Annotated in this window: 33 protein-coding genes and 1 pseudogene; 13 read left to right on the top strand and 21 right to left on the bottom strand. The window is 68.3% G+C overall.

All coding sequences use genetic code 11. The features are described from left to right. The 3 genes from INR38_RS26200 to INR38_RS26190 form a co-directional block, all read right to left on the bottom strand. Positions 1–1,129 (bottom strand): FAD-dependent oxidoreductase (locus INR38_RS26200; RefSeq protein ID WP_207444366.1); only part of this gene is annotated, 1,129 nt, incomplete at its 3' end. Continuing rightward, the gene (locus tag INR38_RS26195) at positions 1,126–2,178 is read right to left on the bottom strand and encodes a xylose isomerase (protein ID WP_207444365.1); all 1,053 of its coding nucleotides are present in this window, start codon (positions 2,176–2,178) and stop codon (positions 1,126–1,128) included. The genes INR38_RS26200 and INR38_RS26195, both read right to left, overlap by 4 nt. A 10-nt stretch (positions 2,179–2,188) precedes the next feature. Further along, a complete protein-coding gene (locus tag INR38_RS26190) occupies positions 2,189–3,217 on the bottom strand; it encodes an aromatic ring-hydroxylating dioxygenase subunit alpha (RefSeq protein WP_207444364.1) in 1,029 nt (342 codons plus the stop codon). Between the two features lie 116 nt (positions 3,218–3,333). Between INR38_RS26190 and INR38_RS26185 the strand changes: the two genes are divergently transcribed. Continuing rightward, positions 3,334–4,104, top strand: a complete 771-nt coding sequence (locus tag INR38_RS26185) for a TetR/AcrR family transcriptional regulator (protein WP_123692353.1) — start codon at positions 3,334–3,336, stop codon at positions 4,102–4,104. Here INR38_RS26185 and INR38_RS26180 read toward each other — a convergent pair. Beyond that, positions 4,095–5,174, bottom strand: a complete 1,080-nt coding sequence (locus INR38_RS26180) for a porin (RefSeq protein ID WP_207444363.1) — start codon at positions 5,172–5,174, stop codon at positions 4,095–4,097. The genes INR38_RS26185 and INR38_RS26180 overlap by 10 nt on opposite strands. A 375-nt stretch (positions 5,175–5,549) precedes the next feature. On the opposite strand from INR38_RS26180, the gene INR38_RS26175 reads away from it, so the two are divergent. Then, positions 5,550–6,851 (top strand): MFS transporter, encoded by a 1,302-nt coding sequence (locus INR38_RS26175; RefSeq protein ID WP_207444368.1) that lies wholly within the window; start codon positions 5,550–5,552, stop codon positions 6,849–6,851. Positions 6,852–6,870: 19 nt separating this feature from the next. Here INR38_RS26175 and gorA read toward each other — a convergent pair whose 3' ends face one another. Both gorA and INR38_RS26165 read right to left on the bottom strand, forming a co-directional pair. After that, complete coding sequence (gene gorA / locus INR38_RS26170) at positions 6,871–8,220, bottom strand: glutathione-disulfide reductase (protein WP_034391427.1); 1,350 nt, start codon at positions 8,218–8,220, stop codon at positions 6,871–6,873. A gap of 112 nt (positions 8,221–8,332) precedes the next feature. Then, on the bottom strand, positions 8,333–9,919 hold the full coding sequence (locus tag INR38_RS26165) for an alkaline phosphatase D family protein (RefSeq protein WP_207444362.1): 1,587 nt from the start codon (positions 9,917–9,919) through the stop codon (positions 8,333–8,335). 155 nt (positions 9,920–10,074) lie between these two features. Here INR38_RS26165 and INR38_RS26160 point away from each other — a divergent pair, with 155 nt between their 5' ends. Beyond that, positions 10,075–11,319 (top strand): helix-turn-helix domain-containing protein, encoded by a 1,245-nt coding sequence (locus INR38_RS26160; RefSeq protein ID WP_207444361.1) that lies wholly within the window; start codon positions 10,075–10,077, stop codon positions 11,317–11,319. Positions 11,320–11,351: 32 nt separating this feature from the next. Beyond that, positions 11,352–12,008 (top strand): glutaminyl-peptide cyclotransferase, encoded by a 657-nt coding sequence (locus tag INR38_RS26155; RefSeq protein WP_013803483.1) that lies wholly within the window; start codon positions 11,352–11,354, stop codon positions 12,006–12,008. Positions 12,009–12,011: 3 nt separating this feature from the next. Here the strand turns inward: INR38_RS26155 and INR38_RS26150 are convergent, their stop codons facing one another. Beyond that, positions 12,012–13,100, bottom strand: a complete 1,089-nt coding sequence (locus INR38_RS26150) for a tartrate dehydrogenase (protein ID WP_099734277.1) — start codon at positions 13,098–13,100, stop codon at positions 12,012–12,014. A 130-nt stretch (positions 13,101–13,230) separates the two neighbouring features. Here INR38_RS26150 and INR38_RS26145 point away from each other — a divergent pair, with 130 nt between their 5' ends. Then, positions 13,231–14,145, top strand: a complete 915-nt coding sequence (locus tag INR38_RS26145; RefSeq protein WP_170962064.1) for a LysR substrate-binding domain-containing protein — start codon at positions 13,231–13,233, stop codon at positions 14,143–14,145. A 25-nt stretch (positions 14,146–14,170) separates the two neighbouring features. On the opposite strand, the gene INR38_RS26140 is transcribed toward INR38_RS26145, so the two are convergent. From INR38_RS26140 to INR38_RS26130, 3 genes are all read right to left on the bottom strand, one after another. Next, entirely contained in the window at positions 14,171–14,617 is a 447-nt protein-coding gene (locus INR38_RS26140) for a GatB/YqeY domain-containing protein (protein WP_012204282.1), read from the bottom strand. A gap of 122 nt (positions 14,618–14,739) precedes the next feature. Further along, positions 14,740–14,952, bottom strand: a complete 213-nt coding sequence (gene rpsU, locus INR38_RS26135) for a 30S ribosomal protein S21 (protein ID WP_012204283.1) — start codon at positions 14,950–14,952, stop codon at positions 14,740–14,742. Positions 14,953–15,116: 164 nt separating this feature from the next. Beyond that, positions 15,117–16,337 (bottom strand): NAD(P)/FAD-dependent oxidoreductase, encoded by a 1,221-nt coding sequence (locus INR38_RS26130; protein ID WP_207444360.1) that lies wholly within the window; start codon positions 16,335–16,337, stop codon positions 15,117–15,119. A gap of 185 nt (positions 16,338–16,522) precedes the next feature. Between INR38_RS26130 and INR38_RS26125 the strand changes: the two genes are divergently transcribed. Beyond that, positions 16,523–17,026: an acyl-CoA thioesterase gene (locus INR38_RS26125; protein WP_013803479.1), complete on the top strand. Its 504-nt coding sequence runs from the start codon at positions 16,523–16,525 to the stop codon at positions 17,024–17,026. Here INR38_RS26125 and INR38_RS26120 read toward each other — a convergent pair. The 5 genes from INR38_RS26120 to INR38_RS26100 form a co-directional block, all read right to left on the bottom strand. Further along, on the bottom strand, positions 17,013–20,054 hold the full coding sequence (locus INR38_RS26120; protein ID WP_242699198.1) for a transporter substrate-binding domain-containing protein: 3,042 nt from the start codon (positions 20,052–20,054) through the stop codon (positions 17,013–17,015). The genes INR38_RS26125 and INR38_RS26120 overlap by 14 nt on opposite strands. A 149-nt stretch (positions 20,055–20,203) precedes the next feature. Beyond that, the gene (gene cobA, locus INR38_RS26115) at positions 20,204–21,016 is read right to left on the bottom strand and encodes a uroporphyrinogen-III C-methyltransferase (RefSeq protein ID WP_063326788.1); all 813 of its coding nucleotides are present in this window, start codon (positions 21,014–21,016) and stop codon (positions 20,204–20,206) included. Positions 21,017–21,043: 27 nt separating this feature from the next. Further along, entirely contained in the window at positions 21,044–21,958 is a 915-nt protein-coding gene (ybiB, locus tag INR38_RS26110; protein ID WP_180317687.1) for a DNA-binding protein YbiB, read from the bottom strand. Between the two features lie 98 nt (positions 21,959–22,056). Then, a complete protein-coding gene (locus INR38_RS26105; protein WP_207444359.1) occupies positions 22,057–24,894 on the bottom strand; it encodes a nitrate reductase in 2,838 nt (945 codons plus the stop codon). Between the two features lie 44 nt (positions 24,895–24,938). Next, on the bottom strand, positions 24,939–26,210 hold the full coding sequence (locus INR38_RS26100; protein WP_207444358.1) for an FAD-dependent oxidoreductase: 1,272 nt from the start codon (positions 26,208–26,210) through the stop codon (positions 24,939–24,941). A gap of 413 nt (positions 26,211–26,623) precedes the next feature. On the opposite strand from INR38_RS26100, the gene INR38_RS26095 reads away from it, so the two are divergent. The 3 genes from INR38_RS26095 to INR38_RS26085 all read left to right on the top strand — a co-directional run bounded on the left by INR38_RS26095 (position 26,624) and on the right by INR38_RS26085 (position 29,846). Continuing rightward, positions 26,624–28,339, top strand: a complete 1,716-nt coding sequence (locus INR38_RS26095; protein WP_207444357.1) for a PAS domain-containing methyl-accepting chemotaxis protein — start codon at positions 26,624–26,626, stop codon at positions 28,337–28,339. A gap of 130 nt (positions 28,340–28,469) precedes the next feature. Then, positions 28,470–29,123 (top strand): DUF937 domain-containing protein, encoded by a 654-nt coding sequence (locus tag INR38_RS26090; protein WP_012204293.1) that lies wholly within the window; start codon positions 28,470–28,472, stop codon positions 29,121–29,123. Between the two features lie 282 nt (positions 29,124–29,405). Next, positions 29,406–29,846 carry a CBS domain-containing protein gene (locus INR38_RS26085; RefSeq protein ID WP_012204294.1) on the top strand — a complete coding sequence of 147 codons (441 nt, stop codon included), beginning with the start codon at positions 29,406–29,408 and terminating at the stop codon, positions 29,844–29,846. A gap of 60 nt (positions 29,847–29,906) precedes the next feature. On the opposite strand, the gene INR38_RS26080 is transcribed toward INR38_RS26085, so the two are convergent. The 4 genes from INR38_RS26080 to INR38_RS26065 all read right to left on the bottom strand — a co-directional run bounded on the left by INR38_RS26080 (position 29,907) and on the right by INR38_RS26065 (position 34,541). After that, positions 29,907–30,713 carry an ABC transporter ATP-binding protein gene (locus tag INR38_RS26080; RefSeq protein WP_013803472.1) on the bottom strand — a complete coding sequence of 269 codons (807 nt, stop codon included), beginning with the start codon at positions 30,711–30,713 and terminating at the stop codon, positions 29,907–29,909. After that, positions 30,710–31,645: a nitrate ABC transporter permease gene (gene ntrB, locus INR38_RS26075; RefSeq protein WP_013803471.1), complete on the bottom strand. Its 936-nt coding sequence runs from the start codon at positions 31,643–31,645 to the stop codon at positions 30,710–30,712. The genes INR38_RS26080 and ntrB overlap by 4 nt, the downstream gene beginning before the upstream one ends. 40 nt (positions 31,646–31,685) lie before the next feature. Next, positions 31,686–32,966, bottom strand: coding sequence for a CmpA/NrtA family ABC transporter substrate-binding protein (locus INR38_RS26070; protein WP_012204297.1), 1,281 nt, complete (start codon positions 32,964–32,966; stop codon positions 31,686–31,688). Between the two features lie 309 nt (positions 32,967–33,275). Beyond that, positions 33,276–34,541 carry a nitrate regulatory protein gene (locus INR38_RS26065; RefSeq protein ID WP_198821661.1) on the bottom strand — a complete coding sequence of 422 codons (1,266 nt, stop codon included), beginning with the start codon at positions 34,539–34,541 and terminating at the stop codon, positions 33,276–33,278. Positions 34,542–34,872: 331 nt separating this feature from the next. Here INR38_RS26065 and INR38_RS26060 point away from each other — a divergent pair, with 331 nt between their 5' ends. Together INR38_RS26060 and tsaD are read left to right on the top strand one after the other, a co-directional pair. Continuing rightward, the gene (locus INR38_RS26060) at positions 34,873–36,570 is read left to right on the top strand and encodes an EAL domain-containing protein (protein ID WP_207444356.1); all 1,698 of its coding nucleotides are present in this window, start codon (positions 34,873–34,875) and stop codon (positions 36,568–36,570) included. A gap of 90 nt (positions 36,571–36,660) precedes the next feature. After that, positions 36,661–37,701 (top strand): tRNA (adenosine(37)-N6)-threonylcarbamoyltransferase complex transferase subunit TsaD, encoded by a 1,041-nt coding sequence (tsaD, locus tag INR38_RS26055; protein WP_071954769.1) that lies wholly within the window; start codon positions 36,661–36,663, stop codon positions 37,699–37,701. 179 nt (positions 37,702–37,880) lie between these two features. Here tsaD and INR38_RS26050 read toward each other — a convergent pair whose 3' ends face one another. Next, positions 37,881–38,261, bottom strand: a complete 381-nt coding sequence (locus tag INR38_RS26050) for an Hsp20/alpha crystallin family protein (RefSeq protein ID WP_012204301.1) — start codon at positions 38,259–38,261, stop codon at positions 37,881–37,883. A 98-nt stretch (positions 38,262–38,359) separates the two neighbouring features. Between INR38_RS26050 and INR38_RS26045 the strand changes: the two genes are divergently transcribed. Beyond that, positions 38,360–39,670: a branched-chain amino acid ABC transporter substrate-binding protein gene (locus tag INR38_RS26045; protein ID WP_207444355.1), complete on the top strand. Its 1,311-nt coding sequence runs from the start codon at positions 38,360–38,362 to the stop codon at positions 39,668–39,670. A gap of 27 nt (positions 39,671–39,697) precedes the next feature. Here INR38_RS26045 and mltB read toward each other — a convergent pair whose 3' ends face one another. Further along, positions 39,698–40,876, bottom strand: a complete 1,179-nt coding sequence (gene mltB, locus INR38_RS26040) for a lytic murein transglycosylase B (protein WP_192368856.1) — start codon at positions 40,874–40,876, stop codon at positions 39,698–39,700. Positions 40,877–40,931: 55 nt separating this feature from the next. On the opposite strand from mltB, the pseudogene INR38_RS26035 reads away from it, so the two are divergent. Next, positions 40,932–41,124 (top strand): annotated as a pseudogene (locus INR38_RS26035) (hypothetical protein); the annotation flags it as partial.

Genomic DNA, 41,124 nt, shown 5'->3' with positions numbered 1-41,124 from the left:
TGCATTCGGCGGCGCACAGCTGGCCACCGCGCAGGTGCAGGACGGCGAACCTGCCGCTGGCCGGGTCGCCGCGCAGCACGGTCTGGTCGCCATGGCCGGGCAGGCCGGCGATCTGCAGCTTGGTGTCGTACTGATCGGACCAGAACCAGGGCGCTTCATGGGCGGGCAGTGCGCGGCCCGTGATGGCGCAGGCTGCGCGCCGGGCCTGTTCGAGCGCGCTGGGCACGCTTTCGAGCCGGTGCAGCCCGGGGTAGCCGGCCAGGGGGCGGCGCGTGGCATCGCCTATGGCGTAGATGCCGGCCATGGCGGTACGGCCTTCGCCGTCCACGGCAATCCCGCCCGCGCAGTCCAGGCCGAGGGACTGCGCCAGCTCCACGCTGGGCGCTGCGCCCACGCCGATGAGCACGGCATCGCACTCCAGGCGGGAGCCATCGGCCATCCTCAGGCCCGTGATGCCGGTGGGGCTGTCGCCCTGGATGGCGGTGACCGAGGCGTTGAAATGCACCTCCACGCCCTGGCCTGCATGCAGGCCGTGCAGATGTGCGGCCATCTGGGGCGAGGCGCTGCGCGACAGCAGCCTGCCTTCGCGCTCGATGACCCGGACCTGCACCCCCAGCTTGCGGGCCGTGGACGCGACTTCGAGACCCACATAGCCGCCGCCGATGATGGCCAGGCAGCGGGCGGTCTGCAGGTGGCCCCGCAGCGCCTGCGCGTCTTCCATGGTGCGCAGGTAGGTCACGCCGGGCCGCTCACCCCCGGGCAGGGCCAGCCAGCGCGGTGCGGCGCCTGTGGCAATGACCAGGTGGTCGTAGTGCAGTGCCGACCCGTCGTTCAGCGCTACCTGCCGCGAGCCCGGCTCTATGGCCATGGCGCGCACGCCCAGGCGCAGGGCAATGGCCTGGTCGGCATAGGCGCTGGCGGGCCGCAGCAGCAGATCGTCCGGGTCCATGGCCTGCTGCAGCCAGGCCTTGGACAGCGGCGGGCGCTGGTAGGGCGGCAGGTCTTCGCCGCCGACCAGGGTGATGGGACCCGGGTGGCCGTACTGGCGCAGCAGGGCGGCCAGGGTGCCGCCGGCATGCCCGGCGCCGATGATGACGGCGTGGCCTTGGGGGTGTTGTGCGGGGGTCATGATGCACCTTTGCACGAGGCCTGGACTGCGGGGCGGGCGCAGATCTCGTTCCAGGCTTGCCGCATGAAGCGTGCGGCCGCCACGTTCTGCGCCAGCAGGTCATAGCGTGCGCCCAGGCCGTAGTCGGGCAGGTTGATGAATTCGGTGGTGAGGTGGCGCAGCGGGCTGTGCGGGTGCGCGTGGTGGTAGGCCAGCACCTTGCGGATGGCCTCTTTGGAGGGCTCCAGCAGATAGGCGTGCCAGGGCGAATGCCATTCGCCGGGGCCGGGCCGCAGCATGGGGTACTGGATGCCCCGGCCCGTGCTGCCGTCCTCGTTGCGGTGCCACAGGTTCAGGGGTTGGTTGGGGCCGGCTGCGCGCAGCTGGGCCCAGCGCACGATGCCCATGTCCAGCCATTGTTCGCACAGCGAGCCGGGCTCGAAGGGGTCCAGCACCAGTTCGCCGCTCTCCACCAGTTCGCGCACGCCCGACAGTTCCTGCTCGGCCGGGTTGCCGATCTTGAAGTTCACATGGCTGTAGTCCAGCGTGAAGTGGAAGGGCACGCCATGCGCCTGCACGCGCCGGGCCACCTCGCGTACGCGCAGGAAATCCTCGGTCCACATGTTGACGTGCAGCTCGAAGCTGGGCTCCACGCCCAGAGACATGGCGTCGTCGTAGACGCGCAGGTAGTGCTCGGTGATCTCGGCATCGTCCAGCACATGGCCGTCGCGGTGGTGCTTGAAGGTCATGATGTTGTGGCAGCGCGCGCCTATGGCCTGGCAGATGCGCAGGTTGTGGGCCAGCAGGGCCTCGTCCTCGCCCAGGCGGTAGAACCAGCTGGCCGTGTGCACGGGCAGGTTGAACTCGGCGATGGCGGCCTCGTACTCGGCCATTTGCGTGCGCAGAGGCAGGCGGTCGAAGCAGTCGAAGGCGCCGGTTTCACTGACCAGGCGGAACTGCTCGCGTATGGGCAGCTCCTGAAGGCCGATGGGCTGGTGGCGCGAGGAGCGCTGCACGCCACGGCCGTTGCAGCCGATCGGCGGGAGGGTCGGGTGGGTATCGTCGTGCATGGCCCGCTCCTCAGCCGCCCGTGGGTGCGCCCTCGATCATGCGGTCCACCATGCGGCGCATGCGCCGGGGGGCCGCATCGATGGCGATCTTGATGGTCTTGCGCGTGGCAAAGCGCTTTTCGTTGCGCTCTATGGCTTCGAGGATGGCCTTGTCCTCGGCGAAGGCGACCCGGAAGTCGGCGGAGAGGGCCGCATTGGTGTCGGCATCGGCCGTGAAGTTCTTGACGTGCAGCCAGTGGTCGATGGAGGTGTTCCGGTCCACGGGCGTCATGAAGTGGCAGGCATAGATCTGCATGCAGTTGTCGCGCCGGCCCTCGGGGGCGCCCGTGCCCGTGGCGGCACTGCCGAAGTCGATGATGGCGATGCTGGGCGCGTGGTAGTGGTAGTAGTGCCAGCGGTCCACGTTGCCGCTGAAATTGCCGTACTTGGCGAACAGCGGAATGGCCGGCGCATCGATGATCCAGCGCCAGGTGACGATGCGGCCGTCCAGCTCCTCGTGGTGCACGGGGATGTCCTCGCTGGCCGCGTTGCCCAGCGTGCTCAGGTGCACGAAGCTCACATGGGCCGGGTCGCAGAGGTTGTCGGCCAGGTTCAGGTAGTTGGCCTGGATGCGCAGCGCATCGCCTTCGACGGCACTCCACGCCGGGTCGTGGTACTGGGGCAGGTCGAACACCGGCACGCTGTCGGCGCGCGAGGGATCGCCCATCCAGATCCAGACCAGGCCCATGTTCTCCTTGACCGGATAGGTGGTCACCACGGCTTTGCCCGGGATCATGTCCTGGCCCGGCACGCGCGTGCAGCGGCCGCTGCAGTCGAAGGTCAGGCCGTGGTAGCCGCATTCGATGGCATCGCCCTTGAGCTTGCCCATGGACAGCGGCAGCAGGCGGTGGGGGCAGGCGTCCTCCATGGCCACGACGGCGCCGGCCTCGGTGCGGTAGAGCACCACGTCGCGTTCGACGATGCGGTGCGCCGACAGCTGGCGGCCCACGTTGCGCGACCAGGTCAGCGGGTACCAGGTATCGAGTACATAGGTTTCCATGGGGACTCTCCTTGTTGAGTGTTCATTCAATTTTGTTTGAGTGAACACTCAATTTCAATATGGCGTTTTTCCCTAGAATGGCCGACGCAACGCCCCCTTCACCTGACGCCGTGCCCATGACCACTGATCCCGAGGAAGTTCCCGCCACCCCGAAGCGCAAGGCTGCGCCCGCCAGGAAAGCCGCTGCGAAGTCGGCCCCTTCCAAGGCCCCTGCCAAGGCGTCTGCGGGGCGCAAGCGGACTGCCAAGACCGGCAAGACGACCAAGGAGGCCATCTTGCTGGCGGCTGAGATCGAGTTCGCCAGAAGTGGCTACGACGGCGCCAGCGTGCAGCGCATCGGCAAGCAGGCCAAGTGCTACGAGAGCCTTCTCTACTACCACTACGGCAGCAAGGACAAGCTGTTCGCCGCCGTGCTGGAGAACGCCTACCGCAAGCTGGTGGAGGCCGAGGCGAAGCTGGTGGTGGACTTCGACGATCCGCGCGCTGCGCTGGAGGCCGTGGTGCGCTTCATGTGGCGCTACTACCAGGAGCACCCGGAGCTGATCTTCCTGCTCAACACCGAAAACCTGCTCAAGGGCAAGCATCTGAAGAAGGCCTCGGGCATACGCGACTTCTTTCCCAACGCCATCACGCTGCTGCGCAAGGCCGTGGAATCGGGAATGGCCCAGGGCCTGTTCCGTCCCGATGTGCACATCGACGATCTCTACATCACGGTCATGGGACTGGGCTACTTCTACCTCTCCAACCGCCACACGCTGAGCGCCTTCTTCGACAAGGAGCTGCTGCAGCAGGCCGAGCTGCAGCGCTGGGGCGACCACATGGTGGAGACGGTGTTGCGCGTGGTGCAGCAGCCACCGGCCCAGCCCCAGCCCCGGACTCAGAAATAGTGGCGCAGGCCCAGCCCCCAGGTCTGGCCGCTGCCGGCGCCCATGCCCGTGATGCGGTCGTGCAGGCTGTTGAGGTAGATGTCCGTGCGCTTGGACAGGGGGTAGTCATAGCCCACGGCCCAGGTGTTGCGCCTGGCGTCTTCGGCGCCCGAGGTGCGCGCATGGCCATATGAGGCCAGCACGGCGCCCGGGCCTGCGGGAATGGACAGGCCGAACTGGCCGCTGTTCCTGCGGCGGTCTGCGCCGGCCACGGTGTCGGCCAGCCGCTGGTACTGGGCGAACAGCTTGACCATGCCCAGATCGTAGGAGCCGCCCAGCAGCCAGGCGCTCTGGCGGTCAAAGCCGGTGGCGGTAGCGGTGGTGGCGGCATTGGGATAGGCCACGCTCTGGTAGGCGAGGGCGGCGGCGAATGCGCCGCCCGCATAGCTGAGGCTGGCGCCGTACTTGTCCGCATCGCGGCGCTGGGATGCGGGCGTGCCGGCCGGCGGCTCGAACGAATACTGCAGCCGTGCCGTGAATCCGCCCCAGGACGGGCTGTTGTAGAGCAGGCTGTCGCTCCAGCCCGAGTCGCCCCGCAGCGGCGCGGCGGCCGTGCCGTTGGGCCCGAAGCTGTGCAGCACCGCGGGTGAGAACGAAAAGGACCCTGCATACGGGTTGAAGGCGATGGTGGCCAGCCAGTAGGGGGTGGTGTTGCGCCCCAGTTGCAGCGTGCCCCAGCCGCTGCTCAGGCCCACATAGGCGCTGCGCGCAAAGAAGGCGTCATTGGCAAAACGCCCTTCGGCGCCGCTGTCCGCGCGGTAGAAGGCCTCCAGTGCAAACACGGCCTTCAATCCAGAACCCAGGTCCTCCGTTCCGCGCAAGGCCCAGAAATTCGTCTGCATGCCGCCTGGCGTGAGCACGCCCGTGCCCTTGTCCGCGCCCAGCGGGCGCGAGAACCCCGCGAAGGCATCGATCTGACCCTGCAGCGTGACCTGCGCGCCCGCCGGCAGCGGTGCGATGGCATGGAGCAGGGCAAGTGCCGGGGCGGCCAGGGCAATGGCTTGTCCTGTCCTTGAATGCAGTCTGGGCATGGGGTGTCTCCTTGGTTCTGATCACGGATGTCATTCCGCGGATTCGGGGTTTTGAAGCGTATGCACTTGAATTGAGTCGGGTTCACTACAAAGGAGCACCAAGGCATTGCGTGAGTTGACGCCCCTTGTTTCTCTTGCGTACAGGGATTTTTGTGCGACTTGATCGATGATTGCTATCGGGAAACTACTTGATTTGTTTTTGACTATCGTGCGTAGCATTGAGCGTAGGCACTTGAAATTTCCACTGCAGACAGATGTTTCCGCCGGATCCGGCTGCAGTGCGCCAACGCGGCGACGCAGGGCCATGAACGGTGGCAATGGTCAACACAGCAAGGAGCTGAAATGTCAGTTCACAGCAATGCAGGCATTGGCGGTATGCAGGGGCAGGGGGTCCATTTGCGGGAGCAGGAGAAGGAGCAGCGGCAGCTGTACGGGCGCGTGACGTGGCGGCTCGTGCCCTTCTTCTGCCTGTGCTACCTGGCCGCCTATCTGGACCGCATCAACGTGGGGCTGGCCAAGCTGCAGATGCAGCAGGACCTGGGCTTCAGCGAGACGGTCTACGGCCTGGGTGCGGGCCTGTTCTTCGTGGGCTACATCCTCTTCGAGGTGCCCAGCAACCTGGTGCTGGCGCGCATGGGCGCGCGGCTGTGGATCGCTCGGATCATGATCACCTGGGGCCTGATCTCGGGCGCGACCATGTTCGTGAGCACGCCCATGCAGTTCTATGTGCTGCGCTTTCTGCTGGGTGTGGCCGAGGCGGGGTTCTTTCCCGGCGTCATGCTGTACCTGACCTACTGGTATCCCACGCGCATGCGCAGCAAGATCATGGCGCTGTTCCTGATCGGCCTGCCGCTGGCCAGCCTGGTCGGGGCGCCGCTGTCGGGCTGGATCATGACGGCCTTTGCCGGCGTGCGTGGCCATGCGGGCTGGCAGTGGCTGTTCTTCCTGGAGGCGATTCCCTCGGTGGTGCTGGGCCTGCTGGTCTTCGTCTACCTGCCCAACAGCATCGAGTCGGCCCAATGGCTGTCGCCGCGCGACAAGGGCGTGCTGCGCGCCAACCTCGACAGCGACAGGCTGGCCGAGTCCCACCATTCGCTGTGGGCGGCGCTGTCCAGCGGCCGGGTCTGGCTGCTGGGCATGATCGACCTGAGCCTGATGATGTCCACCTATGCCATCAGCTTCTGGCTGCCCACCATCATCCGCGAGGCCGGGGTCAGGAGCACGGCCGAGATCGGCCTGCTCACGGCCGTTCCCAATGCCTTTGCCATCGCTGCGCTGCTGCTCAACGGCATCAGCTCCGACCGGCGCCGCGAGCGGCGCTGGCACATCGTGCTGCCGGCACTGGCGGGCGCGGCCGCCATGGCGCTGAGCACGCTGTACACCGGCCATGTGTTCGCCACCGTGCTGCTGTTCTCTCTGGCGACGGCGGGCATCATGGCAGCCTTTCCCGTGTTCTGGTGCCTGCCCGCCACGTTCCTGACGGGGCCGGCGGCGGCCGCAGGCATTGCGCTGATCGCCTCCATTGCCAACCTGGGAGGCTTTGCGGCCACCTATTTGCTGGGCTGGCTCAAGGATCTCACGCACTCGTCGAGCGCAGGCCTGCTGCTGTTCGCCGCCTGCCTGGTGGCCGGCAGCCTCTTGACGCTGGCCCTGCCCAAGGCCGTGGTCAACCGCTGAGGTCAGGCTGTGCGCCTGTTCAGCGCATGGTCACGAACTCCTCGGCCGCCGTGGGGTGGATGGCCACGGTGTCGTCGAAGTCGCGCTTGGTGGCGCCCATCTTGAGCGCCACGGCAAAGCCCTGCAGCATCTCGTCCATCCCCAGGCCGATGCCGTGTATGCCCACGATGCGTTCCTCTGGGCCCACGCAGACCAGCTTCATGCGCGCGGGCTGGCGGTGGCGCGTGACGGCCGTGTACATGGCGGTGAAGGCCGATTGGTAGACCTTGACCTGATCGTCGCCAAAGCGCTCGCGTGCCTGCGGCTCGGTCAGGCCCACGGTGCCGATGGGGGGGTGGCTGAAGACCACGGTGGGCACGTTGTCGTAGTCCAGGTGCTCGCCCGTCTTGCCGTTGAACAGGCGCTCGGACAGGCGCCGGCCGGCGGCCACGGCCACGGGCGTGAGTTCGATGCGGCCCGTGATGTCGCCCACGGCGTGGATGCCGGGCACATTGGTGTCCTGGAACTTGTCCACCGCGATGTGGCCGCTGTCCTGCAGCGCCACGCCCGCGGCCTCCAGGTTCAGGCCCGAGGTGTCGGGCCTGCGGCCCACGGCCCAGACCACGCAGTCCACGGTGTGGCTGCTGCCGTCCTGCAGTTGCAGGTCCAGGCTGCCGTCTGCGTTGCGGACCACGGCCTTCGGGGTGGCCTGGCGGTGCACGGCGGGGCCTTCGGCCTCCATGATCTCCATCAGGGTCTGGCTCAGCAGCGGATCGAACCCGCGCAGTGCCGAGTTCTGGCGCAGGAACAGATGGGTCTGCGAGCCCAGCGCGTGCAGCACGCCGGCAATCTCCACGGCGATATAGCCGGCACCCACCACGGCCGTGCGCGCAGGCAGGGCCTTGAGGGCGAAGAAGCCGTCGGAGTCGATGCCCAGCTCGGCGCCCGGAATGTCGGGCCGTGCCGGGCGCGTGCCCGTGGCGATGAGGATGTGATCGGCACTGAGCCGCTGGCCGCCCACCTCCACGGTGCGCGCATCCACGAAGCGGCCAAAGCCCTGGATCAGCTCGACCTTGTTGCGCGCCAGGCCGCTTTCATACGAGGCATGGATGCGGTCGATGTAGGCGCTGCGGCTGTCCAGCAGGCGCTGCCAGTCCAGGCGGTCGACGGTGGCATCCCAGCCGTAGTCGGGGCCGTAGCGGTGCATGGCCTCGCCGATCTGGGCCGCATGCCACATGACCTTCTTGGGCACGCAGCCCACGTTGACGCAGGTGCCGCCGATCTCGCCGGCTTCGATCAGCGCGCAGTGGCGCCCGTGCATGGCGGCGCGGTTGGCCGATGCAATGCCGCCGCTGCCGCCGCCGATGACGATGTAGTCGTAGTGCTTCATGGAGATTCCGTGCTGTGTCTGAGCGGCCCGAATGCCGCAGCCGGCCATCTTGCCCTGTTCGCCGGCCAGGGGCCTGCGGCGGGGGCAATGTCGTGATCTCCAGGCGGCAGGCTCAGCTGCGCTGCGGCTCCAGCGTCTTCGTGTACAGCGCCTTGCCGTCCAGGTCCTTGAGCACCACGGTCAGCGCCTGGCTGCGGTGGTCTATGTCGAGCTGGCCGAAGAACTGGAAGCCTTCGCTGGGCGCGGAGTTGGCATGGCCCGCGCTTTTCTGGAAAACGACTTCGCCGCCAAAGGTCCTGTCCATCTCGTTGGGTCCGAAGCCGCCCGCATTCAGCGGGCCGGAGACGAATTCCCAGAACGGGTCGAAGTCCTGGAAGCTGGCGCGCTCGGGGCTGAAATGGTGGGCCGCCGTGTAGTGCACGTCGGCCGTGAGCCAGACCACGTTGTGGATGCCCGCATCCTTGATGCCCTTGAGCAGGCGCGCCATCTCCAGCTCGCGGCCCCGGGGTACGCCATGCTCGCCATTGGCCACGGCCTCCCACTGGGCGCGGCCCTCGGCATCCTTGCCGTCGGGCACGAAGAGGCTGATGGGCATGTCGCTGGCGATCAGCTTCCAGGTGGCGCGGCTGCGCTTGAGGCCGTCCAGCAGCCACTGCACCTGGGGGCGGCCCAGCATGTCGGTGTCCGGGCCTTCGGCCGCCTGCAGGTTGTGGCTGTTGGGGCCGCGGTGGCTGCGCATGTCGATCACGAAGATGTCGGCCAGCGGGCCCTGGGGCAGGCGGCGGTACAGGCGCTGGTGCATGGCCGCGCCGAAGGGACGCATGGGCGCGTATTCCATGAAGGCGCGCTGGCCGCGCGCCGCCAGCAGCTGCACGTTCTTTTCGGTGTAGCGCGCGTCGTTGGCCACGCTCTTGCTGTCCGAGTAGTTGTTGGTGACCTCGTGGTCGTCCCACTGCCAGATCTGGGCGACCTCGCTGCCCAGGGCGCGCACGTTGGCGTCCATGAGGTTGTAGCGGTGGCGGCCCCGGAATTCGTCCAGCGTCTCGGCCACCTTGGCGACCTCGGGCGTGACCAGGTTCTTCCACAGCGTGCCGTCGCGCAGCTTCATCTGCGCGGCAATGGGGCCGTCGGCATAGATGGTGTCGCCGCTGTGCAGGAACACGTCGGGGTCGGTCCTGCGCATGGCCTCGTAGATGCGCATGCCGCCAAAGGCCTCGTTGATGCCGAAGCCCTGGCCTGCGGTGTCTCCGCTCCACACCAGGCGCAGTGGCCGCGTGGCGGGCATGCCCGCCGCCAGCGGCGTGCGAAAGTGCCCCTGCACGGCGGGCGAGCGTACATTGGCGCTGGCAAAGTCCTCCAGCACCACGCGGTAGAAGATGTCCTGGCCCGCAGGCAGGCCCTGCAGGTCGATGCGGCCCGTGCCGTCGCTGCTGTCCATCAGCAGATCCGGCCCGCGCACGCGCGTGGGGTTGGCAAAGCCGGAGGTGGTGGACCATTCGATCCACATGCGCGCATCGCGGCTGGCGCGCGCCCAGACGATGGCGCGGTCAGCCAGCACATCGCCGCTTTGCAGTCCCGAGGGCAGCAGCGGCCGCGCCGCGTCGCGCGTGATGGCGGCGGGGGCCACCTGGGCCTGGAGGATGGAGGGCAGCAGCGAGCCGCCAGCGGCGGACAGCAGAAGATGGCGGCGGAGCATCATGGCGGGGGAGTGGGTGTGGAAAAGCGTTTGGCAGAGCGTTTGGCAGGGGGCTTGGCGACCCAGCCTAGCGCCCACCGATGACCGGGCCGTGACCGTGCGTTGGCCCGGGATGAATTGCAGGCACAGCCGTGCCGCACACGATGGATGGGATGGGCATGGATTCTCTGATCACGGCGGCGGCCCGTGCGCTCGCGGTTGGCGACCCCCTTGGCGCGCTGAACCGGGTGGCGCTGCGCGACGATGCGCCCGCGCTGGCACTGCGTGGCATCGCCATGGCGCAACTGGGCGATCTGGTGCGGGCCAGGGCCTTGCTGCGCAGCGCTGCGCGCGCCTTCGGCGCCCATGAGGCCGTGGCCCGGGCCCGCTGCGTAGTGGCCGAGGCCGAGATTGCACTGGCCCTGCGCGAGCTGGCATGGCCGGCCCGCAGGTTGGTTGCGGCGCGGGCAGTGCTGCAGGCGCATGGCGATCCCGTGAACGCCGCGCATGCAGGCTATCTGGAAATACGCCGTTGCCTGCTGCTGGGCCGGCTGGGCGAGGCCGAGGGTCTGCTGGGCGGACTGCGGCCCGCGCTGCTGCCTGCCGCCTTGCAGGCATTCCATGCCCTGGCCCTGGCGGGTATCGCCATGCGCCGATTGGACATCCGTGCGGCGCACAGTGCGCTGGCCGATGCCGCGCAGGCGGCCGGCGCCGCCGGCATTGCAGCACTGGCCGCCGAGGTGGGGCAGGCCGCCCAGGCCCTGCACGCGCCTGCTGCAGTGCTGCTGGAGCGGGAGCCGGCCGGACCGCAGGCTCAGAAGCTGCTGTCGCTGGATGAGGCCGGGACCCTGCTGACTTCGGGCGCGCTGGTGGTGGATGCCTGCCGCCATGCGGTGCGCGCCGGACCGGCGGCGGTCTCGCTGGCGGGGCGCCCGGTGCTGTTTGCGCTGGCGCGCGCGCTGGGCGAGGCCTGGCCCGGCGATGTCTCACGCGAGGCGCTGGTGGCGCAGGTATTTCGCGCCCGTCAGGCCGATGATTCGTACCGTGCGCGTCTGCGTGTCGAGATCGGCCGCCTGCGCCGCCTGCTGCGGCCGCTGGCCGAAGTTCACGCCACGCCCCTGGGATTTGTGCTGGCGCCCCGGCAGGCCCGGGTGGCCGTGCTGGCACGGCCCGTGGAAGGTGCGCCGGGCGTGCTGTGCGGGCCGGTGCTGGCGCTGCTCTCCGATGGCGAGGCCTGGGCCAGTTCAGCGCTGGCCCTGGCACTGGGCGCGAGCCAGCGCAGCGTCCAGAGGACCCTGGAGGCGCTGGAGCGCGACGCGCTGGCGCAGCCCGTGGGCCGGGGGCGCGCCCGCCGCTGGGTGGCCCGGCCTGCGCCGGGATTCACGACGACTTTGTTACTCCCCGCTGTGCTGCCGGCTGGCTAGCATGGGCCGACCAACGCAACCAGGAGTTCCGCATGAAGACAGAAGCTGCAGAAATCATCCGCGAGTACGGTCCCTTTCCCGGCATCGATTGCGTGCACGGGGTGTCCTACGACGGCAGCCAGGTCTGGTTCGCCACCGGCACCCAATTGCAGGCGCTGGACCCCGACAGCGGCCGGATCGTGCGCAGCATCCCTGTGCCGGGCGATGCCGGCACGGCCTTCGATGGCCGGCATCTGTTCCAGATCGCCAATGACCGTATCCAGAAGATCGACCTGTCCACCGGCCATGTGCTGGCCACCATTCCTGCACCCGGGGGCGGTGGTGATGCCGGCGATTCGGGAATGGCCTGGGCCGAGGGCTCGCTGTGGGTGGGGCAGTACCACGGCCGCAAGATCCATCAGATCGATCCCGACACTGGGGCGGTGCTGCGCACCCTGGAGTCCAACCGCTTCGTCACCGGCGTCACCTGGGTGGACGGCCAGTTGTGGCACGGCACCTGGGAAGAGGGCCAGAGCGATCTGCGGCGCCTGGACCCGGACAGCGGTGCCGTGCTGCAGCGGCTGGAGATGCCGGCCGGCACCGGCGTGTCGGGGCTGGAATCCGACGGCGGCGACCGCTTCTTCTGCGGCGGCGGAGAAAGCGGCCGCATCAGGGCCGTGCGCCGGCCCCGGCAGACGCAGCAGCCCTGAGGCCTACCTGCCCGCGATCTGTGCCGCGATGGCCTGGCCCACTTCGGTGGTGCTGGCCGTGCCGCCCAGGTCGGGCGTGCGGGGGCCGTTCTTGATGACTTCCTCGATGGCCGAGACGATGGCGTCGTGCGCCGCGCGGCCTGCGCCCTGGCCGTGGGTCAGGAAGTCCAGCATCAGCGCTGCCGACCAGACCATGGCGATGGGGTTGGCGATGTTCTTGCCGTAGATGTCGGGCGCCGAGCCGTGCACGGGCTCGAACAGGCTGGGGAAGCTGCGGTCGGGGTTGAGGTTGGCCGAGGGGGCCAGGCCGATGGTGCCCGTGGTGGCCGGGCCCAGGTCGCTCAGGATGTCGCCGAACAGGTTGGTGGCGGCCACCACGTCGAAGCGGCCCGGCTGCAGCACGAAGCGCGCGGTCAGGATGTCGATGTGCTGCTTGTCCAGCGTGACGTCCGGGTAGGCCTTGGCCACGTCCTCGGCGCGCTGGTCCCACCAGGGCATGCTGATGGCGATGCCGTTGCTCTTGGTGGCCAGGGTGACGTGCTTGCGCTCGCGGCTTTGGGCCAGGTCGAAGGCGTACTTGAGCAGGCGCTCGGCACCCTTGCGCGAGTAGACCGATTCCTGGATCACGATCTCGCGGTCCGTGCCCTCGTACATGATGCCGCCCAGCGAGGTGTATTCGCCTTCGGTGTTCTCGCGCACCACGTAGTAGTCGATGTCGCCGGGCTTGCGGCCGGCCAGCGGGCAGGGCACGCCTTCGAACAGGCGCACGGGGCGCAGGTTGATGTACTGGTCGAACTCGCGGCGGAACTTGAGCAGCGAGCCCCACAGCGAGACATGGTCGGGCACGGTGGCGGGCCAGCCCACGGCGCCGAAGAAGATGGCGTCCATGCCGCAGAGCTGCGCCTTCCAGTCGTCGGGCATCATTTTTCCGTGGGCCAGGTAGTAGTCGCAGTGGGCCCAGTCGAAATGGTGGAATTCGAGCTTGATCGCAAAGCGGCTGGCGGCGGCCTCCAGCGTGCGCAGGCCTTCGGGCATGACTTCCTTGCCAATGCCGTCACCGGCGATGACGGCGATCTTGAATGTGTCTTGCATGGTGTCTGTCCTTGGATCGAATGGATGGATATGAAGCGGCGCCGCTGACAGCCTGGCCGCATGCATGGCATTGTTGGCTGCGCCAGGGCTAAATACAATCGGCCAACTGTGGTTCCATTGTTTACAGATCGTGAATAAACAACCGGCTCCCGAAGACCTGCGTGTCTTCACCGTGGTGGCCCGCAAATCCGGCTTTGCCGCTGCGGCCGAGGAATTGGGTGCATCGCCCGCCTATGTGAGCAAGCGCATCCGCCTGCTGGAGCAGGAGTTGGGCGTGAAGCTGCTGCACCGCACCACGCGCCGCGTGGCCGTGACCGAGGAGGGCGAGCGCGTATTCCACTGGGCGCAGCGCATCCTCGACGACATGGACCAGCTGATGCAGGAGGTGGCCATCACGCGCAGCGAGCCGCGCGGCCTGCTGCGCGTGAGCAGCAGCTTCGGCTTCGGGCGGCATGTGATCGCGCCGGCGCTGTCCCGGCTGGTGGAGCGCCATCCGGGGCTGCAGGTGCGGCTGGATGTGTTCGACCGGCTGGTGGATGTGGCGGGGGAGGGCTTCGATCTGGATGTGCGCGTGGGCGACGAGATCGCGCCCCACCTGATTGCACGGCGGCTGGCCGACAACCACCGCGTGCTGTGCGCGGCGCCTGCCTACCTGGCGCGCCGTGGCACGCCGCGCACGCCGGCCGAGCTGTCGGCCCACGACTGCCTGGCCATCAAGGAGCGCGACCAGGCCTTTGGCGTGTGGCGGCTGCGCGCGGGCGCCGCCGAGCAATCGGTGAAGGTCACGGGGCCGCTGTCGGCCAACAACGGCGAGATGGTGGTGCAGTGGGCCGTGGACGGGCGCGGCATTGCGCTGCGCTCGCTATGGGATGTGGGCGCCCATCTGCAGGCCGGGCGCCTGGTGCAGCTGCTGCCCGAATGGCGGCAGGAGGCCAATGTCTGGGCGGTCTATCCGACGCGGCTGCAGCTGTCGGCCAAGGTGCGGGTGTGTGTCGAATTCCTGCAGGAGCACTTTCAGCAGGAATGGGCGGCAGCAGCGTCCTGAAAAGGGCGCGGCTGCCGCAGCAGGCTCAACCTGCCAGGGCGGCCTTGACGGCAGCTGACACCTGGCCCATGTCGGCCTTGCCAGCCAGTTGCGCCTTGACCGCGCCCATGACCTTGCCCATGTCGCCGGGGCCGGAGGCACCCAGCTCGGCCACGATGGCCTTCACGGCGGTGGCCACTTCCTCGGCCGACATGCGTGCGGGCAGGTAGGCGGTCAGCACGGCCATTTCGGCCTTTTCCTTGTCGGCCAGGTCCTGGCGGCCCGCGCCCTCGAAGGCGGCGATGCTGTCCTTGCGCTGCTTGATCAGCTTGTCCACGATGGCGATGACGGCGGCGTCGTCGAGCTCGACGCGCTCATCGACTTCCTTTTGCTTCATCGCGGCCAGCAGCAGGCGGATGGTGCCCAGGCGTTCGCTGTCCTTGGCGCGCATGGCGGTCTTCATGTCTTCGGTGATCTGGGCCTTGAGGCTCATGGCATTTCTCCTGAGGTAGTGGCGTCGGAAAACAAAAACCAAAAAACAAAAACAAAAAACCCGCGCCTGGCGTCCCGAGCGCGGGTTTTGCGGCTGACGAGAGCCGGCTGGTCAAGGGCTGATCAGTACAGCTTCTTGGGCAGCTGCATGCTGCGAACGCGCTTGTAGTGACGCTTGACGGCGGCAGCCTTCTTGCGCTTGCGTTCGGATGTGGGCTTCTCGTAGAACTCGCGAGCGCGCAGGTCGGTCAGCAGGCCGAGCTTTTCGATGGTGCGCTTGAAGCGGCGCAGGGCAACTTCATAGGGCTCGTTTTCTTTTACGCGGATGGTGGTCATTAGCTAGATTTCCAGATATCTGTGCTGACAGCGGGTTCTCGGGAAGATCGGGCCTGAGAGCCATGTTCAGCGGTTGGTCCCCGTCAATAGTTAACTAGTATTGGCCGACGGGCAATTGCCAGCAAAGCGGGCGATTATACGCGAGACGAAAGCGATCTGACAAATCACGCACAAGGCAAGGCCTGCGCGCAGGCATACCCGCTGGCCCAGGCCCATTGGAAGTTGTATCCGCCCAGCCAGCCGGTGATGTCCACCACTTCGCCGATGCAGTACAGGCCGGGCTGGGTCTTGCATTCCATGGTCTGTTGCGAAAGCGCACGCGTGTCCACCCCGCCCAGCGTCACTTCGGCCTTCTTGTAGCCTTCGGTGCCGGTGGGCACGATCTCCCAGCGCGACAGGCGCTCGGCCAGCTGGTTCAGGGCCTTGTCCGAGGCTTCGGCAATGGGGCGCTGCCAGGCCGCGTCCTGCTGCACCCAGGCATCGGCCAGGCGCGAGGGCAGCCACTGCGCCAGTTCGTTGGCGATGAGCTTGCGCGAGCGCGACTTGGCTTTGAGCAATTCGTCCTGCAGGTCCACCTCGGGGGCGAGGTTGATGCACAGGGGCGTGCCGGGCTTCCAGTAGCTCGAGATCTGCAGCACGGCGGGGCCGGACAGGCCGCGGTGCGTGAACAGCAGGTCTTCCATGAAGGCCATGCGCTCTTTCTTGCTGCCGGTGCTGATCTCCACGGGCAGGGCCAGACCCGCGAGCTGGGCGTAGGGGGCCCAGGCGTCGCCATCGAAGGTCAGCGGCACCAGGCCCGGCGTGCGTTCGACCAGGGGCAGGTCGAACTGCTGGGCCAGGCGGTAGCCGAAGTCGGTGGCGCCGATCTTGGGAATGGACAGCCCGCCCGTGGCGATGACCAGGCTGGGCGCCTGCACGGCGCCACGGCTGGTCTGCAGGCGGTACTGGCCATCCGCATGAACGACGGAATCGACCTTGCAGGGCTGCCAGCGCTGCACGCCGCCGGCCTGGCATTCGGCCAGCAGCATGGCGATGATGTCCTCGGCCGAGCGGTCGGCGAACAGCTGGCCCTTGTGCTTTTCATGGTGGGCAATGCCGTGCCTGTCCATCAGCGCGATGAAGTCGGCCGGCGTGTAGCGCGACAGGGCCGAGCGGCAGAACTGCGGGTTGCCGCCCACGAAGTGCTTGTGCGGCGCACGCACGTCCAGATCGCGGTTGGTGAAGTTGCAACGGCCGCCGCCCGAGATGCGGATCTTCTCGGCCACCTTCTCCGCGTGGTCCAGGAGCAGCACCGACAGGCCCCGCTGTCCGGCCTGGGCCGCACAGAACAGACCGGCCGCGCCGGCGCCGATGACGATGGCGTCGAAAGAGAGGGAAGAGGTCACAAAAACGTCACTCGGGGGGCAAAAGGGCGCCCATTCTCGCGCACTTGTGCCAGCCCTTCGCGTGCCCTGTGAAACTGGCGTGTCCTGAAGCCAGGGACACCGAGGAAGGGCCGCCCCGCACCGAGGGTGTCGTCCCCCTCTGGGGGAAGGCGCGCAGCGACTCAGGGGGGACCTAAAATCCAGCGATGAATTTCCCATCGCACCAGCTGAGCATGACCGTGCTCATGTCGCCCGACATGGCGAACTTTTCGGGCAACGTCCATGGCGGCGCCGTTCTCAAGCAGCTCGACCAGGTGGCCTATGCCTGCGCCAGCCGCTACGCGGGCCGCTATGTGGTCACGCTGAGCGTGGACCAGGTGATGTTCCTGCAGCCCATCCACGTGGGCGAGCTGGTGACCTTCCTGGCCAGCGTCAACCACACGGGCAAGTCGTCGATGGAAATCGGCATCAAGGTGGTGGCCGAGGACATCCGCACCCAGGTGGTGCGCCATGTCAACAGCTGCTTTTTCACCATGGTGGCGGTGGACGAGAACAAGCAGCCTGCGCCCGTGCCCACGCTGGTGCCGGCCACCGACGAGGAAAAGCGCCGCTGGCAGGCCGCGCTGATCCGCAAGGACCTGCGCCGCGAGCTGGCCCAGCGCTTCGAGCAAAGCCGCGTGACGGCCAGCAGCTCGGTCAAGCCGGGCTGAGCGTGGAGGGTGCGGCCGGTGGCCGATGCCAGGTGCCGGGCGCGCTGCCCTGCAACTCGTCCCGCACCTGCTCGATGACGCGCCTGAGGTCTTCCATGGAGGCCGGCTTGGACAGCACCTCGTCGGCACCGGCCTGCAGGTAGCGCAGCGCTTCGGAGGCCTCGGGACTGGCGGTCAGCGCAATCACGCGGCAGCGGCGCAGCTGGTTTTCGGCTTCCCGCCGACGCAGGCGCCGGATGAACTCGAAGCCGTCCATGATCGGCATGCGGCCGTCGGTGATGATGAGATCAAAGGACTCGACCAGGCAACGCGCCCAGGCCTCCTGCCCATCGCCGGCCAGCGAGATGCCGTGGCCCAGCGCGGTGAGCTGGCTCTTGAGCAGCTCGCGATTGAACATATAGTCTTCCACGGCCAGGATTCTGAGTTCAGGCTCGGCCGGGACTTCGGGCAGGGGCCCGGTGCCTGTATCGGCCTTTGCACGCAGCTCCAGGGGTGCGGGCATGATCCGGGGCAATACCTCTTCGGCCGACGGCCTGTCGTCCGGCTCCACCAGCGGCAGGCTCAACCTGACCGTGAAGCGTGAGCCCCGGCCCGGCACGCTCTCCAGGGTGATGGTCCCCCCAATGTGCTCCAGCAGGCGGCGCGTGATGCTCAGGCCCAGGCCGCTGCCGAAGGCCTGGTCCTGATGGGCTCCCGGCACCTGCGAAAAGGGCTTGAACAGCCGGGCCTGGTCCTGCGGGGCAATGCCGATGCCGGTGTCCTCCACCTCCATCTGCAGCAGCAGGCGGTCATGGCGGCGGGTGCCTTGCGCGCGCAGGGTGACGCTGCCGCGTTCGGTGAATTTGATGGCATTGCTCAGCAGGTTGAACAGCACCTGCTTGAGGTGCAGCGGGTCGGCCGTCACGCTGTGGTCCACGCCCTTGCCAACCTGGGTGCGCAGCGACAGCCGCTTGCCGTGCGCCAGGCCCTGCAGCAGCGGGGCCATGTCTTCGATCAGCGGCCGCAGCGCCACGGGCTGGGGCGTGGAGTCGATGTGGCCCGACTCGATGCGGTGCAGGTCCAGCACATTGCCCAGCAGCAGCAGCATGCCCTGGGAGGCCTTGTGGGCCGCGGCCAGCGTATCGCGGTGGGGCAGGCCGAGTTTTTCGCGGTCCTGCGCCAGCTCCAGCAGGCCGATGATGGCGCTCAGCGGCGTGCGTATCTCGTGGCTGGTGGTGGACAGGAACAGGCTTTTGGCCCGGTTGGCGGCCTCGGCGCGCCGCTCGGCACGGCGCGTCCTGCGCATCTGGCGGCTCAGGTAAAAGCCCCAGACCAGGGAGGTGGCCGTGGCCAGCGCCAGCGCTGCCAGCAGCAGCAGCAGGCGCTGGCGGTGCTCGCGCCAAAAGCGCGTGCCGCTGCCGCTATCGCGCGGCGCCCACAGGCGCACGATTTCGGCCATTTCTTCGGGTGAGATGGACAGCTGGGCCTTCTCCAGAATGCTCAGAAGCTCGGGCTCGGCGGCATGCACGGCCAGGCTCACGGGGCGGGTGTAGTCCTCCAGGATGCCGGTGAGCTGCAGCTGGTTGCCCAATTGCTGGGCGTTGGCATAGCGCGCTGCGTAGTCGTTGCCGACGAAGGCATCGCTGTCATCGGCCGCCACGCTGGCCAGGGCCTGGGCCAGGTCGGGATACAGCTGCAGCCGTATGCGCGGATGCTCGCGGCGCACCGTGTCCTCCAGGAAGAAGCCAGCCACCATGGCCACGCGCTTGCCCTCCAGTCCCTGCAGGTGGTGTATGCCCTTGTCACGCTGTGTGCCCGCGTTCGCCTCGGGCCGGGCCAGCACCACCACCGCGCTGCGCAGGTAGGGCGGCAGCAGCTTGATATCGGGCGATGCAATCGGCGGCGAGGTGTAGACGGGGGTGAGCAGGGCCTTGCCCGAGCCCAGAATGGCCTCGAGTTCGGTGTAGTTGCGTGCGGTCACGTAGTCGAACTGCAGGCCGGCGCGGTGGCTGATCAGGTCCAGGTAGTCGGGTCCTATGCCCTCGGCCTGGCGGTCGGCATTCAGCTTTCCCAGCGATCCCAGCGAGCTGTTGAGCACCACGGGAATGCGGGGATGGGCATCCAGCCACTGCTTTTCCGAGGGTGTCAGGGCCACGCGGTCGCTTCCCAGCAGCGGACGGCGGCTGCCGCTCCAGCTGTGCAGAATGTCGTCGCCATGCTGCAAGGTGATGGCGGGCAGTGCCTGGTCCAGATAGGCCTTCAGCTGCGTATCGTCATGCCGCACCAGCATGCCGAAGCCCCGGCTCTCTATGGGGGCAAAGCCCTGCACGCGCAGGTTGAGCAGGTAGTTGGCTTGGATCAGGTAGTGCACCGTGACCGTGTCGCCGACGAAGCCGTCGATCTCGCCCAGGCTCAGCGCCTCCAGCGCGCGGCGGGGTGTTTCATAGGTCAGCAGCTCGCTGAGAGGATAGGCGGCCGCAACCTGGGAGCGCAGCAGCTGGTCGGGCGTCATGGCCAGCCGCGCGCCCCGGCGCTCCGCGTCGAAGGGCGCATGCGAGAGCGACACCAGCACGGGCTGGCTGGGCAGGTAGGGCACGCTCAGGGCCAGGTCGGCGCGTTCGGCCTCCAGCTCGGTGCCCTCGCAGGCCAGGTCGATCTCGCCGCGCCGCAGCGCATCGAGCACGGCCACGCGCGATCCATAGGTCTTGAAGCGCACCGGCGCGGGAAACAGCAGGCCCAGGTGGTCGGCCGTGATGCCCTGGAAGCGCTCGCCATCGATCATTTCCAGGGGAGGATGGTCGGGCAGGGAAATGCCCACGGTCAGCGGCCCGCGCGCCTGCAGCCACTGGCGGTGCGCGGGTGTGAGCCAGGGCTTTGCAGCGGCCGTGACGCGCGTGGCCAGCACCATTTCGGCGCCTCCAGCCAAGCCGGGCATGAGCAGGGCCATGCCCAGCGCGCAGCCGGCCAGCAGCGGCGACCACGTGCGCCGCCATGCGGACAGCCGTATCTGCGCAGCTGTGGAAGTGAAAGTAAGGCCTGGTGTTTTCATGGAATCCCCCGATGGCGCTACCGCCGCCTGGCGGAGCTGACGGTCTGCCAAAACGGTCTAAACGCCGTTTCGGCAGCCAACAGGGGATTTTTAATGAAAACTAATGACTTTTATGAATCAATAGATTTTTGATTGCAGCAATCTCGCACTCAGGCGGCTGCAACCGCAGCGGTGAGCTGCGTCTGAGGTTCGGCCATTGCCCGTACGCCATGGACCACATCGCCAACGACGATGACGCTGGGGCTGCCCAGGCCCGTGTCGGCAATGCACTCCACCAGCGCGCCCAGCGTGGTCAGCGCGTGGCGCTGCTGTGGCAGGCTGGCATGCTGGATCACGGCCACGGGCGTGGCTGCGGGCAGGCCATTGAGCAGCTCGGCGCGGATGTGCTCCACGCTGCTCACGCCCATGTAGATCACCAGGGTGAGCCGCGCATCGCGCGCGGTGGCGGCCAGCTGGCGCCAGTCGGTGCCGCTGTCGCCGGGCTTGGCGTGGCCCGTGATGAAGACCACGCCGTGCGCGCGGTCGCGGTGCGTGAGCGGGGCGCCCAGGCTGGTGAGCCCGGCCAGGCCAGCGGTGATGCCGTTGATGACCTGGACCTCGATGCCGGCCTCGCGCAGGTGCTCCACCTCTTCGCCGCCGCGCCCGAAGATGAAGGGGTCGCCGCCCTTCAGGCGCACCACGGTCTCGCCCTCCTGCACGGCGCTCAGCATGAGCTTTTCGATGAAGGCCTGGGGCGTGCTCTTGCAGCCGCCGCGCTTGCCCACGTAGACGATGCGCGCCGTGGGCGCGGCATGAGCCACGATGGCGTCGCTGACCAGGTCATCGACCAGCAGCACGGTGGCGGCCTGTATGGCCTTGAGGGCCTTGATGGTCAGCAGCTCCGGGTCGCCGGGGCCGGCGCCGACCAGGGTGCAGGTGCCGCGCCGGGCGGTGTTCGCGGGGGTGTGGGACGGGGTCGTCATGGCGGGGCTCCGTTTTTTCTGGGGTATTCAGCGAATCTGATCGGCAAGGTGGACGATGTGTTCCACCTGGCGTGTGAGCGCGGGCGGCACGGGCAGCCGGCCCGCGAGCACGTCTTCGGTGTAGCGCGCCGTGGTGTCCACGTCGATCTCGGCGGGCAGGCCCGGCACGTCGGAGGCGGTGCCGCTTTGCTGCTCGGCCAGCAGCTGGTGGGCGCCTGCCACAAAGCCGTCGTAGCGCGGCAGCCGGCGCGGGTCGGCCGCGACCTCGCCTTCCAGCCCGCGCGAGAGCAGGACATTCATGCCCAATGTCCCGAAGGTGCCGTGCAGCATGGGCAGGTACTCGGGATGGGTGTAGGCCGTCACCAGCAGGCAGGGGCCGTCGCAGGGTGCCAGCAGCTTGACCACGCTGTGGCCCGGGTTGCGCAGGCCGATGACCTCGCGCACGGACAGCAGGCGCGCCAGGGCCGGGTGCAGATGCTCGGTATGGATATGGGCCACCTGGCCGCCGGCCAGGGCCTGGGGAGATGGCAGCGGCGCAATGCCCAGGGCCTGCAGCACATCGCTGGCCAGGATGCGGCGCGCCTCGGTGCGCATGCCGTGCAGCAGCACGGGCAGGCCTTCGCGCGCCAGCAGCAGGGCCAGCAGGGGCGTGAGCACGGGCAGGCGGCGCGCGCCGTTGTAGCTGGGCAGCACGATCACGGGGCGGCCATGGGCCGAGGCGGGAAAACGGGCGACGCGCGCATGCACGGCGTCCAGGAAGCCGCTCATCTCCTCGACGGTCTCGCCCTTGATGCGCATGGCGATGCAAAAGGCCCCGATCTCCAGGTCGCTGACGCCGCCGTCCAGCACCTGGCCGAACAGGTCGGCCGCCTGCGGGCGCTCCAGCGCCTTGGCTCCGCGTGCGCCGCGGCCTATTTCCTTGATGTATTGGCTGATGCCCATGGCGTTGCAATCGTGGGTGGAATCCTGTGGGGGCATATTTTCCCGCAGGTTTCATTACTTTTCGCTATATATGCAAACCCGTTGTTCAATCGCCTCTTTCATGCGGTCTCCTGGCTCTTCGCCAGGGGGATGTGGCGCACCAGGCGCTTGAGCTCGGGCAGGCAGGAGCCGCAATTGGTGCCGCAGCGCAACTGGCCCTGCAGCGCGGCCAGGCGAGCGTCGTCGCTGCCCTCGCAGCGCGCAAGCGCGCCTGCGATGGCGGTCTCGTCCACATCGAAGCAGGTACAGACCTGGCGCGCACGCGGCTGGATGGCCAGCGGCGCCGAGCCCGAGGGCATGAGCAGCAGGCGGCCATAGTCCTGTGCCGGCATCTGGTCCTGCAGCAGGGTGGACAGCCAGCTGCCCGCGCGCGTGTCGCCCGCCAGCAGCAGGGCCTCGACCGTGGTGGACAGGCTGTGGCGGTCCAGCCGCAGCGCGCGGCTGTGCTGGCGGCGGCGGTCGCTGTAGCGCAGGGTGTCGGCGGCATCCAGGCCCAGCAGGGATTCGATCCGTGCGAGGACGGCCTCGCCCGGCGCCTCATGCGCGGCGGCGCGCAGCAGCACGCCGTGCCGGGCCCGGGAGGCGTCCTGCAGCGGGACGGCATTGCCGAAGGGCACGCAGCTGGCAAAGCCGAAGTGCGGCATGAGGGCGGACAACTGCTCGCGCACGGCCAGCACCCGGTCCTCGGGCAGCCAGGCCATGGCCAGCAGGGTCCAGGGCAGTTCGGCCTTTTGCAGCTTCACGGCCGTGTGCTTGAGTTCGGGCTGCTTGGAGCCGGGGCACAAGGCCGGTGTGGTCAGGGCATTGACGCCGCCCATTGAAGTGCCGCCCAGGTACTCGCCGCCCCAGTGCATGGCCATGAAGAGCTGGGAGGGCGTCAGCGTGTCATCGGGCTGCACCGGCACCAGCAGGGCGCCGCGCCGGCTGCTCATCTGCACCAGGTCGCCCGCGCGCAGGCCGCGCTCGGCCATGTCCCGCGGGTGCATTTGCAGGCAGGGCTCGGCCGCATGGCCGAACAAACGGCCCAGCTGGCCCGTGCGGCTCATGCCGTGCCACTGGTCGCGCAGCCGGCCCGTGGTCAGGCTGAAGGGATAGTGCGCATCGGGCGGCTCGGCCAGCGGCTGCCAGGGCAGCAGGGCAAAGCGTGCGCGGCCATCGGGCGTGGGAAAGCGGCCGTCTTCGTAGAGCCGTGCGCGGCCTTGGGCTGCGCCTTCGGGCAGCGGCCATTGCTGGGGGCCTTGCGCGTCCAGCAGATCCCAGGACAGGCCGGTGATGTCCAGGTCACGCCCGCGCGTGCTCTCGCGGTGCTCGTTCCAGATGGCCTGGGCGCCGGCAGCGGCGTCTTCGGTGTCGTAGGGGAAGAGGCTGGGCCGGCCTGGGCGCAGTCGTGCCTCCATGCGCTGCGCGCAGTCCACGGCAATGCGCCAGTCATGGCGCGCGGCACCGGGTGCGGCCACGGCGGGGCGCACGCGCGAGATGCGCCTTTCGCTGTTGGTCACCGTGCCGATCTTCTCGCCCCAGGTGGTGGCGGGCAGCAGCAGGTCGGCGTAGGCGCAGGTGGCGGTGGTGGCAAAGGCCTCCTGCACGATGACGAATTCGGCCCGCTGCAGCGCGCGCCGCACCAGGGCCTGGTCGGGCATGCTTTGCGCAGGGTTGGTGCAGGCTATCCACAGCGCGCGGATCTCGCCCTCGGCGGCGGCCTCGAACATCTCCACGGCGGTCTTGCCGGGGCGGGGCGGCACGTCGTCCACGCCCCACAGTGCGGCCACTTCGGCGCGGTGGGCGGGGTTGGCCAGGTCGCGGTGGGCCGACAGCAGATTGGCCAGCCCGCCCACCTCGCGCCCGCCCATGGCATTGGGCTGGCCCGTGAGCGAAAACGGCCCCGCGCCCGCGCGCCCGATCTGGCCCGTGGCCAGGTGCAGGCCGATCAGCGCGGCGTTCTTGGCCGTGCCGTTGCTGCTCTGGTTCAGGCCCTGGCAGTACAGGCTCAGCGTGGCGCCACGGGCGGCGCCGTCGCGTGCATCCCCGCCCAGCGCAAACCATTGCGCGGCCTGGAACAGATCGTGCCGGGGCAGGCCGCAGAGCTCGCCCACGCGCTCGGGCGTGGCCTCCCGCACCAGGGCCTGCAGGTCGGCAAAGCCGCTGGTGTGGCGTGCGATGTAGGCCTGGTCCAGCCAGCCTTCCAGTTCCATGATGTGCAGCATGCCGTGGAACAGCAGGGTGTCGCTGCCCGGGCGCAGCGGCAGGAAGAGGTCGGCCATGCCGGCCGTGTCGGTGCGGCGCGGGTCGGCCACGATGATCTTCATCTGCGGCCGCGCGGCACGCGCCTGCTCGATGCGCCGCGTGAGCACGGGATGCGCCCAGGCCGCGTTGCTGCCCGCGATGAAAAGGCAGTCCGCATGGTCCACATCCTCGTAGCAAGCCGGTGGCGCGTCGGCGCCCAGCGTGAGCTTGTAGCCGGCCACGGCGCTGCTCATGCACAGGCGCGAATTGGTGTCGATGTTGTTGGTGCCGATCAGGCCCTTGGCCAGCTTGTTGAAGACGTAGTAGTCCTCGGTCAGCAACTGGCCGCTCACATACAGGCCCACGGCGTCGGGGCCGTGCTCCTGCACGATGGAGGCCAGCCTGCCGGCGGCCAGGTCCAGTGCGGCATCCCAGCCCACATCCTGGGGCGCCGCGCCGCGCGTGGCACGCAGCGCGGGCTGCAGCAGCCGCGTCTGCTGTGCCAGGGCGGGCGAGGCCGTCAGGTGCAGGGTGCTGCCCTTGGTGCACAGGCGGCCGTGGTTGGCGGGGTGCGCCGGATCGCCGCGCACGCCCGTGATGCGCGCACCATCGCTTTCGATGAGGACGCCGCAGCCTACGCCGCAATAGGGGCAGGTGGATCGGGTTTCTTGCATGGTGGGCCTGGGGTGGATGAGGGAGGGGCAGGGCACGGGCGCCGTCACGCGCCGCTGGCCGGGTCGGTCTGATTGGCCTTGCTGGCCTGGCCTGCTTGACTTTCGCCGAACATGAGGCGGTCGCGCAGTTCCTGCACTGCCACGCCATCGCGCAGCAGGCGGAAGTACCAGCCACCGTCCTCGGTGTCGCCATACAGGCAGGCGCCGACCAGCCTGTCACCGCGCAGCACAAGCTTGCGGTACACGCCCGCGCCGGGGTCGCTGAGCACGATTTCCTCCGTGCCCTCGTCGCCGCGGAAGTCGCCCGCGCTGAACAGATGGATGCCCGTGACCTTGAGCTTGGCCGAGGTCTGCGAGCCCGGATAGCGGCCGATGCCCATCTCCGCCAGGTGGTTGGCCAGCACCTTGCCCTGCTCGAACAGCGGCGCCACCAGCCCGTAGGCCACGCCCCGGTGCGCCGCGCACTCGCCCACGGCGTAGATGCGCGGGTCGGTCACGGTCTGCAGCGTGTCGCTGACCACGATGCCGCGCTGCACGTGCAGGTGCATCTGCTCGGCCAGCGTGGTCTCAGGCCGGATGCCCACGGCCATGACCACCAGCGAGGCCGGTGCCTCGCGCCCGTCCTGCAGGTGCACGCAGGCCACGCGGCCCTGGCCGTCGCCCGTCAGCGCCCGGGTCTGGGCCTGCATCAGAAAGCGCATGCCGCGCTCGGCCAGCGAGGCCTGCAGCAAGGCGGCGGCGGTCTCGTCCAGCTGGCGGTCCAGCAGGCGTTCGCCCGCATGCACCACGGTAACGTCCATGCCGCGCTTCATGAGTCCGTTGGCGGCCTCCAGGCCCAGCAGGCCGCCGCCGATGACCACGGCATGGCGGTGGCTGGCGGCCGCCGCGATCATGGCCTGGGTGTCGGCAATGTCGCGGTAGCCCAGCACGCCTTCCAGCTCGCGCCCGGGCACGGGCAGCATGAAGGGGCGCGAGCCCGTGGCCAGGATCAGCCGGTCGTACTCGGCGCTCACCGGCTGTCCGGCCGCGTCCACGGCGTGCACCACGCGGCGCGCCCGGTCGACTGCGTGCACGCGGCAGCCCGCATGCAGGGTGATGCCGTGCTGCGCATACCAGGACCAGTCGTTGAGGATGATCTCGTCCAGCCGCTGCTCGCCCGCCAGCACGGGCGACAGCATGATGCGGTTGTAGTTGGGGTGGGGCTCGGCCCCGAATACCGTGATCTCGTAGAGGTCGGGCGCGATCTTGAGCAGCTCCTCCAGCGTGCGCACGCCGGCCATGCCGTTGCCCACCATCACCAGCCTGGATTTTTTCATCGTGCCCCCGTTGCGGTTCGGAAAACAAAAAAGGCGTCCCCACGCTGCGCGGCCGATGGCTGCGCGCGGGGTGACGCCTTTGTCCCAGGCCGTGGCACGTCGTTGCGCCTGGCCCTGCGGCCCTCCATGGCCACGCCCGGGATTTAGCAAGCTGCGTGCCAGGCCTGCTGCCCTGTGGCGACTGATCGCCCGGGGAAGCGATCCAGCGCGGCCGTGCCAGGCTGGTGCGCCGCATGCATCAAAGCGGTGCGCGTGCTATCGATACGGTCCTATCAGATGTCTGAATCCAATGGAGATTTTGTTTTTATTTGTTTCAAATGTGGCGGTTCGGGGTAAAAACTTTGAACTCCGGCCAGCGGCTCGCTGGGCCGGATGGGGCACGCAGGATTTTTCTTCTTCAAGGGAGGATGCCTATGAGAGTGAATCTGCCGGTCAGTACGCGCGAGTACTCGTTTCCCAAGGGCCAGACCCTGGTCTCCACCACGGACCTGAAGGGCCGCATCCTCTACTGCAACCCGATGTTCATCGAGGTCAGCGGCTACGAGCGCGAAGACCTGCTGGGCCAGCCCCACAACATGATCCGCCACCCCGACATGCCGGAGGAAGCCTTCCGCGACATGTGGGAGACCATCTCGGCGGGCCTGCCCTGGTCCGCCCCCGTGAAGAACCGGCGCAAGAACGGCGACTTCTACTGGGTCATGGCCAATGTCACCCCGCTGATGGATGGCGACCGGCCCTCGGGCTACATGTCGGTGCGCACCGAGGCCACGCGCGAGCAGACCGATGCGGCCGAGCGCCTCTACGCCACCATGCGCGCCGAGAAGGACGCCGGGCGCCGGGTCCACGTGCTGCGTGCCGGCCACCTGTTGCGCAACAACCTGCGCGGCCGCCTGGCCAGCGCATTGAGCCTGGGCCTGGCCGGCAAGCTGGTGCTGATCTTCTTCATGGTGGTGGCGGCGGCCTTTGGCGCGGCGCTGGCCGGTGGGCATACGCTGGACGCATGGTCTGCGCTGGCCTGGCTGGCGGTCTGCATCTTCACGGGCCTGGCCGGGGCCTGGGCCTACCGGCTGACCGTGGCGCCGCTGGCGCAGATGGTGCTGCTGGCCAACCGCCTGGCGGCCGGCGACCTGACGCAGACCATACGCATCACGCGCAAGGACGTGGTGGGCGATCTGCAGAAGGCGCTGAGCCAGCTCAACGTGAACCTGCTGTCCATCGTGCGCGATGCGCGCGAGGAAAGCGACAAGATGCAGATCTCCAGCCGGGAAATCGCGCAGGGCAACCATGACCTGTCCGCGCGCACCGAAACCCAGGCGGGCAACCTGCAGCAGACGGCGGCCTCCATGGAGGAGATCACGGGCACCGTCAAGCACACGGCCGACTCGGCCCGCCAGGCCACGGACCTGGCCGCCCAGGCCAGCGAGGTGGCCGAACGCAGCAGCGGCGCCGTCGATGGCGTGGCCGCCACCATGAAGCAGATCCAGGCCGCGTCGGGGCGCATCGGCGAGATCACGCAGCTCATCGACTCCATCGCCTTCCAGACCAATATCCTGGCGCTGAACGCTGCCGTGGAGGCCGCGCGCGCGGGCGACCAGGGCCGGGGCTTTGCGGTCGTGGCGGCCGAGGTGCGCAGCCTCTCGCAGCGCACGCTGGCGGCGGCCAAGGAGATCCGCGAGCTCATCGACGACTCCGCCGCCAAGGTGCTGGACGGCAACCAGAGGACCGAGGTGGCGCAGAAGACCATGATCGAATCGCTGGATCTGGTGCGGCGCGTGAGCCTGCTGATCGGCGAGATCCACAGCGCCTCCAGCGAGCAGCTCAGCGGCATCTCGCAGGTCAACGCGGCCGTGGCGCATCTGGACAGCATCACGCAGCAGAATGCGGCCCTGGTCGAGCAGAACGCGGCATCCGCCATGGCCTTGCAGGCCCAGGCGCAGACCGTGTCGGAAACCGTGCAGGTGTTCCGGCTGGACGCCACGGGCCGCTCTCCTGCCGCAGCGGGCGATGCCGTGGCCCTGCGCCGGTCCATGAAGGCCCAGGCACAGAGCCAGTCACGCAACCAGGTGCAGAGCCCGCCACAGATGCGGCAGGCGCGCGCGCAGCCGCAGAGGGTGCTGACCACGACCTGATCCCTGCGGGTTCCTGCGGCCGCTGGAAAACATCGTTGACACTTGGACGCGGCGCCGTCATGTGCACTGCGCCGGCTTGCGCATACCATGTGGCTTTGCGTTGACCGGGCGACCGGATGAAGGAACGACCATGAACTCCAGCTCTTCCCTGGCCGCCGAACTGATGGCCCAACTGCAGGGCGCGCCCATGCAGCAGATGGCGGACCAGATCGGCGCCAGCCCCGCCCAGACCGAAAGCGCCGTGGGCGCGGCCCTGCCCGTGCTGCTGGCCTCGCTGGGCCGCAATGCGGCCGATCCGCAGGGCGCGGCCAATCTCTTCGGCGCGCTGCAGCGCGACCATGGCGCGGCCAGCGGCGGCGGCGCCGGTGGCCTGGACCTCGGCGGCCTGCTGGGCTCGCTGCTGGGCGGCGGCGCAGGCGCGGGCGGCAATGCAGGTGGCGGGCTCGATGGCGCGGCCATCCTGGGCCATATCCTGGGCGGCAACCAGCAGCGCGCGCAGGACGGACTGGGCCAGGCCACGGGCCTGGGCAGCGGCGGCGCGGCCCAGCTGCTGCAGCTGCTGGCCCCCATCGTCATGTCCTTTCTTGCACAGCGCGTGAGCGCAGGCGGCATGGATGCCGGCGGCCTGGGCCAGGTGCTGGGCCGCGAGCATGCGCAGGCGCAGCAGCAGGGCGGCCTGGGTGGTGGTTTGCTGGGCAGCCTGCTCGATCAGGATGGCGACGGCCAGGTAGGTCTCAGCGACCTGATGAAGATTGGTGGCAGCCTGCTGGGTGGCCGCCGCTGAAATGATGCAACACCCCCTGAGCCGCTTCGCGGCTTCCCCCTCTCTCGCTTCGCGGGAGGGGGACGACGCCGTCGCTGCGAGGCGGCTCTTGCTCGGCGTCCCTCGCTTAGGTAGCGCCAGTCGTATGCGCTGCAGGCGGCTCTATTGCAGGACTAACGGATAGGTTGGGATCAGGGTAACGGGCAGGGCCGGTGCGTGTGCATACACGCGCTGGCCCTGTTGCTTTTTGGGCGCAGTTCGGATGACACTAGAACCGAATTGGCGAACGACTGAAAGGCACCCATGACAGCAGTTGCAGACATTCTCAAGTCCAAGGCCAGCGGCGCGGTGTACAGCATCGCGCCTACCGATTCCGTGCTCGACGCGCTGCGGCTCATGGCCGACAAGGGCATTGGCGCCCTGCTCGTGATGGAGGGCAGCGAGATCGCAGGCATCGTCACCGAGCGCGACTACGCGCGCAAGATCGCGTTGCTGGGGCGCACCTCGGGCGCCACCCTGGTGCGCGACGTGATGACGCGCGACGTGCTCTTCGTCGGCCCCACCCAGACCACGCAGGAATGCATGGCGGTGATGACCGAGAACCGGCTGCGCCACCTGCCCGTGGTGGACGAGGGCGGCAAGCTGCTGGGCCTGATCTCCATCGGAGACCTGGTCAAGGACATCATCTCCGAGCAGAAGTTCATCATCGAGCAGCTGGAGCACTACATCTCGGGCCGGCACTGAACTGGAGCTCGGCCGGCCCGCTCTGTGCAGGGCCTGGAAGGCGGCAGGACCGGTGAAGGTTCAGGCCGCCTTTTCCACATGCCCCTGGCGTGTGTAGAGGAAGTCGATCACCGCCTTGCGGCACTCGCGGTAGCGGTCGTCCTCGGCCAGCGCCACGCGGTTGCGCGGCCGGGCGATGCCGACTTCCAGCACCTCGCCGATGGTGGCTGCCGGGCCGTTGGTCATCATCACGATCTTGTCGGACAGCAGCACGGCCTCGTCCACATCGTGGGTGACCATGACCACGGTGCTTTGCGTGCGCGCCACGATCTCCAGCAGCTCGTCCTGCAGCTTGGCGCGCGTGAGCGCATCGAGCGCGCCGAAGGGCTCGTCCATCAGCAGCACCTGCGGCTCCATCGACAGCGCGCGCGCAATGCCCACGCGCTGCTTCATGCCGCCCGAGATTTCGCCAGGACGCTTGTGCGCGGCATGGGCCAGGCCCACCAGCTCCAGCGCGGCCAGGGTGCGTGCCTTGAGCTGGGCGCGGCTTTCCGTGCGGCCATAGACGCGCTCCACGGCCAGGTGGATGTTGCCCTCGCAGGTCAGCCAGGGCAGCAAAGAGTGGTTCTGGAAGACCACGGCGCGCTCGGGCCCGGGGCCCTTGATCTCCTTGTTGGCGCACAGCAGCACGCCCGTGGTGGGCGTGGTCAGGCCCGCGATCAGGTTCAGCAGGGTGGACTTGCCGCAGCCCGAGTGGCCGATCAGCGAGACGAACTCGCCCCGCGCAATGGTCAGGTCGATATTGCGCAGCGCCGGAAACAGGCCCTTGGCGGTCTTGAAGCTCTGCTCCACGCCCTGGACCTCGATGAACTTGGACGATGCATTCATGCCTTCACCTCTTCGAACGTAAATGCCGTTGCCAGCTTGACCAGGGCCATCTCCAGCAGCAGGCCCACGATGCCGATCACGAAGATCGCGATGATGATGTTCTTGACGTTGAGGTTGTTCCACTCGTCCCAGACCCAGAAGCCGATGCCCACGCCGCCGGTGAGCATCTCGGCCGCGACGATGACCAGCCAGGCCGTGCCCACGGCCAGGCGCACGCCGGTCAGCATGTAGGGCAGCACGGCCGGGAACAGGATGGTGGTGGCGATCTTCCATTCGCTGAGGTTGAGCACGCGCGCCACGTTCATGTAGTCCTGGGGCACGCGCTGCACGCCCACGGCGGTGTTGATGAGCATGGGCCAGATCGAGCAGATGAAGATGGTCCAGATGGCCGCCGGGTTGGCGCCCTTGAAGACCAGCAGGCCGATGGGCAGCCAGGCCAGCGGTGACACCGGGCGCAGCAGGCTGATCAGCGGGTTGAACATGCGCGACAGGAAGTTGAAGCGCCCGATCACGAAGCCGGCCGGAATGCCGACCAGCGCCGCCAGGCCAAAGCCCACGGCCACGCGCTGCAGCGAAGCGAGCACATTCCAGCCCACGCCCTGGTCATTGGGGCCGTTGCGGTAGAACGGGTCGCTGAAAATCTCCACCGCCTGGTGCCAGGTCGCCAGTGGCCCCGGAATGCTCTGGCCCGAGCCCGCGGCCACCAGGGACCACACGCCCACCAGCAAACCCAAGCCGCACAGCGGCGGCAGCACGGCCAGCCAGAAGGCACGCGACAGCGCTGCCCAGTCGCGCGGGGCGGCGGGTGCCCGGGCCTGGGTGGCCGGCGCGGCTGGAGCGGCGGGCCCGGAGACCTGCGCGGAGATCGGTGTGGAAGCGGCTGCCGGCGCGGCAGCGGATTCGGCCGGGAAGTGGAAGACGGCGCTGACCATGGTGTGTTCCTCTGTGGGGTGGGGCTTCAAAGGGGATCTCTCAGGCCTTGATGGCAAAGCTGTCTGCGTACTTGCGCGGATCCTTGCCGTCCCAGACCGTGCCATCCATGAGCTTGCTGCTGCGCATCTCCGCCTTGGGCAGCGGGGCCTTGGCAGCGGTGGCAGCCTGCTGGTAGATGTCCAGGCGGTTGATGGAGCGGGCCACGCCCAGGTAGTCGGGGTGGTCCTTGAGCAGGCCCCAGCGCTTGTGCTGGGTCAGGAACCACATGCCGTCGGACAGGTAGGGGTAGCCCACGCTGCCGTCGCCGTAGAACTTCATGTGGTTGGGGTCGTCCCAGGTCTTGCCCATGCCGTCCTGGTAGCGGCCCAGGATGCGCTGGTTGATGGCATCCACGCCCGTGTTCACATAGGCCTTGCCGGCGATGGTCTCGGCCATGCGGGTCTTGTTGGCAAGGCTCTCGTCGATCCAGCGGCTGGCCTCGATGATGGCCGCCGTCACGGCGCGTGCCGTGTTGGGGTTCTGGCGTGCGAACTCGGCCGTGGTGCCCAGCACCTTTTCGGGGTGGTCCTGCCAGATGGACTGGGTGGTGGCGGCCGTGACGCCGATGCCGTCCATGATGGCGCGGTGGTTCCAGGGCTCGCCCACGCAAAAGCCGTCCATGTTGCCCACGCGCATATTGGCCACCATCTGCGGCGGCGGCACGGTGATGACCTTGGCATCCTTGAGCGGGTGGATGCCGTTGGCCGCCAGCCAGTAGTACAGCCACATGGCGTGCGTGCCCGTGGGAAAGGTCTGGGCAAAGGTGTATTCGCGCTTTTCGCTGGCCATCAGCTTGGCCAGGCCCGCGCCATTGACGGCCCCCTTGTCGGCCAGTTTCTTCGACAGCGATATGGCCTGGCCGTTGTGGTTGAGCGTCATCAGCACGGCCATGTCCTTCTTGGCGCCGCCCACGCCCAGGTGCACGCCGTAGACCAGGCCGTAGAGCACGTGGGCAAAGTCCAGCTCGCCGTTGACCAGCTTGTCGCGCACGCTGGCCCAGCTCGCTTCCTTGGAAGGAATGATCTTGACGCCGTACTTCTGATCGATCCCCAGCACCGAGGCCATCACCACGCTGGCGCAGTCGGTCAGCGGGATGAAGCCGATGCGCACCTCTTTCTTCTCTGGCGCATCCGAGCCGGCCGCCCAGGCGCCATGGTGGCCCAGCTGGGTGTAGAGCGCCGCACCGCCTGCCAGCGTGCCGGCCTGGCGCAGAAAGTCGCGCCGGGGCAGGGCCGGGCCGGCGGTGAGAGGGCCTGTGGTGGGCTTGGGGCTTGACGCCATGGCGGAACTCCTTCGATCGTCGGGAATGGAACACTTGCAAACGGGCCCTGCTCCAAGCAAAACGGCGTCCTCTCCAGCCGCGCTGCGCGGGGAGAGTGACGCCGTTGTCCTGGGGCCTTGAATCAAGACCGGGGTCCCGGCCGCCTTTGGCCGGGAGTTGCCAGAGTCAATGCAGAAAGCGTGCCAGGCCGTGTTCACAGGGGACCATGCCGTCCATCGGCCTTGCAGTCCTCGCCGGGCCACCTTCTGGTGCGTTCCGTGGCACCAAGTCGGTGCTGCACTGCAGCATGGCTCGCACCGACCCGGCGTTCAAGGCGCAGGCGGCAGGAGATCGGCCATGGAAAGCACGGCCTGCGCCACATCGGCCAGGCGGCGGTTCTGGTTCATGGCGGTCTGGCGCAGCAGCTTGTGGGCCTCGCCTTCGCTGAGCTGGCGCCGCGCCATCAGCAGGCCCTTGGCGCGTTCCAGCAGCTTGCGCTCCGTGAGCGTGGCGCGCACGGTCTCCAGCTCGGCCTGCATGGCCTGCAGGCGCTGCGACTGGTCCTGCACCAGATCCATCACGGAACGGTCCAATTGCGGCCCCAGCCGTGCAGCCGGGGGCTGCAGCTCGCCCGGCGCCAGCGTGGCCGAGACCGGCGTGGTCGCCAATGCCTGCGGCGCCTGCAGCAGCGTCTGCAGGGCGGCGCGGGCATCGGCAATGCGGTGCTGGCATTGCTGCTGCAGCTCGGCCGTCAGGCGGGCCTCGACGGTCTGCAGCGCGTCCATGCGCTGCGAGCAGCTGTCGAACCAGGGCTCGGCCATCTCCACGGACAAAGGCGCGCCCGCCGTGGCCGTGCAGCCCACGCGGCGCAGCCGCTCGATCACGGCCAGCGTGGCGTCGGCCGCGCTGCTTTCTTGCCACAGGGCCAGGGAATGGGGCGGCGCGAACTCCGCAAAGACCTGAAAGCAGCGCTCCTGCGAGGCGATCAGGTGCAGCCAGTGCTGCTGGCGCGGCGCATCGCTCACGCCCGCGCCGAACGCCGCCACGCCCGTGGCGCGCTCCTGGCCCGCGAACTCCTTGCCCTGCATGAAGTTGAACAAGGCCACCAGCAGGCGCGAGATGCCCGGCTCGGGTGCGCTGTCCGCCGCCTCGAAGACCACGGCCAGCAGGCCGGCCACCAGATCGATATAGAGGGCCGTGGCCGCCTCCGGCGACAGCGTGCGGCTGGCGACGCGCTCACGCAGCGCGGGCAAGGCGTCCAGGCACTGCAGCACATGGGCGATGCGGCTGAACAGCCGCGCGCCATGGCCGGGGTGGCCGGTGAGTCCCGCACCACCGGGCTGCATGTCCACCCGCTCGAAGCCGTCGCGCGCCGCAGCGGCCATGCGGTCGCACTCGGCCATCTGCGCCAGCCTGGCGGGGCCGCCGCGCGCGCCTGCGCTGGCCAGAAACACGTTGGACAGGCCGCGCTCCTTTTGCAGCGCATGGATGAGGCGGCTGAGCAGATCCACCAGGGCGCTGGTGCGCTGCAGTTGCTCCAGCTCGCCGATTTCGCATTGCCGCGCGGCCACAAGAAAGTTGAGAGCGGTTTTCATGGGGGCTTGGTCCTGTCTGCCTGCCTTGATGCAGTTTGCCTTGGTGCAAGGGGCCTGGATGCAATTCCCATGCCGGGGGCGTCGCGCGGTGCTTGCATGGGCACGGGATCGATGATTTGATAGAATTTTTTTAATGATTTGAAATTTTCGATACACAAACTGACGTGTAAGCGTGTCGAATGTTTGCAAAGCGAATGGGGCGGTTTTTCAAGAAAAGCCCCGTTCATCCGGCGCACATGGCAACGCAGACCACGGCATTGGGCTGCGCAATGCGGCAGTGAGGCTGAATCGGCATGAGTTTGAAATATCACGAGAAGATCGGTTTTTCCCCATGCATTCGCTGTTCATGACCGATGGGGTGTCCCGGTGGATACCAGCGCGCTGGCGCAGCCCGGCATTTGCGTGCTGGCTGGCTTCGCTGCTGCCCTGCATGGCGCAGGGTCAGGTGCCTGCGGCTGCCCCGGATGGCGTCGCGTCGGCGCAATTTGCCGATGAGGGCGTCTGGTTCGCTGGATGGCATGCCCTCGGCCCGTGGGGTGCCGGTGCGTTCGTGGCCTTCCTGCTGGTGTGCTCGGTGCTCTACATCCGCATGCGCTGCAAGGCGCAGCGCCTGACGCAGTCGCTCAAGCAGAGCAATGAGAAATTGCTGCGCGCCAATGTGAAGCTCAAGCGCATCGCCTTCAGGGACCCGTTGACCGGTACGGCCAACCGGGCGTTGTTCGAGTACCGGCTGGGCCGCACGATTGCGCGCGCCGACAGTTCGGTGGAGCAGCCGGGGCCCTGCGGGCCGGTGCGCGTGGGCCTGCTGTATATCGACCTGGATGGATTCAAGCCCATCAACGATGTGGAAGGCCATGCCGCCGGTGATGCGCTGCTGTGCCAGGTGGCCGTGCGCCTGGGCCATATGACGCGCAAATCGGACACGCTGGCGCGCGTGGGTGGCGACGAGTTCGTGCTGCTGCTGGGCTGCCTGGCTTCGGTGGACGACGCCGTGGCCATGGCAGGCCGCGTGCAGAAGGCCTTGAGCCAGCCGTTCGACCTGCCAGGAAAAGCGGTCTCCATCAGCAGCTCCATCGGCGTGGCCATCTATCCCGACCATGGCAAGAAGGAAAAGCTCATGGCGGCGGCCGATGCCGCCATGTACACGGCCAAGCGTGCCGGCGGGAACACCTACGCCATCTTCAAGGAAAGCATGCGCCAGGGCGTGGCCGCGCAGTTCGACCTGCAGCAGGCCCTGCGCCGCGCCGTGGCCAGCCAGCAGCTGGTGCTGTTCTATCAGCCCAAGATCGATACCCGCACGGGCCGCATCCGCAGCGTGGAGGCGCTGGCGCGCTGGAACCATCCGCAGTTCGGCCTGATCAGTCCCCGCGTGTTCATCCCGCTGGCCGAGCGCTTCGGCCTGATCAGCGAGATCGGTGACTGGGTCATCGACGAGGCCTGCCGCCAGACCGCGCAATGGGCGCGCGAGCGGCGCTTCATGCGGGTGTCCATCAATATCTCGGGCTACCAGCTCTTTCAGACGCGGCTGGCGCAGTTCATCGCCGAGGCGATCGCAAGGCACCACATCCGGCCCGAGCAACTGGTCTTCGAGATCACCGAGTCCGTGGCCATGGAGGACGACAAGACCACCATGGCCGTGATTGCCGAACTCACGGGCATGGGCGTGCAGATCTCCATCGACGACTTCGGCACCGGCTACTCCAGCCTGGCCCTGCTGCGCCAGCTGTGCGCCGACGAGGTGAAGATCGACCGCAGCTTTGTGCGCGACGTGGCCCTCAAGAGCGATGCGCGGGCGGTGGTCGATGCCATCGTGCGCCTGGCCCATGCGCTGGAGCTGCGCGTGGTGGCCGAAGGCGTGACCAACCAGCAGCAGCGCGAAGTGCTGCAGGCGCTGGGCTGCGACGAGCTGCAGGGCTTTTACTTCGCCCGCCCCATGGATGCCCAGGCACTGATCGCCAGCGAAATCTGGACCTCCGACGGCTTCGAGCCCGTGCGGTTCTCGCGCTCTTCCTACATAGACAACCTGTAGCGGAGCGCCGGCCGTGCAACTGCCCGCCTGCCAGGGGCCATTGATGCCTGTGGCCGTGCGCCGCGCCCGCAGGTTCTACACTTCAGCCCCATGAGTTTGCTGATTCTGGGGATCGAATCCTCCTGCGATGAAACCGGCGTGGCCCTGGTCGAGGCCCCCGATGGCACGGGCGTGCCCACGCTGCTGTCCCATGCGCTGCACAGCCAGATCGACATGCACCGTGCCTACGGCGGCGTGGTGCCCGAGCTGGCCAGCCGCGACCACATCCGCCGCGTGCTGCCGCTGACCGAAAACGTGCTGGGCGAGTCCGGCCGCTCGCTGGACCAGGTCGATGTGATCGCCTTCACGCGCGGCCCCGGCCTGGCCGGCGCGCTGCTGGTGGGCGCGGGCGTGGCCTGCGCCATGGCTGCGGCATTGAACAAGCCCGTGCTGGGCGTGCACCACCTGGAAGGCCATCTGCTGTCGCCCTTCCTGAGCGCCGATCCCCCCGAATTCCCCTTCGTGGCCCTGCTGGTCTCGGGCGGCCACACGCAACTGATGCGCGTGGACGGCGTGGGCAGCTACGCCATCCTGGGCGAGACCATCGATGACGCGGCCGGCGAGGCCTTCGACAAATCGGCCAAGCTCATGGGCCTGCCCTATCCGGGCGGTCCCGTGCTCTCGCGCCTGGCCGAAGGCGGCGATGCCCAGGCCTTCAAGCTGCCCCGGCCGCTGCTGCATTCGGGCGACCTGGACTTCTCCTTCGCCGGCCTGAAGACGGCCGTGCTGACACAGGCGAAGAAGCTGGGCGAAGACCTGGAGGCGCGCAAGGCCGACCTGGCCGCCAGCACGCAGGCGGCCATCGTCGAGGTGCTGGTCAAAAAGACCCTGGCCGCGCTGCAGCAGACCGGCATGAAGCGCGTGGTCGTGGCCGGCGGCGTGGGTGCCAACCGGCTGCTGCGCTCCCAGCTGGATGCGGCCTGCGCCAAGCGCAAGCTGCGCGTGCACTACCCCGAGCTGCACCTGTGCACCGACAACGGCGCCATGATCGCCATGGCCGCCGCCATGCGCCTGCAGGCGGGCCGGGAAGTGGCCAACAGGCACTACGCCTTCGACGTCAAGCCGCGCTGGCCGCTCGATTCGCTGGCCTGATTCCTCGGCCGCCTCTGCCTTCCCCATCGCCGCGCTGTGCGGCAGGCCACCTGTGATGCGCAGCCTGCGCACAAAAAAAGCCCGGCATGTGCCGGGCTTTGAAAACGGGCTGTCACCTTGCTAAGAGGAGGGAAGAAAGGATGGTTGACAGCCCGGGTGCACAAACTCGTTGACCGGATTTACTGGATGCTCAGCGTGGTGGCCTTGCTCTGCGGCTCCAGGCGGGCCAGGGACAGCGTGAGCACGCCGTTTTCCAGCTTTGCGCTGCTGGCGGCAGTGTCGATCTCATGGTCCAGCTCCCAGGCGCGCTGCACTTGGCGGGGCGCACCCTCGACGCTGGACAGACGGACCACGGCGCCTTCGATGCTCAGCTGCAGCTGCTCGCGGGACAGGCCGGGCACATCCAGCTGCAGCGTCGTGGCCTTTTCATCGCGCTGCACCTGCACCGACGAGGGGGAGGGGGCGGCGTTGCCCAGGGTGCCTTGCAGGAAGCGCTGCAGGGCCAGATCGGCGGCTTGGGGGTTGAAGGCGTTGCGGCGGAGAACAGGCGAGAAGATCATGGTGAAGTGGCTCCTATAAACTGCGCGGCTTCATCGAAGTTGTCGCCGCATGGAGCGTAGTTGAGCGGCGTTGAACGCATTTCAAGAGGGAAAAAGCCATGAATAAATTGCGCCGCAAGGTCTTGAAAAGCGGTGCCATGGCGCTATTTGCTGCGCCCGCGCTTGCGGCCCTGGCCGCAAACGAACGCGGACAGCCCGTGCCCCCGCCGCGCGGCGAGCCCATACGGCTGGCGCTGATCGAAAGCCTTTCCGGCCCCTTTGCCAACACGGGCGAGGCCGTGTTCCGCAACCTGCTGTGGGCCACCGAGCGCGTGAATGCGCGCGGCGGTGTGCCACTGCCGGCCGCGCAGGGCGGCGTCCGGCCCCTGGCCATCGAACGCCATGACAGCAAGGGCCAGAACGAGGAGGCGCTGTCCGCGCTGCGCGCAGCCATCGACGGCGGTGCGCGCGTGGTCATGCAGGGCAATTCTTCGGCCGTGGCGGCCGTGCTGGTCGATGCCATTGCCAAGCACAACGAGCGCGATCCGGCCCGGCGCGTGCTGTACCTGAACTACTCGGCCGTCGATCCCGCGCTCACCAACGAGCGCTGCAGCTTCTGGCACTTTCGCTTCGACGCCCATGCCGACATGCGCATGGCCGCGCTGATGCAGGTGCTGCGCGAGGACGCGGCCGTGCGCAGCGCCTACCTGATCGGGCAGGACTACAGCTTTGGCCAGGCCGTGCTGCGCGAGGCACGGCGCCAGCTGGCCGCGCAGCGGCCCGATGTGGCGATCGTGGGCGACGAGCTGCACCCCGTGGGGCGCGTCAAGGACTTTGCGCCCTATGCCGCCAAGATCAAGGCCAGTGGCGCCCAGGCCGTGATCACGGGCAACTGGGGCAACGATCTGATGCTGCTGGTCAAGGCCGCGCGGGAGGCGGGTTTTGAGGGCCGCTTCTACACCTTCTACGGCAATGCGCTGGGCGCGCCAGCCGCCCTGGGTGAGGCCGGCGTGGGCAAGGTGCTGGCCGTGGCCGACTGGCTGCCCAACGTGCCGGGCCCCGACAGCCAGGCCTTCTACAAGTCATTCCGCGAGCGCTTTCCCAGGCCTGCCGATGACTATGTGCACATGCGCATGCAGCTGATGATCGAGGCCCTGGCCCAGTCCATGGCGCGTGCGGGCAGCACCGACACGGTGGCCGTGGCGCAGGCGCTGGAAGGTGCCGAGGTGGCGCTGGCCGGGCGCAAGGGCCGCATGCGCGCGGCCGACCACCAGTTCCAGCAGGCGCTGGTGGTCGGCGTCATGGACAGGCAGGGCGCACCCGGCGTGCCCTTCGATGTGGAGGGCTCGGGCTACGGCTTCCGCGTGGTGCGAGAGATCGAGGCGGCGCGTGCCGAGCAGCCTGCGATGTGCCGCATGCGCCGGCCCTGACCGCCTCGACGGTTTGGATGGCCCGGATCAGCGGCCCATGGCCGCAGCGACTTCCTGGCCCAGTTCGATCACGGACAGCGCGTAGTAGCTGGACCAGTTGTAGCGCGTGATGGCATAGAAGTTCTCCGTGCCCGCGATGTACAGCGGCTGGCCCTGCGCGCCGTTCTCCAGCTTGACCAGGGCCAGCGGCCCTTGATGCGCCGCGCCGCTGCCCGGCAGCTGTACGCCGCGCGCAGCCATCTCGTCGGCCGTGAACTGGGGCAGGATGTCGGGCGCCAGCAGGGCAGCCAGGTCGGCGCCCTGGGCCTGCATGATCACAGGGTAGTGGGTGGGCATGCCGCTTTTCCAGCCATGCGCGACAAAGTAGTTGGCCACCGAGCCGATGGCGTCGGCCGCGCTGCCGAACAGGTCGATGCGGTCGTCGCCGTCGAAGTCCACCGCCCACTTCACCCAGCTGCTGGGCATGAACTGGCCCATGCCCATGGCGCCCGCGTAGCTGCCGCGCAGCGAGAACGGGTCCGTTGCGGCGCGGTGCGTGAAGCGCAGGAACTGCTCCAGCTCGCCGCGGAAGTACTCGGTGCGTGCCTGCGCGCGGGGGTGGGCTGCGGGGAAGTCGAAGCTCAGCGTGGCCAGGGCGTCGATCACGCGGAAGTTGCCCATCTGCTGGCCGTAGATGGTCTCCACGCCGATGATGCCGACGATGATTTCGGCCGGCACGCCGTACTGCTTTTCGGCACGCGCCAGCGCGGCGGCATTGGCCTGCCAAAAGCGTGTTCCGGCGCGTATGCGCACGGGCTCGACAAAGCGGCTGCGGTAGACGCCCCAGTTCTTGGCCGTGCCCTGGGCAGCCGGCGTCATCAGGCGGGGAACCTGGGGCAGAAAGCGCGCCTGGGCGATGGTGTCGCGCACCCAGTCCACCGGCAGGTCGTGGCGCATCGCAATGTCGGCGGCCATCTGCATGGCATCAGGCCGTTCTCCGTAGGCGGTGCTGCCCTGCACGGTCCTGGCCACGGCGGCGCCGCCTGCCGCCGTGGCGGCGGCAGCAGCGGCCGTGCGCTTTTTCGTGGAAGGTTTGGCCGTGGACTTGGCGGCAGTCTTGGCTGCGCCGGTCTGGGCGGGCGCCGGCTTGCTGGCCAGCGCGCCGCAGGGCAGGGCGGCGGCCGCGAGCAGCAGCAGGGCGGAGGGGATCAGTCGTTGCTTGGTCATGGTGTGCTTGTCGTGGGGCCGGCAGCGGCGGCTTGTGGCCGTGGCTGTGGAGTGCGTGGCCAGTCCAGCGCCCGCCATTGGCGTCGCAGCCAAGACTGCCGCCAAGTCCACGGCCAAACCTTCCACGAAAAAGCGCACGGCCGCTGCTGCCGCCGCCACGGCGGCAGGCGGCGCCTGCCGCCGTGGCGGCGGCAGCAGCGGCCGTGCGCTTTTTCGTGGAAGGTTTGGCCGTGGCCAGGACCGTGCAG

The organism is Delftia sp. SD018, assembly GCF_017355445.1.
Classification (GTDB): Bacteria; Pseudomonadota; Gammaproteobacteria; order Burkholderiales; family Burkholderiaceae_C; genus Comamonas; species Comamonas acidovorans.
The sequence above is the reverse complement of the archived record's forward strand: the minus strand, read 5'-3'. Positions and strand labels throughout refer to the sequence as shown.

Excerpts from the sequence above, each read along its gene's own strand:
- mltB (WP_192368856.1), bottom strand. The coding sequence starts at position 40,876 with ATGACCAAGCAACGACTGATCCCCTCCGCCCTGCTGCTGCTCGCGGCC.
- INR38_RS26100 (WP_207444358.1), bottom strand. The coding sequence starts at position 26,210 with ATGAAAAAATCCAGGCTGGTGATGGTGGGCAACGGCATGGCCGGCGTG.
- INR38_RS26175 (WP_207444368.1), top strand. The coding sequence starts at position 5,550 with ATGCAGGGGCAGGGGGTCCATTTGCGGGAGCAGGAGAAGGAGCAGCGG.
- gorA (WP_034391427.1), bottom strand. The coding sequence starts at position 8,220 with ATGAAGCACTACGACTACATCGTCATCGGCGGCGGCAGCGGCGGCATT.
- INR38_RS26165 (WP_207444362.1), bottom strand. The coding sequence starts at position 9,919 with ATGATGCTCCGCCGCCATCTTCTGCTGTCCGCCGCTGGCGGCTCGCTG.
- cobA (WP_063326788.1), bottom strand. The coding sequence starts at position 21,016 with ATGACGACCCCGTCCCACACCCCCGCGAACACCGCCCGGCGCGGCACC.
- INR38_RS26065 (WP_198821661.1), bottom strand. The coding sequence starts at position 34,541 with ATGAAAACCGCTCTCAACTTTCTTGTGGCCGCGCGGCAATGCGAAATC.
- INR38_RS26090 (WP_012204293.1), top strand. The coding sequence starts at position 28,470 with ATGAACTCCAGCTCTTCCCTGGCCGCCGAACTGATGGCCCAACTGCAG.
- ntrB (WP_013803471.1), bottom strand. The coding sequence starts at position 31,645 with ATGGTCAGCGCCGTCTTCCACTTCCCGGCCGAATCCGCTGCCGCGCCG.
- INR38_RS26095 (WP_207444357.1), top strand. The coding sequence starts at position 26,624 with ATGAGAGTGAATCTGCCGGTCAGTACGCGCGAGTACTCGTTTCCCAAG.
- INR38_RS26080 (WP_013803472.1), bottom strand. The coding sequence starts at position 30,713 with ATGAATGCATCGTCCAAGTTCATCGAGGTCCAGGGCGTGGAGCAGAGC.
- rpsU (WP_012204283.1), bottom strand. The coding sequence starts at position 14,952 with ATGACCACCATCCGCGTAAAAGAAAACGAGCCCTATGAAGTTGCCCTG.
- INR38_RS26085 (WP_012204294.1), top strand. The coding sequence starts at position 29,406 with ATGACAGCAGTTGCAGACATTCTCAAGTCCAAGGCCAGCGGCGCGGTG.
- INR38_RS26185 (WP_123692353.1), top strand. The coding sequence starts at position 3,334 with ATGACCACTGATCCCGAGGAAGTTCCCGCCACCCCGAAGCGCAAGGCT.
- INR38_RS26105 (WP_207444359.1), bottom strand. The coding sequence starts at position 24,894 with ATGCAAGAAACCCGATCCACCTGCCCCTATTGCGGCGTAGGCTGCGGC.
- INR38_RS26125 (WP_013803479.1), top strand. The coding sequence starts at position 16,523 with ATGAATTTCCCATCGCACCAGCTGAGCATGACCGTGCTCATGTCGCCC.
- INR38_RS26150 (WP_099734277.1), bottom strand. The coding sequence starts at position 13,100 with ATGCAAGACACATTCAAGATCGCCGTCATCGCCGGTGACGGCATTGGC.
- INR38_RS26120 (WP_242699198.1), bottom strand. The coding sequence starts at position 20,054 with ATGAAAACACCAGGCCTTACTTTCACTTCCACAGCTGCGCAGATACGG.
- INR38_RS26195 (WP_207444365.1), bottom strand. The coding sequence starts at position 2,178 with ATGCACGACGATACCCACCCGACCCTCCCGCCGATCGGCTGCAACGGC.
- INR38_RS26140 (WP_012204282.1), bottom strand. The coding sequence starts at position 14,617 with ATGAGCCTCAAGGCCCAGATCACCGAAGACATGAAGACCGCCATGCGC.
- INR38_RS26050 (WP_012204301.1), bottom strand. The coding sequence starts at position 38,261 with ATGATCTTCTCGCCTGTTCTCCGCCGCAACGCCTTCAACCCCCAAGCC.
- INR38_RS26070 (WP_012204297.1), bottom strand. The coding sequence starts at position 32,966 with ATGGCGTCAAGCCCCAAGCCCACCACAGGCCCTCTCACCGCCGGCCCG.
- INR38_RS26045 (WP_207444355.1), top strand. The coding sequence starts at position 38,360 with ATGAATAAATTGCGCCGCAAGGTCTTGAAAAGCGGTGCCATGGCGCTA.
- INR38_RS26155 (WP_013803483.1), top strand. The coding sequence starts at position 11,352 with ATGAAGACAGAAGCTGCAGAAATCATCCGCGAGTACGGTCCCTTTCCC.
- ybiB (WP_180317687.1), bottom strand. The coding sequence starts at position 21,958 with ATGGGCATCAGCCAATACATCAAGGAAATAGGCCGCGGCGCACGCGGA.
- INR38_RS26160 (WP_207444361.1), top strand. The coding sequence starts at position 10,075 with ATGGATTCTCTGATCACGGCGGCGGCCCGTGCGCTCGCGGTTGGCGAC.
- tsaD (WP_071954769.1), top strand. The coding sequence starts at position 36,661 with ATGAGTTTGCTGATTCTGGGGATCGAATCCTCCTGCGATGAAACCGGC.
- INR38_RS26180 (WP_207444363.1), bottom strand. The coding sequence starts at position 5,174 with ATGCCCAGACTGCATTCAAGGACAGGACAAGCCATTGCCCTGGCCGCC.
- INR38_RS26190 (WP_207444364.1), bottom strand. The coding sequence starts at position 3,217 with ATGGAAACCTATGTACTCGATACCTGGTACCCGCTGACCTGGTCGCGC.
- INR38_RS26060 (WP_207444356.1), top strand. The coding sequence starts at position 34,873 with ATGCATTCGCTGTTCATGACCGATGGGGTGTCCCGGTGGATACCAGCG.